Here is a 57,671-nt window from a genome sequence, read left to right on the forward strand (position 1 = left end):
TCGCATAACTGGTTTCTTACGTACTAAGTTGGTAGATACCACTGTAGAGATGGCAGTACAGAAGATTGTATATACCATTATCCCGATAGACTTAAGGGCAATTAAGCAAAATAAAAACCCCTACCTGGCGCTGACGGCAATATATAGGAAAGGCACAACCTAAACTGGCAGTGACAATAAAATAAATATAAATATATATATATATGGATAGATTTACAACTTACATAGGTGTGATACTTAGCCCCAGGTAATACAAGCTTAGCCGTCTCGCCAATCTTACCCGTTTGGCGGGATTTTTAATTACTTTGCATACAATAATAATGGACAAGCAAATTCCCCCAATCAAAAGTATCAGGGGAAAACATGATACAAGAATGTTAACTTTAAGTGTTGCAGACACTACATTGCTGAACTTCCTACTTCAGGGATATAAATATTTTGCAGATTAATACGGTATTCATTTTTTGCGCCGGATGTGTAAACCAGCCAGCAAGCCAAATTAGGCAAATTGAGTGCTGGCTGGTTATAAAGTTATCAAAAAGGCTAAACCTTAACTACACAGCCTCAAATTTCCAGCATTTTCTGAGATTAGCTTTATCGATTTCATTCCCGCGATCGCTTAATCGCCGCCACTGACCAACCGCTCGACTGCTACAGCGACCACCACCGCGCGCTCGCGTGAAAAAGAAAATTCGTATCAAAAACAAAATTCCCCACAACCATATTGGATGATGGGGAATGGCTACTATGAACAAGATATTTATTTACTTAGGGATAGGTCAACCTAATTTATGCATTTTTGTTGCGGGAATTATGTGGAGGAAAATAGGAAGCAGTCAACCTGCACAGTTTGTATCTGCGTCGCTCCCACAATCAATATCATTGGGCTGACTTGAGAATCAGGTGTATCAAAGCATCAACCAGGCGATCGCTCTCCATTGGAATAATTTCCTTACCGTTCATCATCTCCTGAGTCATCACAAAATGAACCAATGAGCCGAGAAGAATTCGTGCCGTTGCCTCTGGATCAGGTATGTTGAGTTCAGGGTGACAAGCTAGGTACTGACTGAGAGTCTCAATTGCCGGTTTAATCAAGCATACGATACACAACTGGGCTAACTCAGGAAAACGACCAGACTCGCCAATTACCACTCGCTTAAACGCACGAAACTCTTCATCTTTGAGCATTTCATTCAATGCTGTTGTTACCAATCGGCGCAGGACAATTTTCGGGTCTCCCTCAAGCCGATCTGCACCAAAGATGGAATGAAATCGTTCTTGAGCCAGTTTTTCTACTAGCGCCTTAAAAAGTCCTTGTTTATCTTGAAAGTGGCTGTAAACTGTAGCTTTAGAAACTCCAGCACACGCCGCTATCCTATCCATGCTAGTACCGGCATAGCCATGCAGGAGAAATTCATGCATCGCCCCTTGTAAAATTTGTTCAACCTTATCTAATGAACTGTCGCGCTCAACTTCAGTAGCTCTTTCACGTACCATTTTTCAAATATACTGTCGTATAAACAATCTTATCGATAAATTCCTTGATTTTTGGGAATTCAATAACATAAAATGCACCTTTTCTAAATCTCTCTTTAGATAGAGAAAATTAAGTATTAATTATTACTTAAACAGAATTCACAATATGTTTTACGGCTTCCGGACGTAAAGCGTGCAACTCTTGTACAGAAAGCACAAATTTATAAATTCAAATAGAACAATTTCACCATAGGTTCCAGACTTGCATAATCTTTTTGAGTTTCATTCTTTTTTTTATTTTGAATACTATTAAGCTGAAACATTTGCCTAAAATGCTACTAAAGGTGTATGGTTTCACCACCCTCCCTCAGATAACGTATGTGGCTAGGGTGTACCCAAGACAAGCAGTTTCCAAGTGATGGCAACCTCCACCAAAGCACGAGCAAGATAATTGTTGTGCCCTGATATGTGCAAATGAAAACTGCTAGGAAGATAACTAAACTATTCAGTTTAGTTTAGATATATTATAAGACTAAATAAGACGAAATAAGACTAAACCGTTTAGTTTTACACCCAATGGTAGCAGACTATGCTTGAAAACTCCAATTTCGAGGGTCCATCTCCTCTCAAACCGATTTTCCGTCCACCTGTTCTGATGGCTGTATTGGCAACTATAACAGCAGGGGGAGTAGGTGTTTACACGGTACAAAAAACCCGAAATACGAACGCTGAAGCAGTAAAGAAGCAGGCGATTCCAGTAGTGCAAGTAAAAACAGTGACAGCACTGGGACGCTTGGAACCAAAGGGAGAAATCATTAAACTTTCTGCGCCAGCATCGGCAGAAGGGAGTCGAGTTGAAAAATTGCTGGTCCGGGAAGGAAGCCAGGTGAAGGAAGGACAGATGATTGCGATTTTGGACAGTCGCGATCGCCTCGCCGCAGCACTAGCAGAAGCACAAGAGCAGGTACGAGTCGCTCAGGCAAATCTGGCGCAGGTAAAAGCAGGTGCCAAGCAGGGAGAAATAGAAGCGCAAAAAGCAGCTATTGCCCGCCTCCAAGCAGAACAAGACACAGAAGTTCAAGCGCAAAAAGCAACCCTTGCTCGCTTAGAGGCAGAAAGAGGTACGGAAATCGAGGCACAAAAAGCAACGATTGGTCAACTGGAGGCACAGCTAAACAATGCCCTAGCGGAATACCGACGCTATCAAACACTTTATCAACAAGGGGCAATTTCTGCTTCGTTCCAGGATAGCAAGCGCTTGACTCTTACGACAGCCCAGCAACAAATAGCACAAGCACGAGCCAACCTCAAACGCATCGAAACATCCCGAGAACAACAAGTACTAGAAGCACGAGCCAATCTCAAACGTATCCAAACATCCCGAGAACAAGAAATAGTAGAAGGCAGGGCGACCTTAAATAAAATTGCGGAAGTCCGTTCTGTGGATGTAGCAGCAGCCCAGGCAGAAGTCAATCGTGCCATAGCAGCGGTAAAAAGAGCAGAGGCAAATCTCAGACAAGCTTTTGTGCGATCGCCCCAAGATGGTCAAGTCCTCAAAATTAATACCCGTCCTGGAGAATTGGTGTCCACAACTGATGGTATTGCAGAGGTTGGGCAAATTAGTCAGATGTATGCAGTTGCAGAAGTTTACCAAAGTGATATTAACAAAGTGCGTTTAGGGCAACGAGTGCAGCTACAGAGTGAGTCCCTAAGTGATCAATTGGTGGGAACTGTGGATCGTTTGGGGATGCAAGTACAACGGCAGAATGTTATTAACAGCGACCCCACAAGCAATATTGATTCCAGAGTCGTGGAAGTCCATGTACGACTTGATGAGCCATCCAGTCAGAAATCTGCGAGATTCTCCAATTTGCAAGTAAGGGCGGTAATTGAACTGTGATTGGACTTATTTTCCAGCAAATTCAGCAACTACGGCGGCGAACGCCATTAGGATGGCTGCAACTGAGTCACCAGAAAAGCCGTTTTTTGGTAGCATTATCAGGCATTGCCTTTGCCGATGTTCTCATGTTCATGCAGCTGGGATTTCAGACTGCGCTGTTTGACAGCAACACCAGACTCCATCACAGCATGGAGGCAGACATTTTTCTCCTCAGTCCCCAAGCACGTAACCTGGCATATTTGTCTACATTTTCTCGGCGGCGACTATTGCAGGCAATCGATATACCGGGGGTGAAGTCAGCAGAGGGAATGTATCTTGGCTTTATCGATTGGAAGAATCCTCAAACGCGCAAACAGACTGGCATACTCGTTATGGGGATCAATCCCGATAAACCAGCATTTAATTTACCAGAGGTGAACAGCCAATTAAACGCCATCAAGCTGCCAGATACCATGTTATTTGACAGTGGTTCTAGAGGAGAGTATAGTAACGTATTTGCCCAAATTGAGCAGGGGAAACCTGCCACCACCGAAATAGGACGGCGGACGATTACCATTAATGGCTTATTTAAAGTCGGAGCTTCCTTTATAGCTGATGGTACCTTAATAACCAGCGACCAGAACTTTTTGCGAGTATTTCCTAGACAAGAACCTGGGGCTGTGAATTTGGCTTTGATTCAACTACAACCAGGGTATGACCCAAAGCAAGTCGCAACTGCCTTAAAATCGCATTTAGCAGATAAGAATGATGTCAAAGTCTTGACAAAAGAGGAATTTATTGAATTTGAGAAGAACTATTGGCAAACAAACACTGCGATCGGCTTTATTTTTAGCCTAGGTGTAACAATGGGCTTTCTGGTGGGGGTGATTATCGTATATCAAGTCCTTTCCACCGATGTCAATGCTCACATGAAAGAATACGCCACCTTCAAAGCAATGGGGTATCGCAATGCCTACTTGCTAGGAGTGGTGTTTGAAGAAGCAATCATTATGGCGGTGTTAGGCTTTTTACCAGGTGTCAGCGTATCCTTTGGACTGTACGCCATGACGCGGAACGCCACCAATTTACCAGTGATCATGACCTTGGCAAGAGCAATTCAGGTACAAGTACTGACCATAATTATGTGTATGATTTCTGGCGCAATTGCTACGCGCAAAGTCCAATCTGCTGACCCCGCTGATATGTTCTAAACTCATGTTGTACAGAGGACACACCGGACGCGGAGAGTAACTAATGACTAATGAAGATGTACAGACGCGCCATGGCGCGTCTCTACAAATGACAAATTAATGACTAATGACTATGAAATCTGTCATATCTGTTCAAAATCTCAACCACTACTTTGGTAAAGGTCAACTGCGCAAACAAGTGCTATTTGACATCAACTTGGAGATAAACGCCGGTGAAATTATTATTATGACAGGTCCGTCTGGTTCGGGTAAAACCACACTTTTGACCTTGGTAGGTGGGTTGCGTTCAGCCCAGGAAGGGAGTTTGCGGGTATTAGGACAAGAACTTTGTGGTGCAAATGCAGGACAACTCACACTGGCGCGACGTAATCACGGCTATATCTTCCAAGCACACAACCTGCACGGTAGCTTAACAGCGCTGCAAAACGTCAGGATGGGCTTGGAACTGCACAAGAGTATTACTCCAGAACAGATGAAAAAACGCTCAGCCGAGATGCTAGATTTGGTAGGATTAGGGCATCGTCTCAATTACTACCCGGATGACCTGTCGGGGGGACAAAAACAACGGGTGGCTATAGCCCGTGCGCTGGTGAGTCAACCCAAAATTGTTCTCGCAGACGAACCTACCGCCGCCCTTGATAGTAAGTCGGGTCGAGATGTGGTGAACCTGATGCATAAGCTAGCAAAAGAGCAAGATTGTACCATTTTGTTGGTGACTCATGACAATCGTATCTTGGATATAGCCGATCGCATTGTTTATATGGAAGATGGTAAGTTAGCAAAAGCTCCTGTTGCCGTTGGATAGCAATAGACATTATTGTTCTTTTATTCTGCCCATTGCCCAAAAGACAGATATCTGCTAGCTTGGGCAAAGGCGCTGGTGATCAGCTACTGATTGCGTTGTTGACGACGAGCACGCATTTCCTCCCGAGATTTTTGCAGTTGCTGTTTTTGCTCTGGAGTCAGGACTGCATCAATCTGGGTTTTCTGTGACTGCATGATTTGACGCATTTGGTTTTTCTGCTCATCAGTTAGATTCAAAGCAGCAAACGCACCCCGCTTTCCTTGGCGGTTTTGCATAGCGGTTTTTAACTGTTCTCGTTGCTGTTCAGTGAGAATTTTCTCCATTTCAGCGCGGGTACTGCTGCGGATTTCTTTGATTTTGGCTTTTTGTTCATCCGTCAGTCCCAAACGTTGCATTGCTCCCCCTTTTTCCTGAGATTGTGCAACAACTAAGGGTGAAGAGGAGTTCGCCTCTGCTTTGACTGCAAGGGAAGTTGCACTTAAACTGAGGGCGATCGCCGCACCAATGAGTGATAAGTTTTTGAGTTTCATAAACTACCGCACTTGTTCTCCTGCTTGATACTACTATCATAAAAATTTAAGTTTAAGGGTGACATGAGGAGAAAGTCACGAATACACCATGACTTTAGTCATGGTCTATACAAGGATATTCATCAGGCAACCTTGAAGTTTTTTGTTATCGGATGAATAATGTTGAAATTGTTTCCAATGATTGGAAAATTATATTTTTTTGTCAATCCGTAAATTCTCTGCTTTTTACCTAAATAAAAGTCAAAAACATACAAATATACGCGCATTAGCTGAGCAATCTCTATAGCCAACCCTGTTTCTCAGAAAAATCAGATTTTTAGGCTTAGTATAATAACTAGTTGAACTTGGGTATATTTTTGTGACCCGTCCGATTCAATTCAACAATCATCCTTTTCGATTTCTCCTTTATTTGGAGTGGATATTGCTAGCGTTTGCTGCTTTGACAGCAGCGCTACCATCTCACTCATCCCGACTTCAGGCTAGGTTTCCCGAACTGACAATTTGTAGTCTGATGCTTTTTGGTTTGATGGGTTTAAGATTGCCCACTCGTAACCATATAACTAAAATACTTTACACCGCAGCAGAAATATTTTTAATTATAATAATTGATTTTTTCGGAGGAAGAACTGCTCGAATTTTTCCTTTTTTTTACGTAATATTAGTGACTCGTAGTTGCTTAATTTTCCAGTTACCAGGTCGCTTGGTAGTGACAGCTTTATCATTTGTTTTATTTTTGATAACATTTAGAAGGCGATTTGCACGCATAGTATTATCACCAGCATCACAAGAGCGTTTTTTGTTTTTTACTTTAAGCTTTGTGCTGGTATTCGGATTAGCTTTATTGTTTGTTTTACTAATGATGAATGCAGTTATATCTGAGCGAGAAAGCCGAGAAAAACTAGCCATTGCTAATGAAAAACTCCGTCAATATGCTCTGCAAATTGAAAATCAAGCCACTCTTGAAGAACGCAACCGTATTGCTCGTGAAATACACGATTCATTAGGACACTCTCTGACAGCTTTAAATTTGCAATTAGAAACTGGTTTGAAGCTTTGGCAATCTAATCCAACAAAAGCGCAAGCTTTCTTGGCAAAGGCAAAAGAGTTAGGTTCTAAGGCGCTACAAGATGTGCGTCAATCAGTTTCTACTATGCGTTCTCATCCTTTGCAAGAGCAATCTTTAGAACAGGCGATCGCCTCACTTGCAGAAAATGTTCAGCGTTCAACTGGTGTCGCACCAATTTGTCAAATTCACTTATCTCACCCTCTCCCAGTTGAAATAAGCACTGCTATCTACCGCATCGTCCAAGAATCATTTACAAATATCTGTAAGTATGCCCAAGCCACAGAAATTAAACTGGAAATAACCAAGATTAAAAACAGTTTGCAGTTGAGGATTTCGGACAATGGTATCGGGTTTGATTTAACGCAAAATACTACAGGTTTTGGACTTCAAAGTATGCGCGATCGCACTTTAGCACTCGGAGGCTATTTTAATATTAACAGCGCTCCTGGTTCAGGTTGCCAAATTACAGCGACTATTCCTCTTTCCAGGTCTTTAGTAACTCATCTAGAGACTCATGACTAACATGATTAAAGTCTTACTTGTAGATGACCAGAGTTTAATTCGTCAAGGATTAAAAGCTTTATTGGAATTAGAACCGGATTTAGAAGTAGTGGGAGACGCGGAAAATGGGGAAATTGCAATTCATCTCATTGGAGAATTGTCCCCAGATGTGGTACTTATAGATATAAGAATGCCTGTTATGGATGGTGTTGCAGCAACTCGGGAAATTCAAAAGCGTTTTCCCGAAATTAAAGTTTTAGTGCTGACAACTTTTGATGATGATGAATATGTGAAGGCGGCGTTACAAAATGGAGCAATGGGTTATTTGCTCAAAGATACACCCTCAGAAGAGTTAGCTGTTGCTATTCGTGCTATCTACAAAGGATACACTCAATTAGGACCAGGAATAGTTAAAAAACTTTTAACTCAATTTTCTAGCGTAACGCCGACTCAGTCAACGCCTCCGCCACCTAGCTTAGCTGAACTCACTCCTAGAGAAAAAGAAGTTTTGCGGTTAATTGCTACGGGTGCTAATAACCGAGAAATTGCACAGCAACTTTATATTTCTGAGGGGACAGTGAAGAACCATGTCACGAATATTTTGAATCGTTTAGATTTGCGCGATCGCACCCAAGCTGCAATTTTTGCTAATTCTTTTTTGCCCTATTTAAATGACGCTACTTAAAACAGTGAACAGTGAACAGTGAACAGTGACCAGGCGTATGGTATAGTTGTACTGACACCAACGCTTTCTGTGCTCTTGGTGGGGGACTTAAACATGCAAAGGATGAAACTGATAACCCAACGGGAGAGCCAGTCGCCTAGGTCGGGAGACCCTCCAAAGGGCGCTGGCTCACTGATAACTGATAACTGATAACTGTTAAAACCTGAGAAACTACTTGAATAATTTTAGACACTCTTCTCTTAAAACGCCTCTTTGCACCTTGATTTTTCTAAAGCTTTTAGCAAAAACCTCTTCACATGATATGTTGATTTGAGATTGATTAACAGAAACTAAGTCTTGAATAGAAGCACCATAAACAATTTCTGATATACCCGTCCAAACGCAAGCAGTTGCACACATCGGACAAGGTTCACCAGTGGTATATATGGTATAACCTTCTAAAGAAGGGTTTTGCAGTTGAGCGGTTAAATTGCGAATGACATTAATCTCTGCATGGGCAGAAGGGTCGCTGTCTCGCTTCACAGTATTATAAGCTAGGGCAACTACTTGGTTATCTTTAACAATTACAGCACCGTAAGGTGCATCTCCTTTTTTTGCTTCTTCCAGCGCCAAACGCATAAATTCTTCTGAGTTCATATAAGCTTAAGAGCCGAAAATTATTATTATCAAAAATATACCACATTCACTTTTCTTGCATTAAGCAGTGCTAAATCATTAGCGCTGAGGTAAAAATAAGAAATGACAGGTTCAGCACTTGGTACTTAGAACTATAGTGCTGTATTTGTTAGACGTGGCTTCTGTGAATTATGTTACTTACCAGAGAAAAAACAGCATTTTACTTGCAAGACTTGGAGACACCAGTAGGTAAATCTGTGAATTTAACCATTGCTGGTCTGGTTTTTCTATCTTCAGTAAGTTTTGTAGCACAAACTTATAATATTCCTGACAATTTACGGCTACTTTTAAATGGTATAGACCAGGTAATTTTGCTACTTTTTACAGCCGAGTATTTACTACGGCTATGGAGTGAAGAAAATAAAATTAAGTATTTCTTTAGTTTCTATTCAATCATTGACTTAATGGCAATTTTGCCATTTTTTCTAGGTGCAGATGCTATCAGTTTTATCCGACTGCTGCGATGGTTCCGAATTTTACGGTTAATCAGGTTTATAGATAATAAATTTTTATTTGGTATTAGTACAGAAGATACTTTGATTTCTGTACGGATATTATTTACTTTATTTGCAATTATTTTTGTATACTCAGGTTTAATTTATCAAGTAGAGCATCCTGTTAACCCAAAAAATTTTGCAACTTTTTTGGATGCTTTTTATTTTTCCATTGTGACAATGACAACTGTGGGTTTTGGCGATGTCACTCCAATTTCTGAACTAGGTCGCCTGCTAACAGTGTTGATGATTTTAACAGGTATTGCCCTCATTCCTTGGCAAGTAGGTGATTTGATCAAGCGATTAGTCAAAACGGCTAATCAGGTGGAAACCGTTTGTTCTGGATGTGGTTTGTCTTTCCACGATGCAGATGCTATATTCTGCAAGAATTGTGGAACGAAGTTGAGAAAAGATTGACTAAAAAAGAACTGAGAAATCAGAACTCAGAGGTTTTTTGCTTGCATATTGAGATTGTGATCCACAACCTGGCAAATAATTGCGTCTAATAAAAATAAGTGGCTATTTGCTAGTTAAGAGTGCAACTGGAGAACTTTACTTAAGTAATATATTATACTATATAGTCGGATGCATCAAAAATGTTTACATTTGAAGAGCAATAAATTATGATTTTTTATAACTTAAGGTAGATGATAGCATTATTTTTCTATTGTAATAGGCATTTTGCTCTCTTACAAGTGTGATTTCGGCACTTTGCATCTGCCATTTTTATCAGCACCGTCAGGTGGCTTGTCAAGATTTTTCGCTCTCCATGAGTGCGCCCCACTTGATGGGTGTCTTAGGGGTACTCATAGTTTACTTCTGATTTCACAAGTATCCAGTTTGAGATGAGGTTAATATAGATGCTCCTGGCAGATGTGGCGATGAGTAGCACTTACGATCCACGGCTTGTGGCGCTTTCGATACTGATAGCTGTCCTTGCTTCGTACACCGCGGTTGATTTGGCTGGGCGGGTAACAGCAGCTCAGGCAGGGGCTAGAGTTGTATGGTTAATTGGCGGCGCGATCGTCATGGGAATGGGCATCTGGTCGGTGCACTTTGTTGCTATGCTCGCCTACAGTTTCCCGATACCGATGAGCTATGACGTGTTGATTGTGCTGCTCTCAATATTCCCTGCTATTGTTGCCTCACTTGGCGCACTTTTCCTTGCCAGTCGCCAGATTTTGAGTAAGCGACGATTGCTAATTGGTGGAGTGCTGATGGGCATTGGCATTGCGTCGATGCACTACGTTGGTATGTTAGCAATGCGAATACAAGCAGCGACTCGGTATCAGCCTGTGCTGTTTATGCTTTCTATAGTCATCGCTATTAGTGCGTCAATAGTAGCGCTGTGGGTTGCCTTTCAACTGCGTTTGCAGATTGGTAAAGGCAGTATACGACCCAAGATTTTGAGTGCGTTCGTGATGGGGGCTGCAATTTCCGGGATGCACTACACAGGGATGGCAGCTGCGTCTTTCACACCAACTCAGATGAGGAGTGCAAGCACAGCAGCCAAGGAAATGCAACCTCCCTTCACTTGGCTGGCTGTGGGCATCGGCATTGCTACGCTGATTATCCTGGGTTGTACGCTGCTCACTGCCTTCGTGGATCGGCGAATGGTGACTCAAGCAATGCTCCTCAAACAGCAACAAGCAGAAGCTGAGCGATCGCAACTCTTTACAGAAGTGAGCCTGCGTATTCGGCGTTCTCTTAAGTTGGACGATGTCCTCAACACAGCCGTCACTGAAGTCAGGAAAGCACTAAATCTAGACCGCGTTATCGTCTATCGCTTCAATCCTGATTGGAGTGGCACCATTATCGCCGAGTCAGTAGCATCTGGTTGGATGAAAACCTTAGGGAAAACAGTTCATGATCCGTTTCGCGAAGATTACATCGAAATGTACAAAAATGGTCGAGTCCAGGCTACGAATAACATTTACGAGGCGAATTTTACAGACTGTCATCGGCAGATTCTTGAAGACTTTCAAATTAAGGCGAATGTGGTAGCACCTATTTTAGGTGATAACCAGCTTTTGGGCTTATTGTGCGCTCACCAATGTTCTGGATCTAGGATTTGGCAGAAGGCAGAAATTGATTTATTCGGGCAATTAGCCATTCAAGTGAGCATTGCTCTAGAACAAGCAAATCTTTTGCATGAACTTAATACCGCACAGGAAGTGCTGCGCGTGCGTGACCGTGCGATCGCCGCTGCTAGCAATGCCATTCTCATTACAGACCCGCGTCAGCCAGACAATCCTATCATCTTTTGCAATGCCGCATTTGAAACCATCACTGGCTATTTACCAGAAGAAGTGCTGGGGCGTAACTGCCGATTTCTGCAAGGACCTGACACCGACGCAGATACTATTGAGGAAATACGCACAGCAGTACAACAGGAGCGTGAATGTCAAGTTGTGATCAAGAATTACCGCAAGGATGGCACCACGTTCTGGTCTGAATTAAGCATTTCTCCAGTGCGAGACGTAACTGGGAATGTGATAAATTTTGTCGGCGTGCAATCGGACATTACTTCACGCAAGCAGGCGGAAGAGGAATTGAAGCGTAGTAAAGAAACTCTCCAACATCAACTTGTAGAACTTATTAGCGATGTTCAAGAGGTAGCCAAAGGTGACCTGACAGCTCGGGCTGAAATTACAACCGGTCAAATCGGGATAGTCGCTGACTTTTTGAATGTGATCATCGAAAGCTTGCGGCAAATAGTTATTCAAGTGAAACAAGCTGCCCAACAAGTCAATGTTTCTGTGGGGGAAAACTCTCATGCTATCAATCAATTAGCAGATGAAGCACTCAATCAGGCTGAAGAAATTACCCGCACCATTGATTCAGTCGATCAAATGAGCCTCTCTATTCAAGAAGTTGCCAATGGTGCGCATCAAACAGCAGAAGTTGCTCGCGCATCTGCAAATACTGCCTTGGCTGCAGGTGAAGTCATAGAGCTTACTGTTTCTAGCATCTTAAATTTACAACAGACAATTACTGAAACAGCCGAAAAGATAAAACGTTTCGGTGAATCATCCCAAGAGATTTCCAAAGTTGTCACCTTAATTAACCAAATCGGATTGCAAACCAATTTATTATCTATCAATGCCAGTATTGAAGCCTCCCGCGCTGGTGAAGAAAATCAAGGCTTTATTGTCGTGGCGCAAGAAGTCGGTCGCTTAGCAGCCGAGTCAGCCCAAGCGACCAAAGAAATTGAACACATAGTACAAAATCTCCACTTAGAAACCAACGCAGTCGTCGAAGCGATAGAACAGGGAACGACTCAGGTCGTGGAAAGCGCTTACCTAGTCAAAGACGTTAAGCAAAGCATGGAGCGAATTGTAGAAGTGTCTCGTCAAATCGACGAGTTGGTGGAGTCGATTTCTCTGACAACAGTGTCTCAAGCTCAAACTTCTCAAGCAGTCTCTCTTTTAATGAAGGAAATTACCAAAGCATCGGTTCGCACTGCTGATTCGTCTCGCGTTGTGTCTACGTCTTTACAACAAACTGTAGAAGTCGCGCAGCAATTGCAAGCATCAGTTAGTGTGTTTAAAACTGAAGTGTAACACTAATTAATAATGAATACTATATTATTTGAAACTAATAGAACCATGGTTCGTAAATGGACTCCAAGCGATATCTCCACTTATTATTTACTGAGATCAGATCCACTCATAATGAAATTTATTGGAAAACCGCTGAGAGACAAAAGACAAGCAGAGGAATTCCTCATTTCGAGAACAATTGCCGATTATTCAAAACATGGATATGGTCGATACGCTGTTGTCTTAAAGGCTTCTGGTGATGTTATTGGAAACACTGGTCCATTATATCTAAAAGACCTAGGTAGAAATGATTTAGCGATTTCCCTTCTTCCGCAATATTGGGGACTGGGCTACGGAACTGAGATTCTTAAGGAATGCGTTCGATATGCATTTGAAAAATTGGCATTACCAGAATTAATCGGCTTGGTTGATCCGTTAAATGTTGCCTCATCAAAGCTTCTTATAAAAATAGGCATGATTTATTCAGGGAAGATAACCTACCATAATGAGATATGTAATTTATATACTCTCAAAAAGCAAGATTGGTCTAACAAGATGATGCAGTTTGAGTAGCCAGTGGGGATGTAGCTGCAAATTTATCTGTGCGGAATATGGGATTTTCAAACGAGGCAGCAGGATGCAGAGCATCCAACTTCTTGTTCCCAGGCTGAGCCTGGGAACGAGTTAGGGAGGCGGAGCCTCATTTTTTAAGAGCATCTTCAGGTCGAATTGGTATAACAACTTCTTTTCTTTCTTTGTGTTTTCACGCCTCGCTTACTTCGCGGTCTACAGGAAGGCACCCTCTGGGCGTCTACACGGTTCATGAAACAAAAAAAGGTGGGCTTTATTGCCCACCTTGAAAAGAAAGAGAATAGTCTGTTACTAATTAACCCAGCAATTGTTTCGCTTTAGCTAACACATTATCAACACTGAAGCCAAACTTCTCCAAACAGACACCGCCTGGAGCTGAAGCACCAAAGCGATCGATGCTAACAGTATCGCCTTCAGTACCCACGTACTTGTGCCAACCGAAACTGGCAGCAGCTTCTACAGATAAACGCTTGGTGACGGCTTTAGGCAGAATAGACTCTTTATAAGCCGCATCTTGTGCTTCAAATAGTTCCCACGAAGGTAGCGAGACAACACGGACTTTCTTGCCTTCGCTGGTGAGTTTCTCGGCTGCGGTTACACAGAGGCTCAATTCGGAACCAGTACCAATGAGGATCAGATCCGGGGTACCCTCGCTATCGACCACCGTGTATCCACCCTTGGTCACGCCCTCAATCGATGTACCTGCCAAGTTCGGGACATTTTGACGGGTGAACGCCAACAGGGTGGGACGGTCTTCTTTCGCGTTCTCAATCGCCACTTTGTAAGCACCGGAAGTTTCATTTCCGTCTGCGGGGCGAATCACCGTTAGCTTAGGAATTGCTCGCAGGGAAGCGAGAGTTTCAATCGGTTGGTGCGTTGGACCATCTTCACCTTGCCCAATTGAGTCGTGCGTCATCACCCAAATCACACCAGCTTGGGAGAGGGCAGATAAGCGGATAGCAGCACGCATGTAGTCTGTGAAGATCAGGAATGTAGCACCGTAGGGAATTAATCCAGAATCATGCAGCGCTATACCGTTACAGATTGCGCCCATACCGTGTTCCCGGACGCCAAAGTGGATGTTGCGGTTTTGGTATTGTCCTGGCTGAAAGTCGCCAAAGCCTTTGATTTCTGTAAGGTTGGAGTGAGTCAAGTCAGCTGAACCACCAATGAGCTCAGGTAAAACCGGTGCCAGTTTGTTGAGGCAGGTTTCTGAGTGTTTGCGGGTGGCTACTCCTTTGTCTTCCGGGGTGTAGCTGGGTAGTACCTTATCCCAACCATCGGGCAGTTTGGCGCTAGTGTAGCGTTCAAATTCAGCCGCTTCTTGGGCATACTTGCCTTTGTAGGTGTCAAAGGTTTTGTTCCATTCAGCTTCGTAGTTTGCGCCGCGCTCAACAGCTTTGCGCCAGTGCTTAAGAGCATCTTCTGGAACGACAAAAGGCTCGTGTTCCCAACCCAAGTTTTCGCGGGTGAGTTTAACTTCGTCGCCACCCAGGGCAGCACCATGAACACCAGCGGTGTTTGCTTTATTGGGCGAACCGTAACCAATGGTGGTTGTTACCTTAATAAAAGAAGGCTTATCGGTGACGGATTTTGCCTCTTCAATTGCTTTGGCAATTCCTTCTAAATCGGTGTTGCCATCTTGAACGTGCAGTACGTGCCAACCGTAAGCTTCAAACCGCTTGGAAACATCTTCGGTGAATGCGATATCTGTAGAACCATCGATGGAGATGTGGTTGTCGTCGTACAGAGCGATGAGTTTGCCTAATCCTAAGTGTCCCGCGTAAGAACAAGCTTCACCAGAAACGCCTTCCATGTTGCAGCCATCACCTAAAATTACGTAGGTATAATGGTCAACAATCTTGGCGTCGGGTTTGTTGAACTTTGCAGCAAGGTGCGCTTCGGCGATCGCCAAACCGACTCCATTGGCAATTCCCTGCCCCAGTGGTCCTGTGGTAACTTCCACGCCTGGAGTCATGAAGTTTTCGGGGTGTCCGGGGGTTTTGGATTCCCACTGACGGAATTGCTTAATATCTTCAATGCTCACGCTGTCGAACCCTGTCAGGTACAGCAGGGCATACTGCAACATAGAGCCGTGACCGGCAGACAGAACAAAGCGATCGCGGTTGAACCACTTGGGATTTTTGGGGTTATACCGCATAAAGCGATCCCATAGCACAAAAGCCATTGGCGCTGCGCCCATAGGCAGCCCTGGGTGACCAGACTTTGCCTTTTCTACGGCATCAATTGCCAGAAAGCGGATCGAGTTAATACAAAGTTCTTCGAGGGTTTGGGTTGCAACAGCCATAATAAGAGATTGTTCTTTACGACGGGTTAGCACTCTGTGAATTTCACTACAGGGGAGGCAAAAAGCGAGGACACTGCGCCCAAGCGTGGTTCTTGAGGACAGTTCCAAAAAGGGTTCCTTTGTAGAAACTGTCCGGGTGTGGATTTTCGTTGCGAGTTTCCGGTGGTTCCCAAGGGAAAAACTCGCTTCCTTCCTACCGAACTGCTGAGTGGCGGGTTTTGCTAATTAGAGTTGTCATTCGCTTATTGCCGTGTTGCTTGAGATCCCCAATGCAGTATCCTCATCATCCCATTGGTACTTGTTGCCGGACAAGCGGCATATTTTGGGATTTTTGTTATGGATTTTGGATTAATTTTATGAGGGAATCCCCCTGTTATCGGTATTGAATGAACTTAATTATCAAGCGAACAGCCCTACACCCGCTTTTCACACCGTTGTTAATTACGCCTGAAGTCAGATACACGCATCTTAAATTTCCAACTTTAGACGTACTTCTTAAAGGCTAGTGTCACATTATGACCACCAAAACCAAAAGAATTGGATAGGGCAACTTCAACATTTGCTTTCCGGCTGGTGTTAGGCACGTAATCCAGGTCACAATCGGGAGCGGGGTTTTCCAGATTAATTGTCGGTGGAATCTGGTCATTGGCGATCGCCAGTACTGTTGCTACCGCTTCAATTCCACCAGACCCGCCCAATAGATGGCCTGTCATTGATTTGGTGGAGCTAACTGGTATTATTGAGGCGCGATCGCCCAAAGCTCTTTTAATTGCTGCGGTTTCCGTCGGATCATTGACTGGCGTACTGGTGCCATGAGCATTGACATAGCTCACCTGTTCTGGCATTAGTCCTGCGTCTTTTAGTGCCAGTTGGATGGCTCTTGCTGCGCCTTCGCCTCCGGGTACTGGAGAGGTCATATGGTAAGCGTCGCAAGTCATGCCATAGCCAACAATTTCTGCATAAATTCTGGCTTTGCGACTGAGGGCGTGCTGTAGCTCTTCTAAAATTAAGATGCCCGCACCTTCTCCCATGACAAATCCGTCGCGGTCTTTGTCAAATGGGCGGCTGGCATGAGCCGGATCATCATTACGAAGCGAAAGTGTCCTAGCTGATGCAAATCCAGCCAAAGACAAGGGTGTAATTGCCGCTTCACACCCGCCACAAATCATTGCTTGGGCATATCCCCCTTGAATGAGGCGAAAAGCATCCCCTATGGCGTTTGAGCCAGCGGCACAAGCAGTGACTGAGCAGGAATTTGGTCCCCTAGCACCAGTGTGAATTGCTGTCAACCCTGCTGCCATGTTGGCTATCATCATCGGTATCATGAAAGGACTGCAGCGGTCGGGACCACGGTTTAGGTAGATTGTTTGCTGTTCTTCCATCACCTTCAAACCACCAACGCCAGAACCAATAATGATGCCAATTTGTTCTGCGTTTAGGTCATTGATGACTAACTGCGCGTCGCCGAGAGCTTGTTTTGCCGCAGAAACGCCAAATTGAGCAAAGCGATCCATGCGCTTAGCTTCTTTACGATCCATGTACTCATGCGGATCGAAGTTTTTTACTTCACCAGCAATGCGACAATCATGACGAGACGCATCGAACAAGGTGATTTCACCAATGCCATTACGTCCGCTTATCAATCCTTCCCAATATTGGGCTGGTGTATTACCAATCGGTGTAATCGCGCCAACACCAGTGACAACAACGCGTTTACGTATAAAATCAGTCATGACAATAGTTAAGTGGCTCTTGATGCAGGCAGAACAAAATAGTGCTGAGTCATGAATGCTGAGCCCTGAGTAAAGTCCCGAGTTCCAAGCAATGTGTTCCGAGTCATTTTTCTTTACAAATGAGGCAACGCCAGTCGCTACCGTTACGGTAAGCCGCTGTTGCGTCTACAATCAAAGACACCTCCGCACAGCGCTGGCTTTTCGCTACTCAGCACTCAGCACTTTTTTAGGCGGATGTGGCAACTTTGTTGTTAATATAGTCAACTGCCTCTTGAACTGTTGTAATTTTTTCGGCAGCTTCATCGGGAATTTCAATGTCAAACTCTTCTTCCAAAGCCATGACCAATTCAACAGTATCCAAGGAGTCAGCCCCTAAATCATTAGCAAAATTCGATTGTGGTGTCACCGTCTCGGCATCAACGCTAAGTTGATCGGCAACAATTTTCTTGACCTTTTCAAAAATTTCCGATTGGCTCATAGATAAAATTCCTCAACAAGTTGCTATAATCCGCTGTTTATGGGGGATATGTTTTTGAGCATATTGATCTTAACGGAAAGCGCGATCGTCCGTACACTGGTCTTGGATTTTCTTCATTGAAAATCTGTATTCCGTTCCATTTCTAAATTTCGATAGAACAACGACTCCAAGAGCGGTTCTTTGAGTAGAACGTGCTACGCGATCGCTTACACTGTGTAAAAAATGATCTTTTACAACTTTTATTAAATTTTTGTGGTGCATTTTCAAAATCGATAGCTTTGCTACCAACATTAAATAGTAATGATAAAACAGTTATTGACTAACCAAAATACTATGCTAACCCATACATTGAAATACGCATACTTCCCAGGTTGTGTTGCCCAAGGAGCTTGCCGCGAGCTTCATCAATCAACTGTTGCCCTCAGTCAAGCTTTGGACATTGAACTGGTTGAACTCAAAAAAGCTGCTTGCTGTGGTTCCGGCACTTATAAGGAAGATTCCCAACTGTTGGAAGATACGGTTAATGCCCGCAATATTACTTTAGCAGAAGAGTTAAATCTACCCCTGCTTACCCATTGCAGCACTTGTCAGGGTGTGATTGGTCATGTTGACGAAAGCCTCAAAGAATGCCAAAAAACAAATCCAGCATACATTGAACAGGTGAATGGCTTGCTGCAAAAAGAAGGCTGTGTACCTTATCGCGGAACGACCGAAATCAAACATCTCCTTTATGCCCTAATTACAGACTACGGTTTGAGGAAATTCAAAAACGTGTTACCCGCAACTTAGCGGGATTAAAATGTGCAGCTTTTTATGGCTGCTATCTCCTACGTGCGCCAAAGCCATGCCTTATGATGACCCCTTCCGACCGGAAGGAATGGGAAAGTGGGGTGTTTTGCACGGTAGCCCAGGACCCATCATTTAGAGAGGTCGTACGGCACTGTTGCGGTCGGCCGCTTTCCAGCTACGCCACGACCCAATCTTTTAAAATGGCGGGGATACATATCAAGAAGCGCTAGAAGCTGGTGCTGATTGTATGGTTACGCCTTGTCCTTTGTGCCACCTTAAGTTTGATTCGCGTCAGCCAGAGGTGGAAAAGGTCATTGGACAGAAACTAGGTTTACCAGTGCTGCATTTACCCCAGTTGATTGCTTTAGCAGTTGGGGTAAGTCGAAAGAACTCGGTCTACAACGGCACATCGTTTCCACGAAACCAGTTTCGGAAAAATTGGGATTGTGAGCAAAAGCTTGTAGGGTGCGTTAGCTAACGCTAACGCACCAGATCTTTACAGTCATTCTGTCTGACTTTTGATGGGATGTGGAAAAGGGGTTATTCTGTGTTCTGGGTTCTGTATTGTTATCAATTGTTTCGTTGCTCAGTTGGGTCACTGGTGTGAGCGTGAACGCTGAAGTAGGTGTGGTTTCGGTTATTGATATCACTACTGTGTTGTGATCAATTGTTGAGTTGGGCGATTCCGCCATTGGTGTAAGCGTGAACGCTGAAGCAGGTGTGGTTTCGCTTGTTTGTGTCGGTACTGGATTATTATCAATTGTTAAGTTGCTTGGTTGAGCAACTGCTGTGGTTTCGCCTGTTGGTGTCGGTACTGGATTATTATCAATTGTTAAGTTGCTTGGTTGAGCAACTGCTGTGGTTTCGCCTGTTGGTGTCGGTACTGGATTATTATCAATTGTTAAGTTGCTTGGTTGAGCAACTGCTGTGGTTTCGCCTGTTGGTGTCGGTACTGGATTATTATCAATTGTTAAGTTGCTTGATTGGGTAGTAGGTGTGGTTTCGCCTGTTGGTGTCGGTACTGGATTATTATCAATTGTTAAGTTGCTTGGTTGGGCAGTTGGTGTGATCGTGAACGCTGAGTTAGGTGTGGTTTCGCTTGTTGGTGTCGGTACTGGAGTTGGAATTGGTGTAATTGGAGTAGGTGTAGGTTCTACGGTCGGTTGATTTTGTTCAGAATTTGGTATCGCCGGCGGCGTGAAAGTTGGAGTAGGTGTGATTTCTTCTGTCGTTGGTACTACAGTTGTTTCTGGAGTGGGTTGTCTAAGTGTGGGTGCAACTGTTGTCGTGGGTGTCGCGGGTGCAGGTGTAGGTTTTGTTTTTGACTTCTGACGTTTGGGAACGATTGGTTGTTGGTCTTGGATGTTTGGTGTTAGCGGTGGATTGACTTTGGGTATAACTTCAGGAAGAGGTGACAGTGGAACAGTAAGTGTGGATGGAGGTTCGATAATCAGTGATGGTCTGGCGGGTGCTGTGGGTTTCGGTTTGGGAATGGGTGAGCGTTTAGTCGTTGTCGGCGCGGTGGTGGATGTTGGTGAAGGTAAGGGTGTGAAACGATGCCAGTTAAACCAAGCAAGCAATCCGCCTGAGGCTACAATTCCAGTCGTGATGATTCCTGTTGGAAACAGCAGGGCTTTTTTATACACACTTTTGCCGGAGGGGGAAGTGTTCTGTGACGATACTATATTCATTCGAGTCAGGAGATGGTTAGTATCGTTGGTTGTCGGTAGGGGAGATTGTGTAAAGTTTTTTGCGGAATCGTTGACATTTCGGCGCTGGCTATTTTGAGTTGATGACCAAGATGGAGAATTTTCTAATAAATTAAGATTGTGGCGAGTTGCTGCAACTCCCATCGCGTCATCAAGCGATTCCCGTAATTGTATTGCTTTAGTAAGGTAATCTTTAGCTGTGCTGTTTTCTTCTAAACAAAGGGCACGAGTCCCTAATTGATGCAATGCCCAAACTTGGGCAACTTTATCTGTTTCGGCTTGAGATGCTTGTAATCCCCGAGACAGAACTTGCCCCCACAAACCCCATTGCTTACTTAAAGCGAGTGTCTCTTCCACTGCTTTTACCAAGCGCAAGACATCTTTCCAACGACTCTCTCTAACTGCTATCTCTATAATTTGTATGATCGCATCGGTTTGGGATAACAAAATGTTGGGTTGCTGTTGGTGTCGTTCCGCCCAATTTATAAAGTAGGCGATTGCTTTTTCCACAGGTGCTGTCAACTTCCATTCTGGCGGTAAAAGTTCAACTACAGTCTTACTGACCTGATATCGAGAACCATCAAACTGCACGAGATTACGCCTACGTAATCCCTCAAGTATATTAAAAGCATCAGAAATTTCTGTGATATGAATTATCTGTTCACTTTCAAGCCCAACACCACCCATAACAGTTAATAAACTCAGAATAATTCTTTGTGATGTTGATAGCGATGCGACTATTTGTTGAAGCAGATAGTTCCCAGGAGCATCTGTTGATAATAGACTGACAACTTCCGTAAGCGATCGCCCTTCTTCCAGTATGTTTGCCACTGCTATCTGCACTTTCATCGGATGCCCGTTGAAAATAGTACACAGCGATTTTGCCCCAGCGAGTTCTTGTGTGTTGAGAGAACGTTGCAGTTCTCTTTCCACTAAAGCCAGAGTATCATTTATCGATAGTCCAGAAAGCAACATTGAGCGCCCCCTTTTTTTCATTCGCTGCGTTGACGAAGCGATCAAAAAGGTACACTGATGAGCCGCATTCATCAGCTCTTCCAATTCATCTTGGATAAGTCCATCATCATCTAGCACCACAAGAGCTTGTTTTTCTTGAAGTTGTTGACGGATTTGGTTATAAGTTGGTTTATAGGGAATGTTGCTTTCATAAAATGCATCCCATATAGACTGAAGTAAATCGTCTACATTTGGATGCACAGGAGATAAGCTAATAACACCACTAGGGAAAAGTGATTTGACTTGATTGTTCTGTGCCAAGTTACGCAATAAAACTGTTTTTCCAACACCGACTGTGCCGTAAAATTCTACCGATTGTCCCGCTTGAAAGGCAGCAATAGCTTCTTTGACTGATTGTTGTCGATTCAGTATGCTATCTGAGGGCTGCTCAACTATCAATGGAGTGGACAATGGAGTGGAACGCAATCGCCAAGTCGATTTTTCTTCCTTGGTTGCGAGATTCGCTGTCGCGCCTTGAGGTGAACCAATCTTTATGATCCAATTTCCAACTTCCAGTTGGTCAGTCATTTCCTCCGGAATGTTTGTTATTATACTGTTTTTGCTCATATATTTTTCTTCAGCCAGATTTAGATTACTTTTTCTCTATTAACCGCAACATAGCTATCATTAAATATGCATTTTACATACATTTTTTCATATAAAAAGAATTTTAAGTATATATACTTAAAATTTGATTCTAAAAAATTGTTTTGCTTTTATGACTTGGTTAACAAACAAAGCGAAGTGCGAAACTTAACAGCAAAATGGACAGCTAGATGCTTGCTAATATTGAGTTAAAAATCAGCTTTTTTCTGATAAAACTTGAGGCGATACGTACAAAGCCTTCAAGGCGAGGGCTATAAATAAAATGAAGAGTCTTAAAACAGTTATCAGTTATCAGTTATCAGTCCTAACGGCGTATGGTGGGGAATTTAGACGCGCCACCAAAGCCTTCGGTCGCTCTTGGTGGGGGACGCGCGACCACTCGTATTTAACTGATAACTGCCGGTGGTACTGTTCACTGTTAAAAGCCAGACTTGATATTAAGTATGTCAGTAACAAGAAATATTTATAGGCGAAGAATTATAGCAATCGTAAATAATTTGTAAAAGGGACTGGGGATTGGGGACTCTTGGATTGGGGTAGTGGTATATCAAACGAAAAATTATGTCCGGGGCAATAAAGACCTAAACATATTTTGGGGCATTTTCCCCAGGATTTTGCAAAGCGAGAAAAAATTCTCAAGCGCAGACTACAAAAACTAGAACACCAATTCAGTATTCAGACTTGGAGCTAAAAAACCCGTTTTTTTGTAGAGACGCTTCAAACAGCGCGTCTCTACAGCCAACGAAAAATTAATCTTTTCAGGAACAGAAACCGGGTTTTTGGGATTAGTGAATCGGTGTTCTAGCACGTAAAATCAAAGGGAGCAAAAGGTATAAGTACACAAAAAGAGTAGCCAAAGTGTACGAACAGATGCACTTTATTCACTCATAGCCTAAATCGCCGACTCAGCAAACAAAGCCTGCAAAAGCAGCCCTTAGCGGCGCATCTTCATAGAGAAACGCTATTAGTCATTACCATTGTTAAATTTACGTTGTAACTGTTTGAGGACTTGATACATCTCTGGTATGCGGGTGAGAACAGCTGACACCTTCAAGTATTGTTTGTGAGGTATCGCTGGACTTCCAGAGACAATTTCTCCTGGTGGTACATCATTATGAATTCCAGCTTTTGCAGATGCGATCGCCCGATCACCAATCTTTACCTGATTGGCAACTCCCACCTGTCCAGCCAAAATAACACCATTGCCAAGCGTCACGCCTCCCGCCATACCAACCTGACCTGCCAACGCACAACCAGCACCTATTTGGCAACCGTGACCTATTTGAACCATATTGTCAATTTTGGTATTGCGACCTACTCGTGTTTCTCCTACCGCTGGGCGGTCGATAGCGCTGTTGCAGCCGACTTCTACACCATCTTCTAAAACTGTGTAGCCGGATTGTTCCATCTTCACCCAACCAGTTGAACTAGGAACAAAGCCAAAGCCTTCAGCACCAATAACAGCACCACTATGAATCACACAATCTGCACCAATGCGAGTCCGTTCGTGGATAGTACAATTAGCGTGCAAGGTGGTGCGATCGCCTATTTTGGCATCTGGATAAATTACGACATTGGCATGAACGCACACATCATTGCCAATTTCTGCTCCCTGCTGAATCACAACATGAGGACCTACGTACACCTGGTTACCTATTTTTGCTGTCGCGTGAATAACGGCAGTAGGATGAATTTCTGGAGTGGGACGCCAAGGTTGGTAAAACAACGCGATAATTTTGGCAAATAGGAGTCTTGGTTCTTTTGTTGCTATCCAAACAATGCCCCGTTCTTGTGCTTGTATCTGCAATGTTTGATCTAAAGGCAAAATTAAAGCACTGGCACTGGTTTTGCTGACCATAGAAGCAAATCTTGCTCCTTCAATGTAGCTGAGAGTGCCGCTTGTCGCTTCATCTACTGCTGCTAACCCTGTAATTTCTGGGTCATTATCTTTATTGAAGGAGAAGCTACTGGAGGCGGCGGCGTCACCAAGTTTTTCTAAAATTTCACTGAATTTCATGGTTATTTTTTCACCAGTTCTAGATATGGCAAAATAATAGTCGCTTTTTATTAAGATTATGTTCTTGGCACGTAGATGAATAATATTTAATCCTTAAGAGAAAGTACGGTCAGATGCATACAAATTATCTGCGTGCATCTGCGGTTCTAAACACGCTACAAATGTATATTTACAGGCAGGTATAAGTTTGAAAATTGACCTGTAAGAACCAAGATTGAAAAGTTATTGAAAATTTGGGTTTAAAACCCCGTCGTCCACTCCGCTAAAGGACGGCTTTACTTTGTCGTGAAGATTTTCTACACAAACTAAGCCGTAAATTAGTTGACGAGAACCAAGTCATAGTTGTAGAAAACTTAGCAGTTAAGAATATGGTCAGAAACCACAAACTAGCAAAATCAATCAGTGATGCTGGGTGAAGGAAGAATCCTCAAAGGCTTTAGCCCGAGGATTTGTCAAAATTACTGCTTCAACAACAAATAATATAGGCTGCCATTGCCGCCAGTCACACCAGCGCGATCGCCAGCTAATTTGCCACTTCCCATAAAATAATCAACCCGTCCTGGTCCTTTGATAGCGCTTCCTGTATCTTGATCAAGCACGTAGCGGTTGACAGTACGATACGCTAGCTTTCCACCCGGAGCAGGATACGGCAAACTGGTATTAATCAGCGCCAATGCTCCTGGAGGCATAATAGATTTATCAGTCGCAATCGAACGTTCTGCTGTGACTGGCACACGAATACTTCCTGTAGCAGGTGTACCACCAGTTTCTTTGAAGAAGACAAAGCGTTCCCAGCGCGGTAGATAATTACTCATTTCTTTGGGATTTTGCTGGAAATAGTTTAGCAAGACTGGCATCGTCAAACCCTTTAAAGGTAGTTTGCCATCTTTTGCCAGTTGTCCCCCGATGCTTGTCCACGGGTAATCTGTTCCACCTGCATAGCCAACGGATGTTGTTGTGCCATTAGTTAACTTGAGTTGGGCAGAACCTTGAATTTGAACCATGTATGCGTCTAAACGATTACGAAACCAAAATAACTCCAAACCTCGTAACGGGCTTTTATTGTCTGGCAAACCATCTTTTCCTTCTAACTCAATCCGTTTTGGGTGTGGTTTAGCCCATTTGTCGAAGTTAGGCGGGAGTCGATAAACAGGATATTTATATGCTGAGGTGCGAACACGACTGGCGGAATAAACAGGCTCGTAGTAAGCAGTAAACTTCACAGTCCCATTGCCATCGTTCCCGACTGATTTGTAAAAAACAAACTCCCGACTCACAGCAGCTTGCAGTTGTGCTGGTGACTGTGAGCTAACAACCAATTGGCGGAAACGTTGCAAACTACGACGGACGCGCTCAAGGGTAATCTCTCTAATAGGATAATTCTGATACACTGCTATAGCTTTATCAGTTGTTAGGTAACGCAAACTGTTGTCTATTGCCGTCAAAAGTGCGTTGCGGTCGCCAATGCCGTTTCCACCCCAAATTTGTTCATCCCAACCGAGGCAACTGTATGAACTGTTACAAGTTGTTCCTACATCTACTGGTACTAACGATGGCAGAACCTCCTGGGGTTGGCTGGGTTGTGGCGGTGGCAAATTCTCAGGTTGACCTGGGACTGGTATTGGTATCGCTGGTAAGTTAGGAACCTGCTGAGCAAAAACTGACCAAACCGGGTTAATAAGGGCAATTCCTAAACTTAATGACACAAAAGCAAGCGTTTTTCTCATGATTTAGGTAAATCTTTCCACACTAGAGCTAAAAATGGGTTTTACCCGGATAGCCACAATCCGAGACGGACGCACTACCATGTACTCACCCTGAATATTTTTGATCGGTACGCTGATGAAGTGAGTAAGCGCGCTGCAGGAGGTGAGAGCAGTGCTGTTTGCTCATCCTCATCCCCTTGGTGCTGTCGCCTATGACGGTTGCTATCCCACAAACAGTTCCCAAGGAAGTAAGAAGCAGGAACTCACAACCAAAATTTTGGTAATTGCTCGAATTTTGCTAAAATTTAACAATAATTGAGTATTGGCTCATTTTTCATAATAGTCTGCTCGATATAAATATCAGATAGTAACATGATTTTATAAATATTAGTTTACTTAAAAAAGTAAACTAATATTTCAATAAAAACCCCTAAGATTCAACAAGTGCTAACTTAAGAATTGAAGCTGAAAAGCTTACCTGGCAGATAAAACAGCTAGACGTAAAATAAGCAAAGAGGTAAAAGACGCTGTTAAATCTACATCTGTCTCGCAACAAGGCAGCAACACCCAATCTCGAATGATGATATTTCCTCAAATGTAGAGATACAGGGGGCACTGTAACTGAGGAGCGATCGCTTTTAAGAAGAGTGAGAAACTCAGTACAACCCTAGGTAGAATGAACAAACAGAGGAAATAACTCATCTAGTAGAATGTTGGGTGTTGTTGTCATAATAAGCGCACCTAGGTGTAAGCTTGTACAAAGTTGAATAGATAGAGACAGTTGAAATAGCGCCTTATGTCAATTATTGCTCTGGGAGCATGGTATCTAGAGAATTATGAGCCGATTTTAGAACTGGAAAAACGCCCGCCGGATATTCGCGTCAATAAAAAAAGCCTCCTGAAATCAGGATTAAGAGCGGATTTTTTGGAAGAGAGTGAGCAAGTAAAGAAATCGACTTGGTTTGGGCGCTATCTGGCAGGAGAAAATGTTGAGTTCTATATTGAGGGTAGTGGTGGTTATTGTGTGGCTAATATTGACTTGATAAGCCATGAAATATATTTCACGAAGCAGACTGTGTTAGCGCAGTTAGAACCCACAATTTTTTTATGCCATCAAACGGAGTATCCAGCAGCTAGTGAAGCTTTACGAGAGGGGCTGCTTGAAAGTTTGGAAATTTTGAACAGGCGATCGCGTTTACCTTTGTCTTTAATAGAGTCCTACCGCCCGAAGGAAGGTTCTCTGCGACTGAGCCGCACAATCATGCGAAAAATTCATAGAAGTTTGTTGTTTGTTGCTGACGCCACGCCTGTTGCTAAAACCGACACTAAAGAAATTGCCCAATTGATTCCCAGTCCCCATGTCTGTGTTGAAATTGGCTATGCCATTCAAAGTAAGCGATCCGAGCAAATTCTCCTAGCTCAAATGCAGCGCCCAGACTTGCCGGGGCAATTTCCCTTTGACTTACCATCATCGCAAATTTTTCAATTTCAAGACACTACAGAACTTGGTCAAATCTTGCCCCAAACAATTGAAACTCAACTTCTCCGATTTAAATTATTTGCTTGATCAGCTGTTCTTGCATATAAGGCATATTTCTTCGTGTTTTTTTTGCTAACTGAAAGCCACAGATCCCCGACTTCGTAAAAGTTGTCGGGGATCTTGTTTCGGGAGAAAAAGGGGGAGGTATTTCACAACTCCTGCAGGGATTACTATATGTGCCTGAAAAATATTATCATTAACACAAGATCACTAACCAGTTCCTACTTTTTTTCTTGTCCTTAATCCCTCACAATGATTTTAAAATCTGTACAACGGTAGATGTAAACAAAGTTAATGAAAAGCATAAATGACTTAGGATAGAGAATCAAATTTTCCCAGCCGACAATAAACATTACCACGCTAGATAGATGCGGTTAAAAAGCGTTCAATGTTAAGAGTCAACCGCTTGCGCCAACAAAATTCAGATCAAATCTCTTCACATTCAGTGGTTGCACAAACTGCAAGTGCAATCACTCTATTTGTCGGCTGCTTGGTACTACTTGGCTGGTGGCTCGACCTAGAATTTATCAAAAACTGCTTTTCTTTAAGCAGTGTGACCATGAAGGCAAATGCAGCTGTGTGCTTCATTTTGTCTGGCGTGTCCCTGTGGCTGGCTCAAGGGGCAGTAGGAGGAGAAAATACTCCCATCACCCCCTCATCCCCACGCCAGTCGCCTCAACGGGGGGAACCCCCGCACGGCGCTGGCTCCTCACTCTTATCGAGGCTGTGTGCAACAAGTGTCCTCGTCATTGCTGCGCTCACACTGAGTCAATATTTGTTCGGCTGGAATCTCGGTATAGATGAATTGCTATTGCGTGACTCGCCTAACGCTTTGATGACATCCCACCCAGGGCGAATGGGATGGAACACAGCAGTGAACTTTTTGTTGATTGGCAGAGCGTTGGAGCTTGTGGGTGAACCAAAAACTCGGCGTAGCTATTGGTATGCCCAGATTTTCGCCCTCATTGTCGCTTTGATGTCTTTACAGGCGATAATCGGCTATGTTTACGGCGTTGATATTCTCTACGGCTTTCCTCCTTACAGTACATCAATGGCGTTACACAGCGCACTGGCGTTTACAGTGCTTTGTGTAGGTGTACTGTTGACTCATCCCAACGAAGGGTTGATGCGGATAGTCACGAGCGAAACTTACGGCGGCTTGCTGGCACGTCGGTTGTTACTAGCAGCGATCGCTGTACCTTTAGTACTGGGGTGGTTGATTCTCCAAGGACTAAGAGCAGAAGTTTACGAGCCAGCATTCGCGGTATCGCTGCTTGTCGTGGTGCTGATTGTCAGTTTCTGCGTCTTGATCTGGGAAAGTGTCGCGGCGCTGGAACGCATGGGAATTCAACGCGATCGCGTTAAAGAAGCCCTCAAAGCAAATGAAGAAAAACTCAATAGTTTTGTAGATGCTAACCTCATCGGCATTCTTTTTGGTGACATTCACGGTCATGTACGCAACGCCAACGACGAATTTCTGCGGATGATTGGCTACACAAGGGAGGAGTTACAAGCAGATAAAATCAGCTGGGTTGACATTACACCACCAGAGTATTTACCCCTGGATGCAGAACGCATTGCCGAAGCAACGGAGAAAGGTGCTTGTACGCCTTACGAAAAAGAGTACATTCGTAAGGATGGTAGCCGCGTCCCAGTTTTAGTTGGTTACTCGTTACTAGGCGAAAAGCGCGAGGAGTCGGTGGCTTTTATCTTGGATTTGAGCGCTCGCAAACAAGCAGAGCAAGCACTGCGCCAGACCCAAGAAAGATTCCGTTTGGCACTTGATAACATTCCTGATGTCTTTGCGATTTACGATGCTCATCGGCGGTTACAGTTTGTCAATACAGCCGCATTGCAGCGCATTAAAAAACCAAAAGAGGAAATTCTTGGACGCACTGACGAGGAAATTTTTCCCTCTGAGGCAACACAAGCTTATCTTCCCACTTTAATTAAGGCGCAAGAAACCCGCACCTTACAAACAACAGAAGCCACAATCACCTTACCCGATTACGGCACATTCACCACAGAAATCAAATATCTGCCGCTTTTGGATGAAAACGGTGAAATAGAACAAATTCTTGCCTTTACTAACGACATCACAGAGCGTAAGCAGGTGGAGGAAACACTCCGGAATCAGCAAAAATGGCTCGAAGATTTGCTCAACCTCATGCCAATGCCGATGCTGTTGATAGAACCAGGAACAGCAAAGGTCACTTTCGCCAACGTTGCTGCGGACGTTGTGGCTGGCGGCAAATTCCCTAAGGCAGAATCATCCCAAGACTATGGTACTTATTACTACTCCACCGATGCGGCGGGAAATACTATCCCAGCAGAACAGGCTCCAGGCATGCGAGTTGCCCGTGGCGAACGTATTGAGGGATTTGAACTCGACTGGCACACCCCTGTGGGTGTGCGTTCCCTGCTGATATTTGCTGATACCCTAAGCGCGATGCATGGTCATCCAGCGACCTGTGTCTTGGTATTTCAAGACATTAGCAATCTCAAGAAGGTCGAAAAAGCGCTTTCATTGGGTTATAGAAGGCTGCAGTTATTATTCAGCACAGCAAGTGATTTACTATCAAGTCAGCAGCCTGTGGCATTGATTGATGGGTTGTTTAGAAAACTCTCGGAACAAATTCGTTTAGATGTTTACTTTAATTATTTAGTTGATGAAGATAAGCAGGTATTGCAACTGGCATCCTATAGTGGTGTGACAGAAGAATTGGGAAAACAAGTTGAGTGGATGAAGTTTGGTGAAGGGGTGTGCGGCACGACAGCACAAGAGCGTCGTTCAATAGCTGTGGAAAATGTGCAGCAATCCACTGATCCAAAAACAACGTTTATCCGCTCTGTGGGGATTACAGCATATTACAGCTACCCTTTAATAGCGCAGGGACGGCTTCTGGGGACTCTTGCCTTTGGCAGCCGTAAGCGGTCCAATTTTACTCAAAATGAAATAGGGATGATGCAAGCAGTTTGCGACCAGATTGCGATCGCAATGGAACGCGCTGGCTTGATTGCTTCTTTACAACAGCAAACTGAGCAGTTGAGAGAGGCAAACCGCATGAAAGATGAATTTTTGGCAATCTTGTCTCACGAGTTGCGATCGCCCCTCAACGCTATCCTGGGTTGGGCGCAGCTTTTACGTTCCCGTCGCCAGCTAGATCCAACCAAGGTCGCTCGGGCATTAGAGACAATAGAACGAAACGCTAAGGCGCAGACGCAGCTCATTGAAGATTTACTAGATATCTCGCGGATGATTAGAGGCAAGTTACGGCTTAATGTCCGCGCTTGCGACCTCGTTGCCATCATTGATGCCGCCCTTGAAACCGTACGCTTGGCTGCTGAGGCAAAAGAAATCGATTTAAATTTTTATGTTTTAGAGAATGGCTTGGGTAATACTGATGAAAATCCAGAATTTTCTCACACTCAAAATCTAAAATTCGCCGAGGAGCAACCTCATCATTTATCTAATAATTTAAAATCGAAAATTCAAAAACCCAAATTCTTGGTTTCTGGCGATGCAGAGCGTTTGCAGCAAGTCATTTGGAATCTGCTATCTAATGCCATCAAGTTTACACCCCAAGGTGGTCGAGTAGAAGTGCAGCTTAGGGTAGCCAAAGAAGGTGATAAGGAAGAGAACGGACTGGTATCCCCCTCATCCCACACCCCACAATATGCCCAAATCTCGGTAAGCGACACGGGTATCGGTATTAGTTCCGATTTTCTGCCATACGTCTTTGACCGTTTTCGTCAAGCTGATAGTTCCAGCACAAGGGCACATGGTGGACTGGGGCTGGGGTTAGCAATTGTGCGTCATTTAGTAGAACTGCATGGCGGTACCGTCCAGGTAGAAAGCCCAGGTCAAGGGCAAGGTGCTACGTTCACAGTCAAGTTAGCGCTGCTCAATAATGAAGATAAGAGGACAAGGGGACAAGCGGACAAGGGAACAAGCCAATTGATTGCACAACCGCCTGCTGAACCTGACTCCCAAACCTCAGATCCATATGTTTCCCTTGACGGCGTGCGGGTGTTGGTTGTAGACGACGAAGCTGATACCCGAGATTTTCTGGTCACTGTACTGCAACAGTGCCAAGCCGAAGTCAAGGCGGTGGGTTCAGCACGGGAAGCACTCAATACCATGACACAATGGAAACCAGATGTTTTGGTAAGCGACATCGGAATGCCAGAGGAAGATGGTTATTCTTTGATCCGCAAAGTGCGATCGCTTGAACGTGCTGGAGACATCTCCTCACCACAGCAAGGCGGAAAGATTCCAGCAGCAGCATTAACAGCATATGCCAGACCAGAGGATAGAATGCGAGCCATTCAAGAAGGTTATCAGCTGCATTTGCCTAAACCTGTTGAACCTGCTGAGTTAGCTACAGTCGTTGCTAGCCTCGTTGGGCGTACTTGACACCTCATATCATGTCCGCTTAATGACTTATATAGCGGTTTTTACTTGAGTACAATACAAATTTTGTGGGGTGGGCAGGAAAGCCCGCCCGGATAGTAGGACGGGCAAGATGCCCATCCCACAAGAGTCTAAAACTGTATTCTTTTCAATTGAGAACCGCTATAAGTGTTCATCCGGACATGATACCAAACTTCAAACTAAAAAACTCATCACTGCTAAGCATCATGTTTATTTACTAGATGCTTTTATAGGAATTTCCCTATACAGAAATTAATTCAATTCTTGCAATATCTGCATCCGAAATAGAGCATTCAAGAGCTGTATTTACAATCAACTTGTCAACAAGGCTAAAAAAACTTTTAAAAGTTTCCTCTGATAGTGTGGCACGTCATAAATGGCACACTCATCTGCATATTCATGTGTCATTCATCTACACTTTTAAGACAATTCAAGGTGCATTTTTCAATTCAAATCAAACTACTAAATAATGTTGTGAAAATTGAAGCATCTCCCATGAACCTAACAAAAATATCCGCAAAAACACTAGTTCAACCACAACAGCTAGATACCATTAAGTTGCATAATTCGCAGCAAGCTTCTTTTTTGGAAGAAGTGATTGAAAACTTACAAGACGGTATCTTACTCTTAAACGAGACGGGCGAACTCATTTACACCAATACATCTGCTTATCGTATTCTTTCTCAACTCAATCAAGACAGTTCCAACTCCAATTTTATCCCACCTGCTATCTGGCGTCTTTGCAAAACATTACTAGACCGTAGCCTTTACCCCAATAAAATCATAATTTTATCTAATGAAATTGTAGTAGCTCGGTCAAAAATTTTTCGCGTTAGGGCGAGATGGCTAAGCTTAGACCGATTTAACCGCTCTTGCCTTTTAGTGATAATTGAAAATAAATGTGAATCTTTGAAAAATGTTGCACTAGCTGAAGTTAGAAAATACGAATTGACACCGCGAGAAGCTGAAATTTGGTATCTTTATCGAGCAAAATACAGCTACAAAGAGATTGCTGCTCAGCTTTACATTACTGTAAATACAGTGAAAAAGCACATGAAAAATATTCACGCAAAGCGACAAGCCTGTTTAGATTGTGAGAATGAAGATTAGTTAGCATTCATAATTCATTGACAGGAGGCATACGTCTAAGACGTCTAAAGCCCTACGGATATGCACCTTCATGCATAGGGCGGTAGCCTACGGCACACCGAACGCGTCTACGTTTTAGAAACAACTACTATTCATCCAAGAGTACCCTTGAGGGTACTTTGTTGCTATATGAAAATCATCTATCGTGTAATTACTACAGAAACGGGATATTTGGTAGTCATACCAAGTTTAAATTTCAAATGTCATTCTGGACAAAGCAAAGATGCTTAGTTCTTGCGGCTTGCCAAAGGGTATTTGCAAGAGACTATGTTTTTCTACGTTACGTTCAGCGTGACATTTTTATGTATCTATATCTATATACACGCACTTTAGTATTAAAAAAATAGGATTTTACTGCAACTAAACAATAAGCAAGTCGTCAATAAAAAAAATACATCATATCATGCAGCAGCTTAAGCAAAGAAATACAGAGACTGGATTTAAAAATCATGTTAAAATGACTACTCTTAAGCTGACAGTTGAAAACTTGACGCCGCCAAAAGAATTATGTATAAGCCATTTTTGGTTTGGTTTGCATGATGGTAATTTTGATACTTTACATTTAGAAGATACTACGAGACAAAGTATCAAACGAACGGCTGAAGATGGCAATCTTATGAATCTAACTCAAGAATTTACAACCAGTGGTTCTGGTCTTTTTCAAGGAATCATTGTTGGTCTATTTCGACCATTGGGTAATACCAGTGCGGCTAATACTGTATCATTTACCTTCTCGATTAATACTGAAATAAAACGTCAAATTTACTTCAGCTACAAGGCAGTGATTATTGATAATGATACTTTTGTTGCTAATCAAGACAAACTTGCTCATCAAATTTTTGACACAGAAGGTAACTTCATTGGTGCTGATTTCATTGTGTTCAGTTCTGAAGTGATTGGTGCAGGTGTTGACGTGAATGATGAATTATCAGCCAATCAAGTAGGAGTTTTCTTCTCAGAAAGATTCAGTACTTACGCAGGCGCTGCTAAAGACACATTTATACATAAGCATATTGGTTATCATTGTATGTTTGCTCATGGCAATGTTACAATTCCAAACTATCAGATAGCTCGTATCAAAATTGAAACGGTGTCTGTACCACCGCAAGAGAGAGTTTTTTAAGCTAAAGGTGTATTTTTGCTAAGGAGACTTTTTCTGCTAAATTGAATACCTAAGATTCCGATTCTTAAAAAGCTTTCTCTGCAATAAGTAGGTCGGTACAAATAAAGTTTACTTGTTAAGGCAGTCATTAGTCATTAGGAGGCAGTGCGGTGGACGGGTTCCCCGGCATAAAGCACCTGCCGTTCATTAGTAAGGGTTTCAGGCGTTTTTACAAATCTTTATATAGCTCAATTTATTTGCGCCTGTCTACTTACGTGACTATGTATCAACCACTGTGTGCAACTACACAGTGACGCAATACATACTGTCTGCGTCCATACTAAATAATTACTCATTCACAATCAACTCCTAAATATATTTAGGGTCATTCATGGTTCAACCACTTATTGAGTTATTTAAGTTTGGAGTTATCACATCTCCTCCTTTGCGGTTGAAACGAGTTTCATCAATTTTTACTTGGAAAATATTTCATCTTTTTTCGATGGTACCAACAGAAATTATGGATTTTTTTGTAGGCGAAGTAGTAGATTGTACATCTGTCGTTTTAAATCTTCGTTACTTTGTACCTGTGTAGTAATCGTGTTGTATCTATCAATAGTGAGACCATTTTCTTCAACTACTTTTTGATAGCTTTGGCAGTAATTCACAGCAATATCTCTAGCCTTGCCAGGAAGACCACCTAAGCTGTTCTTATCGTTACAAACAATCTTAGGAACTTCGCCGTTACCAATAATTTTTTTTATTTCATCAAAGGCTTGTTGACGCCGTGGCTCCATTGTTAACATAGCTTTAGCGTAACTTCTAAGTTCATTAGGGTTAACTGATTGTGGAGCTTGAGCATCGGCTTTTGAACTCAAAACTAAAGTACTAGAAACCAAACTGGCAGTCGCAATAACGCCTACGAACAAAGATTGGGAAAGTATCCGAACTAGACTAAGTCGGAAAAAGCGATGGTAATATCTTCTCATTTGCTTTATGAAACAACTACAGTCGGGATATGTTAATCACTGTGAATTATTTTAGGAGTGAGAAGTTCCAGAAAACACCCAAAGCATCAAATGTTTGTTTCTGTTGTCAAGTTCCTCGACATACTTGACAAAGCTCTATAACTTTAGTCTGTAGTGCTGACATCTCTGAAGCTCCTTGTTTGAGACTAACTTCCAAATCTAACAATATAGGTAAACTGGCAATAAGTTGCTGCACAGAAACCGATTGTATTTCTTTTTGTAAATAGTAAATGCGATTGGGGTTGCCTATCTCCGCAGCTTTGGCAATAACTTGTGAATTGCGCTCACCATTTTCTATCATCAGCTTGACCCATAACCAAGTGCGAAATTGACCAATAAGCGTAGCAACTATTCGCAAAGGAGGCTCACAAGCATTGATGATGTCGGTCAATATCGCTAAAGCTCTAGCTGTGTCGCCTGTTCTGATTGCTGCTGCTAATTGTAGGCTATTCTGAGTTGTATTTTGGACTAACTGAGCGACGGCGTCTGTATCTAAAGCCTGATTGCTATCTTGAGCATAAAGCCGTAATTTCTCTAACTCGTTGTGCAGAAGGCGTGTATCATTGCCTACACTTTCTGCCAACATCTCTACACTTGAGTGAGTCAGTTTCACTCCTACTGTTTGAGCAGCTTGAGTGACAGACTGCACCAATAGTTCGGTCTTCCAAGGCGGGATTAAAGGAAATTCTTGGAATTGGGCAAATTTTTTCAAAATTTTGGTAGATTTGAGGCGTTCGTCTGGTTTGTGACTACTAGTGAGCAACAAAAATGAATTTTCCGGGATGACTGGTAGAGTTCTTACCAATTCAGAGAGCACATTGTCTGAACATTGCTGGCAAAGGGTAGTATTTGCAAGCCATACTAAGCGTCCACCGGCTCCAAAAGGTGGTGTCATCACTTGATTTAATGCTTGGATCGGCGCATCCGGTAGATCTGGAGGCAGTACTGTGTAGTTAAAACTTGTCCATAAGGGATTTAGGACGCGATCGCGCACAAGTGCAACCGCCTTTTCTATAGCAAAATCATCCTCACCCCAGTAAAAGTAGACAACCATAGGGAACCTCACTGTAACTAGAATTGACTCTTAACAATCCCTATGGGTTCAGCCCAGAGATTGTCATGCATATTTCCTCATCCCCCTCATCCCGCTCATCCCTCTCATCACCCTACCACCTTAAAAAAGCTAAATAGTTTTTAAATTGCTTATTTAATCGCAGTAGTTTTGCCTACAATCAATAAGCGTGGAGTTCGAGGATATGAAGGTTGGACGACAAATATCAAACTTACTTAAATCGTTTAGCGCGGATGACGCTACCAGAAGCGTGTAAAACTCAGATCCAGCATATCCAGGAATCTTCTAAATTTCAGCCTAATTCCGAGGGAGTAAGGCAAGCAGAACCTTTTCCTGGCTATACGGTGATTACTCCACCTTGGGAAGAAGAAACAGACAACTCTACTTTCTACGCACGCTTACAGGTTTACCAACAGGAACTTTTACAGTTCAGTGTAAATTCTGATTGGATTGTGCTTGTACCTCCTGCTAGCTTTCATTTGACTTTGGCGGACTTGATTTGGGATAGTGCTTACCATGATGCTTGCGAAAAGAATCCACAATTTGAAGAACAGCTACGCTCTTGCGTTGGGCAAATCTTTGAGCAGTATCAACAATCAATGCAGCGGCAAACTCATCCCATTCGCTGGCTTCTTCAGGGACTCGTAGTGATGCCAAGAGCTGTAGGCGTTTGTTTGGTACCTCAGGACGAAGCCTGCTACGAGCAAGTTGTTAACCTGCGTCGCGCAATTTATCAAAATTCCAACTTAATGGCATTGGGAATTGAACAACATTATCATTTCACAGCACATGTGACATTGGGCTATTTTGGAGACATTTCACCGAGTCTAGACCGCGATCGCCTTGCTACCATGTTTTCTCAGTTGAATCAGAAATGGACAGAGAATTCCCCAGAATTGACCATACATCGTGCCGAACTCCGGAAGTTTGACGATATGACGCGCTATTATCGCCAACCAGACTGGCCCAGTTTAGATTTTAGTGCTTAAACATTCAGTCATCCTTAGTCTCTTGCAGCCTAAAATTTAAAGTCAGAAAATTTTTGATATGCAAGGTAAATAGCTTCTAAAAACACATCTGGGGTGACAGCTTCTGGTATCTTTTCTAAGTGAATCATTGCTTGAATATCCTTAGCTAGTCGCAGAGCTACTGAGGCTCTTGCCTTTGCTAGCATTGCACTGCGTCTAACTAAATATTCCCTAATAACAGCAAAATCGTCAGGTAGTATGGCTGACAAATCGGCTATTTGTAGCAATTGCTCGCTGACAGACTTTGCTTGTTCTGAAATAGTTGTGCTAATTGATAAAATAAATTACTCATTACCCTTGTCCCTAATCGCTGTCGAGCTTGTGTAATTGCTGATTTACAAGGTACTCGCGCTTTTTTTACCAACCTTAACCCATGCCTCCGATAGACCATCAATTAAATTCTTAAGTACACCCCGCATTGAGTCTTTCGACCAGAGGCTCATTGCAATTACCAGGCACACTACCAACTGTGCTGGTAATGACCGATTTCTCTGTTCGCAAGCTTTGGTTGTAGCGTTAGCGAAGCTCCTCCGTCAGGAGGCTCGCCTGCTCGATAGCCGTTGATGGAATAGCTGTCTCTATCGCTTTCAGTAAATCACCACTTTATATCTTAGGAGACAGCAATGAGAAATCCTTAAGATGCACCACACTCTATTTCCATTCTTGAGAACAATCCTTACTTTACCTGACTTTGAGGCTTAACTGAACCGTATTGCTGAATGAGGGTGGATTGACCAACCACAACTCGATTCAGTTCTTGACTGAGGCGATTTAAGACAGGATTGGTTTCGCTCATTATTGTTATTTATATATTCTGATAAATACTGAAAATTACTTTGCTCATCTTGGTAGGCATTAGCAGCTAAGTAGGGAGTTGTAGAAAAAATAGCTTTTCCTTGACCGTAATTTTTTTCCCACACAACAGCACCAAAGCGATCGCCCAAAGAAACCTTTTCTTGAGCTTTGATCTGTCGCCGTCGTCGCGTCTGTATTTTGACATCTCCAACTGGAGATTTGTGCATGGTGGTGAAGTCTGCTGCTGTACTCGCCGCCCCCACACCCAAAATAATCAAAGTATTGCCTTTTTCTAGCCATTTTTTCTCTTCACTATCCAGATCAGGCTGTGTCAATTGGCTGTTGATTTGTAATAGAGTGGCACGTTTTTCTGTATTGAAATCACTAAAAGGCTTTTGCCAGCGCTTGATACCAGTTTTTTGCTTTTCCATATAAGCATACCAAGCGCCGTAACCATCGGGAGCGCGGTTGTAAGTGGAACCACTATTGATGTTGCTGCTGGTTGGAGCTGCAAAGAAGCTAAGTATTACCATAACTCCCAAGGCGATCGCCCCAATCCAAGCCAGACGGTTTGAGCGTTTGATGTGTTGGAAATCTCCTGATACGCTTGCTGACAATGCTCATAATTGTCTGCCGAAATTTCAGCATTGCCAAAACACAATTGCTCGTGAGTGATTATCAAAGTCTCATAAGGCTGCCAGTTGCCTCTGTCGGGAAACCCTCCTGCAGTACTGGCTCCTAATGACTGCCGAAACTCGTTAACTTTATTTGTACCGACCTACTTAGTACAGCTTTGCATTAATTCGTAGCGTTTTAAAACGCAGAGGGACGCGGAGTCAACGCAGAGTAACGCAGAGCCTTTCTGAAATTAATTCGTTACGAACTTGTGAAATTCTGTACTTAGTAAGGTTATGAATTATGAAATTTTTCAACATTTAGCAATCATAATTCATCATTACTTTTACCGTTCTTTTGTACCATTACCCACCCAACGACAACAAGAAGCGCACCGACCGCAAGAAATCCCAAATCCCAAGCTAACTGATGCGGTCCTGGTTTTACATGATGGATGCCAAGAATATGATGGTCAATCACTCCTTCAACCAAGTTGAACAAACCAGCACCCATCAGTATTGACCCAAAGTAGATGTTGGATAACCAAGGAACATCTTCACGCGCTCCAGCCCGCCACAGCAACACCACTCCAATCACAGTCATTATCCAATCAAAGGCGTGAAATAAGCCGTCCCAAACTGTATTGACATCTATATTAGAAATTGTGGTCATAGGTCGAACATTGCTCAACATATGGTGCCACTGAAGAATCTGATGCAGTACAATGCCATCAAAGAACCCACCAAGACCCACACCAAGGAAAATTCCAGCAACAATCAACGGGGCACGTTGGTTGCTCTTTTCACTCTTCGCCTCCATCATCAACCTCTCAAACACACTTTTCTATCACCATAGAACTCTATTTTGAAAGCAATCTTCTGCCTTTAGACAAGTACTGTGGTGGAATTCAAAGCAAACCACTTCTTGCTAGTATCTACGGTGATGATAGATATTGAAGTATAAAACAACAATTTTCAAATGACTATTTACTTTTACAAGGTTTGGCAGCCTTATGGCTGTTTTTCCAATTTTTCTCCTCATGGAATCATTATGCAGGGCCTCTATTGGTCAACAGTTGAGCATTATTATCAAGCTCAAAAGTTTGTTGGAACCTCAGATGCGGTCATTATACCTCTGATCCATAATGCTGAGACACCAGAACTCGCTGCGGCACTAGGACGGGACCCCACGCACCAAATTCGTGTGGACTGGGAGGAGGTCAAAACTCAAGTGATGCGAGAAGCTGTACTCAAAAAGTTTCTTACGCATACCGATATTAGAGAAATCCTTTTAACCACGGGTGACAACCTGATTGTAGAAAACTCCCCAACCGATTATTTCTGGGGTTGCGGAGCAGAGAAAACGGGTCACAATCATCTCGGTAAAGTCCTTATGAGTGTACGCGAAGAAATCCGCAAGTTACCATCTTTGTCAGTCATTTTTGATTAATTTGCCTATCCTCTGCCTATATTTTCACAAGAAATTAGGCGATTTCATCCAAATGGGGGATGATAATTTCCCCCCAGACGCTTGGTAGCTGCACCATTGCTAAATCTAAAAGTCGATTAAATATTCGGCAAACTCTTAGATTTTTTTATTTGAATTTTTTGATTTGGAAACAAATTCATTCCTGACGTCATTTTAAATATGCAGAGCGAACCAACCAAAGAAGTTATTAACACCAACCCCGATATTGTCAGTAAAATACTGTTTACAGGTTGGGAAATTGCAGCTTGTAGACGCTTTTTTGCTCGCTTTTCCTTGCCTAACAACAAAACTATATAAAAGCCTTGTTTAAAAAATGGCATCGAAAGCTTAATATCCACAGCATGACGTTTGCTAATGCGCTCCTTAAAGACCTGTTTGAGCGCAGCTAATTAAGTATCGGTAAAAGTCGTTACTGTTTTAGGAGGAATGCGGGCGAAAAAGTCTTGTACAAAAGGGTCAGTTCTGGAAGAATCTTTGGTGAAACGGTTTTGAGGCATATTGTTTTTCTTGTCACTAGGAGTAGGCTTTAGAACATAGGATTGTGTTCAGAATCCCAACAATTTCCGTCTCTCCAATTTCTACCGGTGCGTTCACATTCAAACTTATTGTGAAGCCAGGGAATTGATGTAGGGTAGGGCGAAGTGGGTACGGAAGTCAGTAAGGAAAATAAAAAGGAAAAAGTCGTGAAGCTAGAAGTCAATAGGATAATCAAAAATCCTGTGAGGAACACAATATTACCAGGAGTCCAAAGAGGATATACGCTTTTTTCATATTGCAAGCGCTGTTTCGAGCGACGTTCCGAACCAGCTAATAACACCAAATAAAACCGTAGTCCTGGTATGGGAACGGAAACTCGCAAGTCCAGAGGATGACGACCCCAATTACGAGAGCCAAAAGCTTTTTTGATGGCTTCTAGTTGCTCCTCTGTGAAAGTATCAGTAATTTCCGGGGGTATTTTAGCAAATAGTTGGTCAAAAACAGGATCAACGTGCTCCAGACGTTTCATGACTTGCGTGTTTTACTAAGTGTGACTGAGCAAGATACAAAGTTTAGTTTTTGCTTAAATTCCTACTAGCATAACTGCTAATATTTAAAAATTTTATTAATTTATTATTTAGATTAAAATATGATTTATGCAAATATTTTGTTAATACTTAAGTAGAAAATATTTTGATAGCATTGCTATGGCAAAAATAATACTTAAAGTATTATTTCCTGATGTTTTCTGTGCTGCAATAATGTTGGTGCTTGTCGTTGCCTTCAGAGTTAAAAAGTAGGTTAAATTAACACAAATCTATAAAATTGTCTTGAATAGATTTACTGAAAACATCACTTGAACCACGATTGCCCTGCATAGCACTGCGCTCCGCGCAATCACGCTCAAATTCAAAATTCAAAATTCAAAACTAATTAAGAAATTTTGAATGAAAAATTTTAGTTGAATTTGAGTAACGGTTTCAAGCCCCTTAATTTTATTAATCAGATCTTGCACCCAACAAGAGCCTCTGACGACTCACTGTTGCAACTCTTGCAAGATCTTAGATACCGGACTTATAAATTAACTATTTATAAATATTCTGAACAATGCCATTGACACCTAACGGAGGGCGTGGGGAACTGCGGAGAGTGAGGAAGAAAATCTTAGTAATTAAATGACACAACGGGACGGACAGTTTCTTCCGGAGGGAAACCCTCCTGCGAACTGTCCTCGGAAACTCCAACGCCATGCAGCGCTGAACCCCTCACGCACTGGATGCTTGTATTGCACTCAAGCGATTTACAACCACCGCAAGGCGGAAGTACAAACAAATTGGCTTAAAAAGCTGCTAATTTTGTGCTGGTTACGATTTAAGCTAGAAGTGATTAGATTAACAGTGTTCGCTCATAACCACGCGTAAATAGCGAGACTTTGCCAGTGGTTATGTAGTATTTTTTTGGTGCAAGTCTGTCTTTTGGTAAATCCCATGAAACAGCTCCTCAACCGAGTCTATGGCTGGAAAAAACGCATCCAACGGCTAGTTCTGCCTTCAGTGATGGTCATTCTAGCTTCTTTACTATTTGCCACATCCGCTTCGGCTACAGGTGTATATGAAATACCAACTATTACAAGTGGGGAACATACCTGGGTGGTGGATCAAGCTGAAGTGATCAGCCGTCTAAATGAAGGCAAGATTAGCAGCACCCTGGAAAATTTGGCAAATAAAACCGGAAATGAAGTAAGAATTGTCACAGTTCGTCGTCTTGACTATGGTGAAACCCCCGAGAGTTTCACCAAGGCATTGTTTGAAAAATGGTTTCCCACAAAGGAAGCACAGGCAAATCAAACAATATTGATGATTGACAGTGTCACGAACGGTGGAGCAATTATCACTGGCGATAAAGTGAAGTCTTTGTTGCCAGATGAAACCGCTTTTAGTGTCGCTTCTGAAACCTTGATGGCACCATTGCGGGGTGGTAACAAATATAACCAGGCGTTTTTAGATGCAAGCGATCGCCTAGTCGCGGTGCTATCTGGCGAACCAGATCCTGGACCACCTCAAATCGCCGACAATGTGCAGGTAGAAGGCACCTTTAAGAAGGCAGAAGAAACTGATAAAGGTAACGCAACGGCTTGGGTGATCGGACTTTTAATTGCCGCCACCATTATCCCAATGGCGACTTACTACATCTACCAGGTGTTTCAGCCATCTTCTAACAGTTAGTGCTTAGTAGTTAGTGCTTAGTAGTCAACAACTAACTACTAACTACTCCCAATTAATCTTGCACATACTCTTGTCCTGTCAGTAAAGCAATCTCAGCTCGGACAAACTCTCGACCCAAATAAGCCGCATGGTTTAACTGAGTCACAGGAGGGAGCTCTTGTTCTTCAAAAATTTTCACAGACAGTTCCTTTGCCGTTCTCCCACTAAATACAGTTGTGTGAGTGCGTTCCACCTTTCCCCGTGCTGGAATCACCTTTCCAGTTTCCGGATCAACAGCTAAACCACGCTCATCAATCACATTTGTGAAATGCTTGGCATAAATTAATCCCTCCTCCCGATTCAGATAAATAATGAAATACCCACCAGGATCAAGGTCAATATGACGCCCAGAAAGTTTATCGTCAATCGCTGCCAAGCCTTCAACACTCAAATCCATAGTCACCATAGAAATCAACTTGCTTTAGGGGTTTTTCACCCCTTCTCAAGTGTAATTCTTATCTTCCTGGGCGTTCTAGCCTAACGGCAAACTGCCCAGTCGCAAAGCGCCCCGTGAGGGATACGCATAAACAAGCATTTTGGCGGTTCATTTTAACAGTTATCAGTTATCAGTTATCAGTTTCATCGCTTAGAGGGGGAAACACCACACTAAGAGCGTGGAAGGCGTTGGTGGCGGTGAGCGCATCCCCCATCATACGCCTGTTCACTGCGGCTGGTACTGTTCAGTGTTGAGTGTTTTAATCACTTCTATTAGTAAACGGCAACTCCGCATTTATTGCCTCAATTTCCTGCTGTTCTAACTCATTAACCTCACTAATGTAATTGCGCAAAATTTGTGCCAAACGATTATTGTAAAAGCGGTGCAAACTGTGATTGGGAGCAGCAGGGAAACCGCGACGCTTTTTGTGGCGTCCGCCAGCACCAGGGTCAAAAATTTGGATACCGTTGGCTATTCCCCACTCTACAGGTGCATAATAGCAAGCATCAAAATGCAAGCAATCTATCTCTTGGAAAGAACCCCAGTAGCGTCCATACATCCTGTCGCCCTTAAATAGACAAAAAGACATCCCCACTGGTTGACGATGATCTAGCTCGCTGTATGCTGCAAAAAACACAACTCGATGGCGGTAATGGGTGTGTAGCTGTTCAAAAAACTTTTTCGTTAAGTACTTGCTACCCCACCAGCCAAATTTGTCACAGGTATCAGCGTAGAACTCATACATCAAAGGAAACAACGACTTGGGAATTTCATCCCCAGTAACCGCTTGTAGTTTCAAACCAGCTTTTTCCACTGCTTTGCGTTCGCGCTTAATGTTGCGACGCTGGTTGGCGTTGAACACTCCCAAGTAGTCATCAAAAGTGTTAAACCCAAGATTTTCCCAGATGTAGCTGTGGTGTAGCCAACTTGTGAAGCCGTGGCGTTCCAAAATCGGACGCCATTCGGGATCTACATAGAGAAAATGACAGCCAGAGATGCGGTGTTTGGTGCAGAAAGCATCAATTTCATGCAGCATTATTGCCGTTATCTCATCTTCATCTTCTCCTGGTGCAATCAAGAACCGATAGCCTTCAGCCGGGGTAAATGGAGCCATTCCCAGCATTTTCGGGTAATACTCCACACCAATGCGTTGTGCTAAGTCTGCCCATTGGTGGTCGAAAACAAATTCGCCATAACTATGTCCTTTCAGGTATAGTGGGGCAGCAGCAATGAGCGTTCTGTCTCGCCATACAGTTAAGTGATTCGGTAACCAGCCAGTCTTAGCTGCGGCGCTTTGGGAGGTTTCCAGATTTTTCAACCACTCCCACTCTAAAAATGGGGTTTTAAGTGGCAATGCTAAAGCATCCCAAGCATTTTGGGGAACTTCAGCAATTTTATTAATCCAAGCAACAGAATGGCGAGGCTTTAGTTGTTCCACCATTGGAGGTTTCAAAGATACAAAATTTAGCACAAGCTTTATTTAGCGTAATCTAATCTGTCGATCGTTGCAGGCGATAATGCAGAAACACTTCCATCTCAACGGTGTGAACTGCCATAAGTTGCAGACGCTTAGCACACTCAGGTAAAAATCCGCTACCTTGTACTGGTGTCGGTGCGGTAGAACCGCCTATAATCAACGGACAGATGGTGAGCCAAAATTCATCGATTAAATCCAATTCCAGCATAGAAGCGACTAATTCACCACCGCCCAAGATAGCTAAGCGTTTTATGCCCAAAGTTGTTAAATGTTGTAAGGCTGCAAGAATGTCAACTTTTGCTGTTGGTGTTTCAAAAACCAAAATTTGCTCAAATTCTCTGCGTCCTTTCCAAAAAAGCGCTCCTTGTGTTGTCGTCAGCAACCAACGGTTGACTGGCTGCTGAAAGAAGCGCATTTCCGGATTCAGGTTGCTAGAATGTGTAATTACTATATGGACTGGCTGGGGGGGCTTTCCCGCCTGAGTTCGTTGTTGCAGCAGTTGTGGATGCGTTACGGTTAGTGTTGTACCGTAGGCGCGGAGTGTACTAGCACCGAATAAAACAGCATCAGCTATGGCGATTTGCTCTTCCAGGTGTGCTTTATCAGTTTTGGAGCCAAACCGAGCTGGCGATCGCCTAACATCTGCTATCTTGCCATCTGCACTCATCGCCAAAACTACAGTAGTATGAGGACGGTGTTGTACCATTGGGTAGGTTTGATATTTTTTATGTTTTCTCTAGGGAATATTAATTTTCAAAAATAGTGATGCTGGAAACCTCCCATCTCCCAATTTCATCTTTAATATTCATATGCAACAACATATGCAACAACATATGCAACAACGGTCGTAGCAGGTAGTTTCTATGAGTGTTTGTATCCTGGGCTTCTTTTCGATATTAAAGTATTTTATATTTTTAAGATGGTTATGAAATAAGGATTTTTCGCTCCTCAATGACACTCGCTGCTCTAATTACTTAGAGTTGCTGTTTTGGATGGCACATACCAAGAGAGACAGCCGATGGCTAAACCCCGTCAATCATCCTTTCGTCGGATTTTAGTGTCGAAAATTTTGCTTTTGTCGGTTCCAGTATTATTAATAGGGGAGATTGTAGCCTATAAAAACGCACGCTCTAGCCTGCTGGAAACTGCGCGTCAAAATTTAACAGAAAGTGCCATCATCAAGGGAGAAAAGATTGTAGAAGCAAGCGCTGCTTTAAAAACCAACTTACTAAGTGCAAGTCAAACAACGGTGCTCCAGTCAGGTTCACGTAGTGAGATACAACGATTTCTCAACCAGCTAGCACGACAACTACCAAGGCAAATAGACTGCATTCAACTGACAAAGCCGCAAAGTGGTGACATCGTTGCAAGTACTTGCGGCGATCAACCCATCGGTGAATTCAAATCTCCCATACCCAGTGATGGGGTTAATGTCGAGGTAACATTACCACCAAAGATAGGAACAACTGGTAGGAGAGATTTACGAAATCAACTGCAATTACTGTTATCTGCTCCTGTCTATGATAGTATAGAAGGCTTACGTTATGCCTTGATTTTCCGAACAACAATACTACAAGAAAAAATCAAAACTAAGCCTGGTTTGCTAACAGGCTCTACGATAGTTATTGCTGATGATGGAACAATTTTGTCACATCCAATTGCCAGCCGTATTGGCACTAATATCGAGCAACATGGAGATGCTTCTCGACTCAAAAAAATTGTGACAACGGCTCTTGCAGGCAAGCAGTATTTTCTCCATTTCTTTTTTGAAAATGAGGATAAAGAATTACTTGCTGGTTATACTGCTATTCCCAGTCCCATAAAACAAGGACAACAGAAACAATGGGTTATTATAGCCGTTACACCTTTGGAGAATGCTTTGTATGGTCTTAGGGGAATCAAACTTATCCTTTTTGTTTTAACATGTGGCTTGATTGGCGCAAGTGTTTTGGCGTCGCTGTATTTAGCTCGTTACTTAGCACGTCCTGTAGAACAATTGCGAGACTACGCTATAAATCTTCATTTAAATCAATCAGCAGAACCGATTCCTGACAACTTTAAAATTAGAGAGTTTAACCAATTGGCGCAAGCACTCGAACAAATGGTTGAGCGATTGAAAGCTTGGGCAGAAGAATTAGAAATAGCATGGAAAGAAGCAAAAGCCGCCAACCAGGTGAAAACTCATTTTTTAGCTACGACTTCCCATGAGTTGAGAAATCCGCTAAATATTATCATTAATTGCGTTCGTCTGGTTCGAGATGGTATGTGCGATGACCGCGAAGAAGAATTAGAGTTTCTCAAGCGTGCCGATGACACAGCTATTCACCTGTTAGGCATTATTAATGATTTACTTGACATTTCCAGAATAGAAGCAGGCAAGCTCTCCGTCGTCTTGCAACCTATTGACCTTCGACAAGTCCTTAAAGAAGTTATTAATATACAATCAGTGAATGTTCAACAAAAAGGCTTGCAGTTGAATATTCCTCAGTTGAATGAGCTAATTCCAGTTAATGCTGATGCCGCAAAGCTGAAACAAGTGCTTATTAATGTCATCGGTAATGCAACTAAGTTTACTGATGAGGGAAGCATTACAATTTCCACAGACATTCAACGTAGTCATGATAAATCTGAAGTTCTTGTTTCTGTTACAGATACAGGGCTAGGGATTGATCCGGCTCAACAGCAAAAACTCTTTCGTCCTTTCGTGATGGTGGAGGATTCAACTTCACGTAAGTTTGGTGGTACAGGACTGGGACTTGCAATTTCACGAAACTTAATTGAACTTATGGGAGGTACCATCACTCTCAAGAGTGCAGGTCTTAACCAAGGCACAACAGTGACCATTACTTTGCCTTTAATTGATGCCTCATTGTTACCTGGTTCAGGAAGGCAAGAAAATTCAGGAAATCTGAGCATTTCCTCTGGAGATCAAGCAGCAAGAGGAATGAAGCAAACAGCAGAAGAAGTTGCTCTGAAAAAAAACCGCTTCCCATCTTCTGTGAACAAAGAGTTAAAGAATTCAAAATTGAATATGCAAAATGCAAAATCGTAGAATATCAGTACTCATTTGCATCAAGAAAAACAGGTTTGCCGCCGTTATTGAGAGATTCTGTCAAAGCAGCAAGAATTTGCACTAACTGCGTTCCTATCCAGCCAGATGAAACCTGTGAGGGAGTATTATCAAGCACACAGGTCATAAAGTGGTTGCACACCCGCCGTAAAGGTTCGCCTGTTTCTATTTGCAGCACTTGTTGCCTTTGATTCACAGGAATAAATCGTTTTTCCTGACGTTCAAACTCACCCTGTAGTAGCGTCAGAGGTGATGTCGGGGACATTTCATCAAAAATTAGACTACCTAGGCTTCCGACAACTCCAAGCCGTCGTTGTTTATCGGGATTGAGCCAACACAGGTGAATGTACGCTTGAAAGTTATTCGGATAAGTCAGCGTCGCCCAGATTAAGTCGGCTAATCCTTCGGTTTGAGGTGACACTGATGAGGGGGATGAGGAGGATGAGGAGGATGAGGGAGATGAGGAGGACGAGGGGGATGAGGGAGATGAGGCGGATGAGGGGGAATTACTACCTACCCAGTCCCCAGTCCCCAGTCCCCAATCCCCAGTACCTGCTCCCGGTTGCAGCCACACCGTACCCGTTGCTTGCACTTTCACAGGTATCTGATTTAGCCAAGAATTGAAAATGGCAATATCGTGAATGGCTAAGTCCCAGAGCGCGTCAACATCTTGGCGGACTGGTCCTAAATGGGTACGGGTAGCGTATCCGTAGCGTAAATCACCTAATTGACTCGTCTGAACGACAGCTTTCCCTCGTTCAACGACTGGGTGAAATAAGTAGGTGTGGTCAACTATCAGTTGTCGTTGCTGTTTTTCTGCAAGCAGGCACAGTTCTCGACATTCTGCTGAGTTGAGAGTTAAAGGCTTTTCTGCTAAAACGTGGTAACCCCAATGCAAGGCGTCGGTAATTAAGGAGTAATGCGTGCTAGCAGGAGTAGCAATAACTACTGCTTCTAAATCCGTTACTTGCTGTATCGAGTGCCACTCGGTTGTCAGTAGTACCTTGTCATCTAAGTTATGCTGCTGTTTCACCTCTGCTAGACGTTGTGAGTTCGGATCTATGACTGCTACTACCTCAGCTTGCGGATGTTCCAAAAAATTCCGTAGCAAATGTACGCCCCAACGTCCAACGCCAACGACAGCAATTTTAATTTTCTTAGTCATTAGTTATTAGTCATTAGTCATTAGTCATTAGTCATTAGTTATTAGTCATCCCTGTCTCGTGACGGTTGTTGGGGAAAAATTTCCACGCATTAGATCCGGGCTTTGTTGCCCCGGACATAATTTTTCGATTTTTAACAAGGATCCCCAATCCCTAATCCCTAATCCCCAGTCTCCTTCACCGTTTCCTATCAGGATTTTTCCTGAGTGTCAAGTGCTAAAAAAGCTACTTTTGCGGCAGCTTGTTCGGCAGCTTTGATCGAGCGTCCCTTTCCTTCACCTAGCTTTTGTTCGTGCAACCACACCTCAGCAAGAAAACGCTCTTGATTGTGCTGCGGTTGGTTCATTTCCACGACTCGATATTCTGGTAATACTTTATACTTTGCTTGAGTCCATTCTTGTAGAGCGGCTTTATAGTTAAATCTAGCTGGATCGAGGCGAATTTCTGCTGCAAGTTGTTTAAAGTGAGGGTCTAGCCAAGAGCGGATGAGTTCGAGATTGTTTGTACTCAAATAAAGCGCACCTAAGACTGCTTCAAAGGCATCTGCCAGTCGTGACTCCTGACCAACTTTATCAGCGGTTGCACTGCCAGCAACGAGTAAGTATAGCTCCAAGCCGTATTCTCTTGCTAGTTGGGCGAGCATGCGATCGCTCACCAACACAGAACGAATTGCGGCAAAATCTCCGACTGGGCAATTGGGATATGTCTCCCATAATACAATGGCTGCCACTAATCGCACGACTGCATCGCCGACAAACTCCAGATGTTCATAATTTGCCGACTCAGAGACAGTAGGATGAGTCAGCGCTAAGTCCAGCAGCTCCCACTTTATAGCTGCGTCTGCTGGCAGACCAAATTTTCTGACTAAGCTTTCGAGTTGCCGTTGACGGCGTGGATAAGCGATGCTCATTAGTTATTAGTCATTAGTCATTAGTCATCAGCCATTAGTCATTGTTCATGAACAAAGGACTAAGGACAAATAACAAAGGACAAAAAGAGGGAGAGAGTCGGAACGTAAGCCGGGTTCTGTTCTCTTTTGTAGAAATGTAGCATACTACGTCTCTACATTTAGAGGGCAGTTATCTATCTGGGACGCCTGTTACCAGACGCCTCAAGCGGCTCTTATGACGGAACTGGTAAAAGACCAACCGTAGTTCCTTGTGACCTTGCTCCCAACCGGGGTTTACCGAGCCACGACCTCTCGGTCGTGCTGGTGCGCTCTTACCGCACCTTTGCACCCTTACCTTTTTCAGTTATCAGGTATCAGTTATCAGTTATCAGGTATTCCCTGTTTACTGTTTACTGATAACTGTTCACTGATTTTGGCGGTATCTTTCTGTGGCACTATCCTCGCGATCGCTCGCACTGGGCGTTACCCAGCAGGTTTGGTCTTTCGGGAGCCCGGACTTTCCTCAAACCAGCTTCAACGAAACTGATCTGCAACCGCCTGCGCCTACTCTCTCCTAATATCCAGTGTAGTCTTTGAATGACCAAACCAGTAGTTTTGGTTTACCGCATCTTATTCCAAGGCAAGGCATACGTCCAAGGTAGTTTCCTAACAGTGAAAGGACACTTGACAATGCATAGGGGAGGGATATTCCTACCCTGAGCGACACCCACATTTGTTTCAGCTAACCGAAACACTAAATCTAGCGAAAACTCAAAGTTGCGTTTTCTGGTTATAAACTCATTAAATTGTTTTTTTTGTGCCTTTACAGGGCTTGTTTTCCATTTGAGGACGTTAGCCACCGAGTTTTTCGTTGCTGTATATGTTCTAGTTATTGCATCCAGTTGGAAAACACTTTCAGATGAGACTGATTCTCTCAGTGTTTTACCAGGGACAATCAGACTGGGAGTTTGTAATACAGCTAAGTCACGGGTTATGTCTGGTGACATCCGAATGACTCGCTTGGAGGTTCCGTCAAATTCTTCAAAAGCGCAATTGTCCCAATCAACGTATATTGCTAAATCCTGGGATTTATTTTCAATGTTAATCGACAAAGATTGTGGTTTGTCAATTGGGTACGTCTTTGCCAGTCCCCCAAAACTAATCCCAATTGTGTTTTGGAGATTTTGTTCTTTCAGTTGTTGGTCTACAGATGCTTTCTTGAAATCAATCTTTACTTGTTCATCGATTGATTCCACCATCTGGTTAAAGGTGTAAGTAATGCCAATTATATAAAGTGTCAGAATAACTAAATTGTTGTCGCCGGTTCTCATAACTTTGTATATTAACTCCCTGTACTAATTTTTGTGACTCAACTTACTGATCATCTCAAGTTTTGGAATCAAGATTAATTTTTGAAAAATTTTGGAACCAGCCGCGCCGCCAGAAAATGAATACCAAAATAAATGCGATCGCAGCCATCAATCCTAAGCACAGAAAATAACCCCAATACCAATTGAGTTCTGGCATATTATATGGCGATTTTTCAGTATTGAAGTTCATCCCATAAATTCCGGCAATAAAAGTGAGCGGAATAAAAATTGACGACATCACTGTCAAAAACTTCATGATTTCATTCATTCTGTTACCTACTGCCGAAAGATAAACATCCATCAACCCTGATGCAAGTTCCCGGTAAGTTTCTACCATATCCATCACTTGCACTGTATGGTCGTAACAATCCCGCAGGTAAATTCTCACCTCCTCACAAATAAGTTCATTGCCATCGCGAATCAGAGAATTAATTGCATCCCGTTGGGGCCAGATGTAGCGACGCAGCTGTAGTAATTCTCGCCTAACGTGATAAATTTTTTGTAGTGTTTGCCGGGTGGGGTTTACTATGACTTCTTCCTCTAAATCTTCGATTTGCTCACCATAACGCTCTAGAACTGGAAAAAAGCCATCGACAATTGCATCTAACAAAGCGTAAGCTAAATAATCTGCTTTGCGCTTGCGGATAGTGCCTTTATTGTTGCAAATTCGCGATCGCACTCCTTCCAAACAATCATGATCTGGCTCTTCCTGTACTGTGAGCAAGTAATGTTTCCCCAATACGAAACTCACTTGCTCACTATAAAACCCATATCTTCTTTCCTTTGGCACAACCATTCGGCAAATAATCACCAAATGGTCTTCATATTCCTCTATTTTTGGACGCTCTGCCACATTAACAATATCTTCTAATACCAAAGGATGTAGAGCAAACACCTTTCCCAGGCGTCGCAAAATGTCTTCATCCCCTAAACCTTGCACTTCCACCCAAGAAACAGATTCCCTATCTAGATAGGGGGTGCACTCTTCCGGGGTCTTCAGTTCTTTACGAATGACATCGCTGGCATGATAGTCAATCAACGTAATTTTTGGTGGTGAAGCATCTGTGGGAATAATGATGGTTCCTGGTATGGTTCCTGGTTGGTGATAGAAGTCATCTTCGTTATAAGGTTTAGGAACGACTTGAAGCGAGCGGCGGAGTTTTCTTACCATGAACTTTTACCTGGTTGAATCATTAGTCATTCGTCATAAGTTCTTTGTTAAAGACTTCGGACTCTTGAGTTTTGGTCTTGAGAGAGGACAATGTGGTTAATTTCTTTCATTATTTGTCAGTTATTTTACAATTACAAGTCAATCAAAGTTTTATGTAGTACTGTAGTGCATTTTTCAATTGAATGCATGACAGTTCTGATTTTCTTATAACAAAGGCGTCTTGTCTGTGCTGTGTTAAAGGCAGGTAAGATATCTACCTCACAACAGCTACCTTGAATACAGCCGAGAACCGCTATAAATTAGCAATACTATCAAAAAAACAGTTTGCCCTTGCAAGACAAACTACTTCAAAAATATTAATACAATATCTGAAACGACATTAAACTCAATTACGTCACCCCCCGCCCTTCTTTGCGAACTTGGAGAGCGGGGGGGTAGTTGCAGCGATGAACGCAATTCGGTATTATTTACGCCCTGCTGTACTAGTGTAATATTTCTATTTATACTGTATAAAAAATCATATAGGCTCATGCGTATTGATGACAAATGTTATGTTTTCATGATGGCAAGCCTGCCCAAGATACAGCAGAATCATTCGTCATCCGTCATCCGTCATCCGTAAAAAGGGCTTTCTGTCTGGCTTTTAGACAAGAGCATTGTACTTCATGCACGAACAATGTGCTGTATGTTTTGATTTCCCCTGTTACTTCACGCGATAGACTCCAATGAATCCAATCGCCACAACTTCTTCTATCCGTCGGACTTTGCAATATGTAGAGTGGACGCTTTTGGTTGTCTACTTTTTCCTCATAATAGTGAATCGCCCTAAAGATGTTTATGCGTCCCAACTTATACCTACTTATGTTATTTTTGCGTCTCTGAGTGTATCGACTTTATTAAGTTTTCTATTGCCGATGAATCGCCCAATTTGGCAAAGACGAGCTTATATATTATTAGAAATATTACCAATCATGTCTGCCAGAGCAGTCAATTGGCGACTAGATATGTTACTGTATCTTGTGCTGACAAAAGGCTGCTTTTTACTTAAGAGAAAAGAACTAGTCATCACTGCGATCGCCACTGGAATACTTTGGAATGTTGTCTGGCTTTGCAGTTTACCTTCAATCATTGAGTTTGATCGTGCCCATATTGCTCAACGTATAGCTCGATTATATGACGTAAATTCTATAATTAGCAGGAATATTATCAACGACACTAGTAGCTACCTAGCAGCTAGTACCTTTGTTATTTTATTTGCCTTTGTGATCATTGCAGAGCAAAAAAGCAGACAAAAAGCAGAGGTTCTCACCCAACAGGTAGAAACGTTAGCTGCAACTTTGGAACGAACTCGCATTGCTCGTGAAATACATGATTCTTTGGGACATTCTCTCACAACATTGGATGTGCAATTGGAACTCGCTCAAAAATTGTACCAACGCGATCCCATTCAAGCTGCAAAGTCTTTGGATATTGCCAAAGATTTAACCAATCAGTGCTTATCTGAAGTCAGGCGGTCTGTGCAAACAATGCGACAGACTAATTTTAATCTTAATGAAGCGCTCAGTACCTTGGTGGAACAAGTTGGACGAAACCAAGCATTTGTCATTCAGCTCGATGTGAAACTTCCGCAATTACCTGTTCAAACTAGCCACCAACTTTATTGTATTGTGCAGGAAGGACTAACGAATATTCAAAAACACGCCTCGGCTAGTGTTGTCAGTCTCAAAGGTTATCAAACACCCAATGCGATTATTCTAAAACTAACTGATAATGGACAAGGCTTTGAAGTCAGCGCACCTCACACAGGTTTTGGACTGCGAGGAATGCAGGAGAGAGTTCACATTTTGGGAGGGGAACTGAAGATTAAGAGTAGTGTTGGTGAGGGAACTCAAATTCAAGCCATGATTCCACTTTAACTCCGCATGCTCCCATTCCCCACCCGCCATGCGGCGCGCGAGGTTGCTAGGTCAAAAAAGGAGATTTTTGCATTCAAGTTTGTAAAAGTTTTGCGAACTTTCGGTAAATCTCAGAACATCAACAATTTAAGCTACGACAATGATAAGCGACACTTCCATCCACTTAAGACTATGTCGCTAAATCTTGATTCACAACACTCTCTAGTTAGCGTTATTATCCCAACTTATAATCGCCCAAATTTTCTTATACAAGCGATCGCAAGTGCTGTACAACAAACGTATAAAAATATTGAGATTATTGTGTCTGATGATTGTAGTACTGAAAGCCCCGCAAAAACGATTGAATCTTTTCAAGATCCACGAATCCGATTCCGGCGCAATGCAAAAAATTTAGGAAGATCCCGCAATGTTATAGCTGCATTTAAGGAAGCACGAGGGAAATATGTTGCTAGCCTGAATGACGATGATATTTGGAATGAAAACTTTTTAGAAAAGCTTGTTCCGCATCTTGATGCCAATCCAGATTTGGTCATCGCTTTCAGCGATCATTACATAATGGACTCGGCTGGCAAAATTGATTATGCTGCTACAGAGGAAAATACTCAGCGATGGAAGCGAGACCAGCTAAAAGAAGGAGTTTACCAGCCTTTTTATGAAATAGCGCTTGTCCATCAAGCTGTTCCCTCTGCCCTGGCTACCGTCATCCGTAAGGATGCTATTGAATGGAATGATTTTCTCCCCGAAATGGGAGCATACTGGGATCTGTACTTAACCTACCTTGCTTGCCGCAATGGTGGTGCAGCATATTATTCGCCAGAAAGATTAAGCAGATACCGTGTGCATTTTCAATCGGAAACGTTTGCTAATGGCGATATGAGCATTCAATCAAAGATTCGGGCTGGGAAAGCTGGTATCTACTGCTACCGCCAATTTATGCAAGATGAGCAGCTACAAGAGTTCAAGAGTTATTTTCGGGAGAAATGGTTACAGGCACATACAACTTTGGCTATTGGCTTGGTGCAAGTTGAACAGCCAGCAAAAGCACGATCCTATCTTTTCCATGCTTTGATCCAACAAAAGTTGAACCTACGAACTATAGCAGCACTTGTACTCTCGTTTATTCCAGTATCATTAGCACGTAGATGGAGAGATTACGCTGGTTTACTAACCTCCTACAAAAGCTGGAATATATTCGTAAGTAATCGACAGGATAATACAGAAAATCAGCTCGTTCCTTCGATTAAAAAGCAGTTCGATTGGCTACAAAAATATATGTCTGTAGATACTGTCACGCTGCTACTACCTACTACAGACAAACAGAATTTATTTGTATCTGCCACCATCGGACTAGAAGAGGAAATCAAACAACAGGTTCGTATCCCCATCGGACAAGGTTTCGCGGGTCGTATCGCTGCAAACATTGAGCCGATGATAGTCAATGATTTGTCAGCTATAGAGATTGTTAGTCCAATCCTACGTGCAAAGGGTCTGAAATCACTTATTGGCGTTCCATTACTCATTAAGCAGGGAGTTATCGGCGTCTTGCACGTCGGCACATTTGAGTTTCACCAGTTCACCAAAGATGATGTAAAGCAACTGCAACTCATTGCACATCGCATCGAATTGATGATAATGAATGCAGGACTTTTCAATTTCGAGTCTGACTCCCACAATCAGGAATCTTGCTTGCTGGTGAAAGGTTTTAAGAAACGCATATCCTACGTCAATACCCTGGCTCAAGTCTTGATAGATTTTATCGGTTTTACTTTGGAGGAAGCTAGCGTCATCAAAGTGATGTGAGGACACTTCAAATTTATCTAACATAATTTTTAAATAGTGTAGGGCTAGAACGGTTTACCTTCCCTTAGTCCATTAAGTTGGATACCTATTTTTTGTTACCCTAACTGATATACGTTTCCCCCGACAGTAAAATAGCTAAGAAATACGGCAGAACTCAAAAGTGAATGCCCTGCCTTTAGGCTTGGGCAGAGTCAAAACGAGCGTGCCAAGTAAATTTAAAATTAAAATCCAAAACGAAAATCTAAAATTACTTAAGATGATTCGATTATTGCTTGTAGATGACCAACCACTCTTTCGCCAAGGATTAGCCTCCTTGCTGGCGTTAGAAGAGGACTTGGAAATTGTTGGACAAGCGAGTCATGGGAAAGAAGCGATCGCTCTTACCCAAACCCTACAACCAGATGTCATTCTCATGGATGTGCGAATGCCAGTCTGTGACGGAGTTGTAGCAACTCGTGAAATTCATCAATGCTTTCCTTGGATTAGAATTCTTGTGCTAACTACCTTTGACGAAGACGAGTATATCTGGCAATCACTACAAGCAGGCGCACTCGGCTATCTTCTTAAAAGTACACCTTCAGCACAACTTGCAACGGCAATTCGCACTCTCGATCAAGGACATTGTCAACTTGGTCCGACTATTGCACCGAAAGTTTTTGCTCAGTTGCGTTCTCCGGGTACTATGAAGCAAAATACCCCACAGCAACGTTTTAGTGAACGGGAATTAGAAGTTTTAACTCTGATTGCTGAAGGTAAAAATAATCGGGAAATTGCCCAAACCCTCCATCTGACTGAAGGGACGGTGAAAAACTACGTGACGCAAATTTTGGGGCGGTTGGGGTTACGCGATCGTACTCAAGCTGCTTTGTGGGCGAAGGAAAATTTGGCAATTTAGTGAGATTTTCCTGATATGTAGAGACGCGCCATGGCGCGTCTCTACAATGCGTATCTACAAAATGGCAAACAATGGCAAACCGGGACTACATCATGCCCATGCCGCCCATGCCGCCCATGCCGCCCATGCCGCCCATACCGCCCATGCCGCCCATGTCAGGCGCACCGCCAGCGGGTTTCTTCTCTGGTTTCTCAACCACGATCGCTTCGGTGGTTAAAACCATTCCAGCGATGGAAGCGGCGTTTTGCAAAGCTGAACGCACGACTTTTGCGGGGTCGATGATTCCAGCAGCAATCAAGTCCTCAAATTCGCCAGTAGCAGCGTTGTAGCCAACGTTGAAATCACTCTCCCGCACTCTGGCGACAATCACAGAACCTTCAGCACCAGCATTGTCTGCGATTTGACGCAAGGGGGCTTCGAGCGCTCGTGCTACAATATCAGCGCCAATCTGTTCTTCGGCGTTAAGACTGTTTTTCACCTCTTGCACTTTTTTGGACAAGTGAATGAGAGTTGTTCCACCACCAGGAACGATACCTTCTTCCACAGCCGCTTTGGTAGCGTTGAGGGCGTCTTCAATCCGCAGTTTGCGGTCTTTGAGTTCGGTTTCTGTTGCCGCCCCCACTTTAATCACCGCAACTCCACCAGCCAGCTTGGCGATGCGTTCTTGCAGTTTTTC

The 57,671-nt window shown here is 43.0% G+C and carries 44 protein-coding genes, 1 other RNA gene and 7 pseudogenes (1 of these 52 running past the window's edge); 25 read left to right on the forward strand and 27 right to left on the reverse strand.

Annotated elements, in window-relative coordinates:
• Positions 1-554: 554 nt before the first annotated feature.
• Positions 555-755: a hypothetical protein gene (locus V5G28_RS35465; RefSeq protein ID WP_336231551.1), complete on the reverse strand. Its 201-nt coding sequence runs from the start codon at positions 753-755 to the stop codon at positions 555-557.
• Positions 756-879: 124 nt separating this feature from the next.
• A complete protein-coding gene (locus tag V5G28_RS35470) occupies positions 880-1,497 on the reverse strand; it encodes a TetR/AcrR family transcriptional regulator (RefSeq protein ID WP_332994760.1) in 618 nt (205 codons plus the stop codon).
• A 568-nt stretch (positions 1,498-2,065) separates the two neighbouring features.
• Between V5G28_RS35470 and V5G28_RS35475 the strand changes: the two genes are divergently transcribed.
• The 3 genes from V5G28_RS35475 (at position 2,066) to V5G28_RS35485 (ending at position 5,371) form a co-directional block, all read left to right on the forward strand.
• The gene (locus V5G28_RS35475) at positions 2,066-3,376 is read left to right on the forward strand and encodes an HlyD family efflux transporter periplasmic adaptor subunit (protein ID WP_332994762.1); all 1,311 of its coding nucleotides are present in this window, start codon (positions 2,066-2,068) and stop codon (positions 3,374-3,376) included.
• A complete protein-coding gene (gene devC / locus V5G28_RS35480) occupies positions 3,373-4,566 on the forward strand; it encodes an ABC transporter permease DevC (RefSeq protein ID WP_332994765.1) in 1,194 nt (397 codons plus the stop codon). Before V5G28_RS35475 ends, devC begins: the two co-directional genes overlap by 4 nt.
• A 112-nt stretch (positions 4,567-4,678) precedes the next feature.
• Positions 4,679-5,371 carry a DevA family ABC transporter ATP-binding protein gene (locus V5G28_RS35485; RefSeq protein ID WP_332994856.1) on the forward strand — a complete coding sequence of 231 codons (693 nt, stop codon included), beginning with the start codon at positions 4,679-4,681 and terminating at the stop codon, positions 5,369-5,371.
• An 83-nt stretch (positions 5,372-5,454) separates the two neighbouring features.
• Here the strand turns inward: V5G28_RS35485 and V5G28_RS35490 are convergent, their stop codons facing one another.
• Positions 5,455-5,901 carry a Spy/CpxP family protein refolding chaperone gene (locus V5G28_RS35490; RefSeq protein ID WP_332994768.1) on the reverse strand — a complete coding sequence of 149 codons (447 nt, stop codon included), beginning with the start codon at positions 5,899-5,901 and terminating at the stop codon, positions 5,455-5,457.
• A gap of 358 nt (positions 5,902-6,259) precedes the next feature.
• Here V5G28_RS35490 and V5G28_RS35495 point away from each other — a divergent pair, with 358 nt between their 5' ends.
• Both V5G28_RS35495 and V5G28_RS35500 read left to right on the forward strand, forming a co-directional pair.
• Positions 6,260-7,489, forward strand: a complete 1,230-nt coding sequence (locus V5G28_RS35495) for a sensor histidine kinase (RefSeq protein ID WP_332994771.1) — start codon at positions 6,260-6,262, stop codon at positions 7,487-7,489.
• A gap of 1 nt (position 7,490) precedes the next feature.
• Complete coding sequence (locus tag V5G28_RS35500) at positions 7,491-8,153, forward strand: response regulator transcription factor (RefSeq protein WP_332994857.1); 663 nt, start codon at positions 7,491-7,493, stop codon at positions 8,151-8,153.
• Between the two features lie 210 nt (positions 8,154-8,363).
• On the opposite strand, the gene V5G28_RS35505 is transcribed toward V5G28_RS35500, so the two are convergent.
• Positions 8,364-8,789 (reverse strand): nucleoside deaminase, encoded by a 426-nt coding sequence (locus V5G28_RS35505; RefSeq protein ID WP_332994774.1) that lies wholly within the window; start codon positions 8,787-8,789, stop codon positions 8,364-8,366.
• A 170-nt stretch (positions 8,790-8,959) separates the two neighbouring features.
• On the opposite strand from V5G28_RS35505, the gene V5G28_RS35510 reads away from it, so the two are divergent.
• From V5G28_RS35510 to V5G28_RS35520, 3 genes are all read left to right on the forward strand, one after another.
• Positions 8,960-9,739 carry an ion transporter gene (locus V5G28_RS35510; protein ID WP_332994777.1) on the forward strand — a complete coding sequence of 260 codons (780 nt, stop codon included), beginning with the start codon at positions 8,960-8,962 and terminating at the stop codon, positions 9,737-9,739.
• Positions 9,740-10,182: 443 nt separating this feature from the next.
• On the forward strand, positions 10,183-12,885 hold the full coding sequence (locus V5G28_RS35515) for an MHYT domain-containing protein (protein WP_332994779.1): 2,703 nt from the start codon (positions 10,183-10,185) through the stop codon (positions 12,883-12,885).
• Positions 12,886-12,897: 12 nt separating this feature from the next.
• Positions 12,898-13,437 carry a GNAT family N-acetyltransferase gene (locus tag V5G28_RS35520; RefSeq protein ID WP_332994781.1) on the forward strand — a complete coding sequence of 180 codons (540 nt, stop codon included), beginning with the start codon at positions 12,898-12,900 and terminating at the stop codon, positions 13,435-13,437.
• A 313-nt stretch (positions 13,438-13,750) separates the two neighbouring features.
• On the opposite strand, the gene tkt is transcribed toward V5G28_RS35520, so the two are convergent.
• The 3 genes from tkt to acpP form a co-directional block, all read right to left on the reverse strand.
• Positions 13,751-15,763 (reverse strand): transketolase, encoded by a 2,013-nt coding sequence (gene tkt / locus V5G28_RS35525; RefSeq protein ID WP_332994783.1) that lies wholly within the window; start codon positions 15,761-15,763, stop codon positions 13,751-13,753.
• Between the two features lie 482 nt (positions 15,764-16,245).
• Positions 16,246-17,496: a beta-ketoacyl-ACP synthase II gene (fabF, locus tag V5G28_RS35530; protein WP_332994786.1), complete on the reverse strand. Its 1,251-nt coding sequence runs from the start codon at positions 17,494-17,496 to the stop codon at positions 16,246-16,248.
• Positions 17,497-17,722: 226 nt separating this feature from the next.
• A complete protein-coding gene (acpP, locus tag V5G28_RS35535; protein ID WP_096563972.1) occupies positions 17,723-17,974 on the reverse strand; it encodes an acyl carrier protein in 252 nt (83 codons plus the stop codon).
• A gap of 333 nt (positions 17,975-18,307) precedes the next feature.
• Between acpP and V5G28_RS35540 the strand changes: the two are divergent.
• A pseudogene (locus V5G28_RS35540) lies at positions 18,308-19,213 on the forward strand (CoB--CoM heterodisulfide reductase iron-sulfur subunit B family protein).
• A gap of 20 nt (positions 19,214-19,233) precedes the next feature.
• On the opposite strand, the gene V5G28_RS35545 reads toward V5G28_RS35540, so the two are convergent.
• A complete protein-coding gene (locus V5G28_RS35545) occupies positions 19,234-22,053 on the reverse strand; it encodes an NB-ARC domain-containing protein (protein WP_336231552.1) in 2,820 nt (939 codons plus the stop codon).
• A 301-nt stretch (positions 22,054-22,354) separates the two neighbouring features.
• Between V5G28_RS35545 and V5G28_RS35550 the strand changes: the two genes are divergently transcribed.
• Positions 22,355-22,561, forward strand: coding sequence for a hypothetical protein (locus V5G28_RS35550; RefSeq protein WP_332994791.1), 207 nt, complete (start codon positions 22,355-22,357; stop codon positions 22,559-22,561).
• A gap of 495 nt (positions 22,562-23,056) precedes the next feature.
• On the opposite strand, the gene lpxD is transcribed toward V5G28_RS35550, so the two are convergent.
• A complete protein-coding gene (gene lpxD / locus V5G28_RS35555; RefSeq protein WP_332994793.1) occupies positions 23,057-24,109 on the reverse strand; it encodes a UDP-3-O-(3-hydroxymyristoyl)glucosamine N-acyltransferase in 1,053 nt (350 codons plus the stop codon).
• Between the two features lie 284 nt (positions 24,110-24,393).
• Between lpxD and V5G28_RS35560 the strand changes: the two are divergent.
• Positions 24,394-24,522 (forward strand): annotated as a pseudogene (locus V5G28_RS35560) (RNA-guided endonuclease TnpB family protein); the annotation flags it as partial.
• A 45-nt stretch (positions 24,523-24,567) separates the two neighbouring features.
• Here V5G28_RS35560 and mltA read toward each other — a convergent pair.
• Positions 24,568-25,836 carry a murein transglycosylase A gene (mltA, locus tag V5G28_RS35565; RefSeq protein ID WP_096563969.1) on the reverse strand — a complete coding sequence of 423 codons (1,269 nt, stop codon included), beginning with the start codon at positions 25,834-25,836 and terminating at the stop codon, positions 24,568-24,570.
• A gap of 151 nt (positions 25,837-25,987) precedes the next feature.
• Here mltA and V5G28_RS35570 point away from each other — a divergent pair, with 151 nt between their 5' ends.
• From V5G28_RS35570 to V5G28_RS35590, 5 genes are all read left to right on the forward strand, one after another.
• Positions 25,988-26,134 (forward strand): hypothetical protein, encoded by a 147-nt coding sequence (locus V5G28_RS35570; protein ID WP_332994796.1) that lies wholly within the window; start codon positions 25,988-25,990, stop codon positions 26,132-26,134.
• Positions 26,135-26,611: 477 nt separating this feature from the next.
• Positions 26,612-27,382, forward strand: a complete 771-nt coding sequence (locus V5G28_RS35575; protein WP_332994798.1) for a hypothetical protein — start codon at positions 26,612-26,614, stop codon at positions 27,380-27,382.
• A 361-nt stretch (positions 27,383-27,743) separates the two neighbouring features.
• On the forward strand, positions 27,744-31,772 hold the full coding sequence (locus tag V5G28_RS35580) for a hybrid sensor histidine kinase/response regulator (RefSeq protein ID WP_332994800.1): 4,029 nt from the start codon (positions 27,744-27,746) through the stop codon (positions 31,770-31,772).
• A gap of 513 nt (positions 31,773-32,285) precedes the next feature.
• A complete protein-coding gene (locus tag V5G28_RS35585) occupies positions 32,286-32,900 on the forward strand; it encodes a helix-turn-helix transcriptional regulator (protein WP_336231553.1) in 615 nt (204 codons plus the stop codon).
• A 442-nt stretch (positions 32,901-33,342) separates the two neighbouring features.
• Positions 33,343-34,062: a spondin domain-containing protein gene (locus tag V5G28_RS35590; RefSeq protein WP_332994805.1), complete on the forward strand. Its 720-nt coding sequence runs from the start codon at positions 33,343-33,345 to the stop codon at positions 34,060-34,062.
• A 497-nt stretch (positions 34,063-34,559) separates the two neighbouring features.
• Here the strand turns inward: V5G28_RS35590 and V5G28_RS35595 are convergent, their stop codons facing one another.
• Both V5G28_RS35595 and holA read right to left on the reverse strand, forming a co-directional pair.
• Entirely contained in the window at positions 34,560-34,919 is a 360-nt protein-coding gene (locus tag V5G28_RS35595) for a DUF4168 domain-containing protein (protein ID WP_332994808.1), read from the reverse strand.
• A 217-nt stretch (positions 34,920-35,136) separates the two neighbouring features.
• Entirely contained in the window at positions 35,137-36,123 is a 987-nt protein-coding gene (gene holA / locus V5G28_RS35600; protein WP_332994810.1) for a DNA polymerase III subunit delta, read from the reverse strand.
• A 209-nt stretch (positions 36,124-36,332) separates the two neighbouring features.
• Between holA and V5G28_RS35605 the strand changes: the two genes are divergently transcribed.
• A complete protein-coding gene (locus V5G28_RS35605; protein WP_332994813.1) occupies positions 36,333-37,130 on the forward strand; it encodes a DUF1868 domain-containing protein in 798 nt (265 codons plus the stop codon).
• 29 nt (positions 37,131-37,159) lie between these two features.
• Here V5G28_RS35605 and V5G28_RS35610 read toward each other — a convergent pair.
• The 4 genes and pseudogenes from V5G28_RS35610 to V5G28_RS35630 all read right to left on the reverse strand — a co-directional run.
• A pseudogene (locus V5G28_RS35610) lies at positions 37,160-37,444 on the reverse strand (RDD family protein); the annotation flags it as partial.
• A pseudogene (locus tag V5G28_RS37000) lies at positions 37,402-37,684 on the reverse strand (transposase domain-containing protein); the annotation flags it as partial. The pseudogenes V5G28_RS35610 and V5G28_RS37000, both read right to left, overlap by 43 nt.
• Before the next feature lie 288 nt (positions 37,685-37,972).
• Positions 37,973-38,548: pseudogene (locus V5G28_RS35625) on the reverse strand (DUF4350 domain-containing protein); the annotation flags it as partial.
• A 358-nt stretch (positions 38,549-38,906) separates the two neighbouring features.
• Positions 38,907-39,398 carry a DUF2243 domain-containing protein gene (locus tag V5G28_RS35630; RefSeq protein ID WP_332994861.1) on the reverse strand — a complete coding sequence of 164 codons (492 nt, stop codon included), beginning with the start codon at positions 39,396-39,398 and terminating at the stop codon, positions 38,907-38,909.
• A gap of 159 nt (positions 39,399-39,557) precedes the next feature.
• Here V5G28_RS35630 and V5G28_RS35635 point away from each other — a divergent pair, with 159 nt between their 5' ends.
• Positions 39,558-40,028 carry an NADAR family protein gene (locus V5G28_RS35635; RefSeq protein WP_332994820.1) on the forward strand — a complete coding sequence of 157 codons (471 nt, stop codon included), beginning with the start codon at positions 39,558-39,560 and terminating at the stop codon, positions 40,026-40,028.
• Between the two features lie 116 nt (positions 40,029-40,144).
• Here V5G28_RS35635 and V5G28_RS35640 read toward each other — a convergent pair whose 3' ends face one another.
• Both V5G28_RS35640 and V5G28_RS35645 read right to left on the reverse strand, forming a co-directional pair.
• Positions 40,145-40,405: a hypothetical protein gene (locus V5G28_RS35640; RefSeq protein ID WP_332994822.1), complete on the reverse strand. Its 261-nt coding sequence runs from the start codon at positions 40,403-40,405 to the stop codon at positions 40,145-40,147.
• 188 nt (positions 40,406-40,593) lie between these two features.
• The gene (locus V5G28_RS35645) at positions 40,594-41,073 is read right to left on the reverse strand and encodes a hypothetical protein (RefSeq protein ID WP_332994825.1); all 480 of its coding nucleotides are present in this window, start codon (positions 41,071-41,073) and stop codon (positions 40,594-40,596) included.
• A 646-nt stretch (positions 41,074-41,719) separates the two neighbouring features.
• Here V5G28_RS35645 and V5G28_RS35650 point away from each other — a divergent pair.
• On the forward strand, positions 41,720-41,965 hold the full coding sequence (locus tag V5G28_RS35650; protein WP_096563958.1) for a hypothetical protein: 246 nt from the start codon (positions 41,720-41,722) through the stop codon (positions 41,963-41,965).
• Positions 41,966-42,031: 66 nt separating this feature from the next.
• The gene (gene psb32 / locus V5G28_RS35655; protein ID WP_096563957.1) at positions 42,032-42,769 is read left to right on the forward strand and encodes a photosystem II repair protein Psb32; all 738 of its coding nucleotides are present in this window, start codon (positions 42,032-42,034) and stop codon (positions 42,767-42,769) included.
• 52 nt (positions 42,770-42,821) lie between these two features.
• On the opposite strand, the gene V5G28_RS35660 is transcribed toward psb32, so the two are convergent.
• The 3 genes from V5G28_RS35660 to V5G28_RS35670 form a co-directional block, all read right to left on the reverse strand.
• Positions 42,822-43,205, reverse strand: a complete 384-nt coding sequence (locus V5G28_RS35660) for a DUF4346 domain-containing protein (RefSeq protein ID WP_332994863.1) — start codon at positions 43,203-43,205, stop codon at positions 42,822-42,824.
• Between the two features lie 298 nt (positions 43,206-43,503).
• Positions 43,504-44,685 (reverse strand): GNAT family N-acetyltransferase, encoded by a 1,182-nt coding sequence (locus V5G28_RS35665; protein WP_332994866.1) that lies wholly within the window; start codon positions 44,683-44,685, stop codon positions 43,504-43,506.
• Between the two features lie 49 nt (positions 44,686-44,734).
• On the reverse strand, positions 44,735-45,427 hold the full coding sequence (locus tag V5G28_RS35670; protein WP_332994831.1) for a RibD family protein: 693 nt from the start codon (positions 45,425-45,427) through the stop codon (positions 44,735-44,737).
• Positions 45,428-45,739: 312 nt separating this feature from the next.
• Between V5G28_RS35670 and V5G28_RS35675 the strand changes: the two genes are divergently transcribed.
• Complete coding sequence (locus V5G28_RS35675) at positions 45,740-47,773, forward strand: sensor histidine kinase (protein ID WP_332994833.1); 2,034 nt, start codon at positions 45,740-45,742, stop codon at positions 47,771-47,773.
• Positions 47,774-47,777: 4 nt separating this feature from the next.
• Here V5G28_RS35675 and V5G28_RS35680 read toward each other — a convergent pair whose 3' ends face one another.
• The 5 genes from V5G28_RS35680 to corA form a co-directional block, all read right to left on the reverse strand.
• Entirely contained in the window at positions 47,778-48,956 is a 1,179-nt protein-coding gene (locus tag V5G28_RS35680; protein ID WP_332994836.1) for a Gfo/Idh/MocA family protein, read from the reverse strand.
• 188 nt (positions 48,957-49,144) lie between these two features.
• Complete coding sequence (rnc, locus tag V5G28_RS35685) at positions 49,145-49,864, reverse strand: ribonuclease III (protein ID WP_332994838.1); 720 nt, start codon at positions 49,862-49,864, stop codon at positions 49,145-49,147.
• Positions 49,865-49,953: 89 nt separating this feature from the next.
• Positions 49,954-50,414: RNase P RNA component class A (gene rnpB, locus V5G28_RS35690), an RNA gene on the reverse strand.
• A gap of 49 nt (positions 50,415-50,463) precedes the next feature.
• On the reverse strand, positions 50,464-51,174 hold the full coding sequence (locus V5G28_RS35695; protein ID WP_096563949.1) for a hypothetical protein: 711 nt from the start codon (positions 51,172-51,174) through the stop codon (positions 50,464-50,466).
• Positions 51,175-51,229: 55 nt separating this feature from the next.
• Positions 51,230-52,384 (reverse strand): magnesium/cobalt transporter CorA, encoded by a 1,155-nt coding sequence (gene corA, locus V5G28_RS35700; RefSeq protein WP_332994842.1) that lies wholly within the window; start codon positions 52,382-52,384, stop codon positions 51,230-51,232.
• A gap of 725 nt (positions 52,385-53,109) precedes the next feature.
• On the opposite strand from corA, the gene V5G28_RS35705 reads away from it, so the two are divergent.
• From V5G28_RS35705 to V5G28_RS35720, 4 genes and pseudogenes are all read left to right on the forward strand, one after another.
• Positions 53,110-54,300, forward strand: a complete 1,191-nt coding sequence (locus V5G28_RS35705) for a sensor histidine kinase (protein WP_332994845.1) — start codon at positions 53,110-53,112, stop codon at positions 54,298-54,300.
• A 171-nt stretch (positions 54,301-54,471) separates the two neighbouring features.
• Positions 54,472-55,446 (forward strand): annotated as a pseudogene (locus V5G28_RS35710) (glycosyltransferase family 2 protein); the annotation flags it as partial.
• A 126-nt stretch (positions 55,447-55,572) separates the two neighbouring features.
• Positions 55,573-56,100: pseudogene (locus tag V5G28_RS35715) on the forward strand (GAF domain-containing protein); the annotation flags it as partial.
• A 256-nt stretch (positions 56,101-56,356) separates the two neighbouring features.
• A complete protein-coding gene (locus tag V5G28_RS35720) occupies positions 56,357-56,995 on the forward strand; it encodes a response regulator transcription factor (RefSeq protein WP_332994848.1) in 639 nt (212 codons plus the stop codon).
• An 85-nt stretch (positions 56,996-57,080) separates the two neighbouring features.
• Here V5G28_RS35720 and groL read toward each other — a convergent pair whose 3' ends face one another.
• A protein-coding gene (gene groL, locus V5G28_RS35725) for a chaperonin GroEL (RefSeq protein ID WP_332994851.1) crosses the window boundary here: on the reverse strand, positions 57,081-57,671 show its final stretch. It continues 1,083 nt past the right edge of the window; only the last 591 of its 1,674 coding nucleotides appear in the window; its start codon lies off the right edge, out of view; the stop codon is at positions 57,081-57,083.

The organism is Scytonema sp. PRP1, from assembly GCF_036697665.2.
In the GTDB taxonomy this organism is placed as follows: domain Bacteria; phylum Cyanobacteriota; class Cyanobacteriia; order Cyanobacteriales; family Nostocaceae; genus Kalymmatonema; species Kalymmatonema gypsitolerans.

Excerpts from the sequence above, each read along its gene's own strand:
- V5G28_RS35505 (WP_332994774.1), bottom strand. The coding sequence starts at position 8,789 with ATGAACTCAGAAGAATTTATGCGTTTGGCGCTGGAAGAAGCAAAAAAA.
- V5G28_RS35675 (WP_332994833.1), top strand. The coding sequence starts at position 45,740 with ATGGCTAAACCCCGTCAATCATCCTTTCGTCGGATTTTAGTGTCGAAA.
- acpP (WP_096563972.1), bottom strand. The coding sequence starts at position 17,974 with ATGAGCCAATCGGAAATTTTTGAAAAGGTCAAGAAAATTGTTGCCGAT.
- V5G28_RS35650 (WP_096563958.1), top strand. The coding sequence starts at position 41,720 with ATGACACAACGGGACGGACAGTTTCTTCCGGAGGGAAACCCTCCTGCG.
- V5G28_RS35510 (WP_332994777.1), top strand. The coding sequence starts at position 8,960 with ATGTTACTTACCAGAGAAAAAACAGCATTTTACTTGCAAGACTTGGAG.
- V5G28_RS35695 (WP_096563949.1), bottom strand. The coding sequence starts at position 51,174 with ATGAGAACCGGCGACAACAATTTAGTTATTCTGACACTTTATATAATT.
- V5G28_RS35580 (WP_332994800.1), top strand. The coding sequence starts at position 27,744 with ATGTTAAGAGTCAACCGCTTGCGCCAACAAAATTCAGATCAAATCTCT.
- V5G28_RS35470 (WP_332994760.1), bottom strand. The coding sequence starts at position 1,497 with ATGGTACGTGAAAGAGCTACTGAAGTTGAGCGCGACAGTTCATTAGAT.
- V5G28_RS35680 (WP_332994836.1), bottom strand. The coding sequence starts at position 48,956 with ATGACTAAGAAAATTAAAATTGCTGTCGTTGGCGTTGGACGTTGGGGC.
- V5G28_RS35520 (WP_332994781.1), top strand. The coding sequence starts at position 12,898 with ATGAATACTATATTATTTGAAACTAATAGAACCATGGTTCGTAAATGG.
- V5G28_RS35515 (WP_332994779.1), top strand. The coding sequence starts at position 10,183 with ATGCTCCTGGCAGATGTGGCGATGAGTAGCACTTACGATCCACGGCTT.
- V5G28_RS35670 (WP_332994831.1), bottom strand. The coding sequence starts at position 45,427 with ATGGTACAACACCGTCCTCATACTACTGTAGTTTTGGCGATGAGTGCA.
- psb32 (WP_096563957.1), top strand. The coding sequence starts at position 42,032 with ATGAAACAGCTCCTCAACCGAGTCTATGGCTGGAAAAAACGCATCCAA.
- V5G28_RS35545 (WP_336231552.1), bottom strand. The coding sequence starts at position 22,053 with ATGAGCAAAAACAGTATAATAACAAACATTCCGGAGGAAATGACTGAC.
- corA (WP_332994842.1), bottom strand. The coding sequence starts at position 52,384 with ATGGTAAGAAAACTCCGCCGCTCGCTTCAAGTCGTTCCTAAACCTTAT.
- holA (WP_332994810.1), bottom strand. The coding sequence starts at position 36,123 with ATGGTTGTCTACTTTTACTGGGGTGAGGATGATTTTGCTATAGAAAAG.
- V5G28_RS35585 (WP_336231553.1), top strand. The coding sequence starts at position 32,286 with ATGAACCTAACAAAAATATCCGCAAAAACACTAGTTCAACCACAACAG.
- rnc (WP_332994838.1), bottom strand. The coding sequence starts at position 49,864 with ATGAGCATCGCTTATCCACGCCGTCAACGGCAACTCGAAAGCTTAGTC.
- V5G28_RS35485 (WP_332994856.1), top strand. The coding sequence starts at position 4,679 with ATGAAATCTGTCATATCTGTTCAAAATCTCAACCACTACTTTGGTAAA.
- V5G28_RS35665 (WP_332994866.1), bottom strand. The coding sequence starts at position 44,685 with ATGGTGGAACAACTAAAGCCTCGCCATTCTGTTGCTTGGATTAATAAA.
- V5G28_RS35500 (WP_332994857.1), top strand. The coding sequence starts at position 7,491 with ATGATTAAAGTCTTACTTGTAGATGACCAGAGTTTAATTCGTCAAGGA.
- V5G28_RS35490 (WP_332994768.1), bottom strand. The coding sequence starts at position 5,901 with ATGAAACTCAAAAACTTATCACTCATTGGTGCGGCGATCGCCCTCAGT.
- V5G28_RS35645 (WP_332994825.1), bottom strand. The coding sequence starts at position 41,073 with ATGAAACGTCTGGAGCACGTTGATCCTGTTTTTGACCAACTATTTGCT.
- V5G28_RS35660 (WP_332994863.1), bottom strand. The coding sequence starts at position 43,205 with ATGGATTTGAGTGTTGAAGGCTTGGCAGCGATTGACGATAAACTTTCT.
- V5G28_RS35720 (WP_332994848.1), top strand. The coding sequence starts at position 56,357 with ATGATTCGATTATTGCTTGTAGATGACCAACCACTCTTTCGCCAAGGA.
- V5G28_RS35635 (WP_332994820.1), top strand. The coding sequence starts at position 39,558 with ATGACTATTTACTTTTACAAGGTTTGGCAGCCTTATGGCTGTTTTTCC.
- V5G28_RS35630 (WP_332994861.1), bottom strand. The coding sequence starts at position 39,398 with ATGGAGGCGAAGAGTGAAAAGAGCAACCAACGTGCCCCGTTGATTGTT.
- tkt (WP_332994783.1), bottom strand. The coding sequence starts at position 15,763 with ATGGCTGTTGCAACCCAAACCCTCGAAGAACTTTGTATTAACTCGATC.
- V5G28_RS35575 (WP_332994798.1), top strand. The coding sequence starts at position 26,612 with ATGTCAATTATTGCTCTGGGAGCATGGTATCTAGAGAATTATGAGCCG.
- lpxD (WP_332994793.1), bottom strand. The coding sequence starts at position 24,109 with ATGAAATTCAGTGAAATTTTAGAAAAACTTGGTGACGCCGCCGCCTCC.
- V5G28_RS35705 (WP_332994845.1), top strand. The coding sequence starts at position 53,110 with ATGAATCCAATCGCCACAACTTCTTCTATCCGTCGGACTTTGCAATAT.
- V5G28_RS35475 (WP_332994762.1), top strand. The coding sequence starts at position 2,066 with ATGCTTGAAAACTCCAATTTCGAGGGTCCATCTCCTCTCAAACCGATT.
- mltA (WP_096563969.1), bottom strand. The coding sequence starts at position 25,836 with ATGAGAAAAACGCTTGCTTTTGTGTCATTAAGTTTAGGAATTGCCCTT.
- V5G28_RS35590 (WP_332994805.1), top strand. The coding sequence starts at position 33,343 with ATGCAGCAGCTTAAGCAAAGAAATACAGAGACTGGATTTAAAAATCAT.
- fabF (WP_332994786.1), bottom strand. The coding sequence starts at position 17,496 with ATGACTGATTTTATACGTAAACGCGTTGTTGTCACTGGTGTTGGCGCG.
- V5G28_RS35550 (WP_332994791.1), top strand. The coding sequence starts at position 22,355 with ATGAAGAGTCTTAAAACAGTTATCAGTTATCAGTTATCAGTCCTAACG.